Annotated in this window: 63 protein-coding genes (1 of these 63 only partly in view); 30 read left to right on the top strand and 33 right to left on the bottom strand. The window is 71.9% G+C overall.

From position 1 onward, the window contains the following. Positions 1-91: 91 nt before the first annotated feature. From AB0G01_RS30650 to AB0G01_RS30700, 11 genes are all read right to left on the bottom strand, one after another. Entirely contained in the window at positions 92-889 is a 798-nt protein-coding gene (locus AB0G01_RS30650; RefSeq protein WP_360952703.1) for an ESX secretion-associated protein EspG, read from the bottom strand. After that, on the bottom strand, positions 886-2,523 hold the full coding sequence (locus tag AB0G01_RS30655) for a hypothetical protein (RefSeq protein ID WP_360952706.1): 1,638 nt from the start codon (positions 2,521-2,523) through the stop codon (positions 886-888). Before AB0G01_RS30655 ends, AB0G01_RS30650 begins: the two co-directional genes overlap by 4 nt. 15 nt (positions 2,524-2,538) lie before the next feature. Further along, entirely contained in the window at positions 2,539-3,081 is a 543-nt protein-coding gene (locus AB0G01_RS30660; protein WP_360952709.1) for a hypothetical protein, read from the bottom strand. Positions 3,082-3,109: 28 nt separating this feature from the next. Then, positions 3,110-3,478 carry a hypothetical protein gene (locus AB0G01_RS30665; RefSeq protein WP_360952711.1) on the bottom strand — a complete coding sequence of 123 codons (369 nt, stop codon included), beginning with the start codon at positions 3,476-3,478 and terminating at the stop codon, positions 3,110-3,112. A 286-nt stretch (positions 3,479-3,764) separates the two neighbouring features. Further along, positions 3,765-4,328 (bottom strand): DUF3558 family protein, encoded by a 564-nt coding sequence (locus AB0G01_RS30670; protein WP_360952714.1) that lies wholly within the window; start codon positions 4,326-4,328, stop codon positions 3,765-3,767. A gap of 240 nt (positions 4,329-4,568) precedes the next feature. Then, complete coding sequence (pstB, locus tag AB0G01_RS30675; protein ID WP_360952717.1) at positions 4,569-5,345, bottom strand: phosphate ABC transporter ATP-binding protein PstB; 777 nt, start codon at positions 5,343-5,345, stop codon at positions 4,569-4,571. A 10-nt stretch (positions 5,346-5,355) separates the two neighbouring features. Next, positions 5,356-6,270 (bottom strand): phosphate ABC transporter permease PstA, encoded by a 915-nt coding sequence (gene pstA, locus AB0G01_RS30680; RefSeq protein ID WP_360952720.1) that lies wholly within the window; start codon positions 6,268-6,270, stop codon positions 5,356-5,358. Then, on the bottom strand, positions 6,267-7,325 hold the full coding sequence (gene pstC / locus AB0G01_RS30685; protein WP_360952723.1) for a phosphate ABC transporter permease subunit PstC: 1,059 nt from the start codon (positions 7,323-7,325) through the stop codon (positions 6,267-6,269). Before pstC ends, pstA begins: the two co-directional genes overlap by 4 nt. Before the next feature lie 34 nt (positions 7,326-7,359). Beyond that, the gene (gene pstS / locus AB0G01_RS30690) at positions 7,360-8,478 is read right to left on the bottom strand and encodes a phosphate ABC transporter substrate-binding protein PstS (RefSeq protein WP_360952726.1); all 1,119 of its coding nucleotides are present in this window, start codon (positions 8,476-8,478) and stop codon (positions 7,360-7,362) included. Between the two features lie 195 nt (positions 8,479-8,673). Further along, positions 8,674-9,528: a mycothiol synthase gene (gene mshD, locus AB0G01_RS30695; protein ID WP_360953028.1), complete on the bottom strand. Its 855-nt coding sequence runs from the start codon at positions 9,526-9,528 to the stop codon at positions 8,674-8,676. Positions 9,529-9,585: 57 nt separating this feature from the next. Further along, positions 9,586-10,308 (bottom strand): response regulator transcription factor, encoded by a 723-nt coding sequence (locus tag AB0G01_RS30700; protein ID WP_360952729.1) that lies wholly within the window; start codon positions 10,306-10,308, stop codon positions 9,586-9,588. 165 nt (positions 10,309-10,473) lie between these two features. Between AB0G01_RS30700 and AB0G01_RS30705 the strand changes: the two genes are divergently transcribed. From AB0G01_RS30705 to AB0G01_RS30755, 11 genes are all read left to right on the top strand, one after another. Continuing rightward, on the top strand, positions 10,474-11,217 hold the full coding sequence (locus AB0G01_RS30705) for an alpha/beta fold hydrolase (protein ID WP_360952732.1): 744 nt from the start codon (positions 10,474-10,476) through the stop codon (positions 11,215-11,217). Further along, complete coding sequence (locus AB0G01_RS30710; RefSeq protein ID WP_360952735.1) at positions 11,214-12,020, top strand: DUF2993 domain-containing protein; 807 nt, start codon at positions 11,214-11,216, stop codon at positions 12,018-12,020. The genes AB0G01_RS30705 and AB0G01_RS30710 overlap by 4 nt, the downstream gene beginning before the upstream one ends. Before the next feature lie 7 nt (positions 12,021-12,027). Then, positions 12,028-12,456 carry a thioredoxin family protein gene (locus AB0G01_RS30715; RefSeq protein ID WP_360952738.1) on the top strand — a complete coding sequence of 143 codons (429 nt, stop codon included), beginning with the start codon at positions 12,028-12,030 and terminating at the stop codon, positions 12,454-12,456. Positions 12,457-12,522: 66 nt separating this feature from the next. Then, on the top strand, positions 12,523-12,600 hold the full coding sequence (locus AB0G01_RS30720) for a putative leader peptide (protein ID WP_360953031.1): 78 nt from the start codon (positions 12,523-12,525) through the stop codon (positions 12,598-12,600). Positions 12,601-12,705: 105 nt separating this feature from the next. Beyond that, positions 12,706-13,143 (top strand): DUF4395 domain-containing protein, encoded by a 438-nt coding sequence (locus AB0G01_RS30725; protein ID WP_360952741.1) that lies wholly within the window; start codon positions 12,706-12,708, stop codon positions 13,141-13,143. Positions 13,144-13,174: 31 nt separating this feature from the next. Further along, complete coding sequence (locus AB0G01_RS30730; protein WP_360952744.1) at positions 13,175-14,020, top strand: sulfurtransferase; 846 nt, start codon at positions 13,175-13,177, stop codon at positions 14,018-14,020. Continuing rightward, positions 14,020-14,319, top strand: a complete 300-nt coding sequence (locus AB0G01_RS30735; RefSeq protein WP_360952747.1) for a DUF1416 domain-containing protein — start codon at positions 14,020-14,022, stop codon at positions 14,317-14,319. Before AB0G01_RS30730 ends, AB0G01_RS30735 begins: the two co-directional genes overlap by 1 nt. Before the next feature lie 254 nt (positions 14,320-14,573). Beyond that, complete coding sequence (locus AB0G01_RS30740) at positions 14,574-15,191, top strand: FABP family protein (protein ID WP_360953034.1); 618 nt, start codon at positions 14,574-14,576, stop codon at positions 15,189-15,191. Between the two features lie 100 nt (positions 15,192-15,291). Further along, a complete protein-coding gene (gene pxpB, locus AB0G01_RS30745) occupies positions 15,292-15,897 on the top strand; it encodes a 5-oxoprolinase subunit PxpB (protein WP_360952750.1) in 606 nt (201 codons plus the stop codon). A gap of 74 nt (positions 15,898-15,971) precedes the next feature. Then, entirely contained in the window at positions 15,972-16,811 is an 840-nt protein-coding gene (locus tag AB0G01_RS30750) for a biotin-dependent carboxyltransferase family protein (protein WP_360953037.1), read from the top strand. A gap of 108 nt (positions 16,812-16,919) precedes the next feature. Next, positions 16,920-19,472, top strand: a complete 2,553-nt coding sequence (locus tag AB0G01_RS30755) for a glycosyl hydrolase family 18 protein (RefSeq protein ID WP_360952753.1) — start codon at positions 16,920-16,922, stop codon at positions 19,470-19,472. A gap of 267 nt (positions 19,473-19,739) precedes the next feature. Here AB0G01_RS30755 and AB0G01_RS30760 read toward each other — a convergent pair whose 3' ends face one another. Continuing rightward, positions 19,740-20,582 (bottom strand): aminodeoxychorismate lyase, encoded by an 843-nt coding sequence (locus tag AB0G01_RS30760; RefSeq protein WP_360952756.1) that lies wholly within the window; start codon positions 20,580-20,582, stop codon positions 19,740-19,742. A gap of 88 nt (positions 20,583-20,670) precedes the next feature. Between AB0G01_RS30760 and AB0G01_RS30765 the strand changes: the two genes are divergently transcribed. The 5 genes from AB0G01_RS30765 to AB0G01_RS30785 all read left to right on the top strand — a co-directional run bounded on the left by AB0G01_RS30765 (position 20,671) and on the right by AB0G01_RS30785 (position 25,226). Then, a complete protein-coding gene (locus AB0G01_RS30765; protein WP_360953040.1) occupies positions 20,671-21,051 on the top strand; it encodes a transcriptional repressor in 381 nt (126 codons plus the stop codon). Beyond that, positions 21,048-22,139 (top strand): glycine cleavage T C-terminal barrel domain-containing protein, encoded by a 1,092-nt coding sequence (locus AB0G01_RS30770; protein ID WP_360952759.1) that lies wholly within the window; start codon positions 21,048-21,050, stop codon positions 22,137-22,139. Before AB0G01_RS30765 ends, AB0G01_RS30770 begins: the two co-directional genes overlap by 4 nt. 37 nt (positions 22,140-22,176) lie before the next feature. Further along, positions 22,177-23,022, top strand: coding sequence for a 3-keto-5-aminohexanoate cleavage protein (locus AB0G01_RS30775; protein ID WP_360952762.1), 846 nt, complete (start codon positions 22,177-22,179; stop codon positions 23,020-23,022). Between the two features lie 60 nt (positions 23,023-23,082). Then, positions 23,083-23,664, top strand: coding sequence for an aerial mycelium formation protein (locus tag AB0G01_RS30780; RefSeq protein WP_360952765.1), 582 nt, complete (start codon positions 23,083-23,085; stop codon positions 23,662-23,664). A gap of 401 nt (positions 23,665-24,065) precedes the next feature. Continuing rightward, positions 24,066-25,226 carry an MFS transporter gene (locus tag AB0G01_RS30785; RefSeq protein ID WP_360952768.1) on the top strand — a complete coding sequence of 387 codons (1,161 nt, stop codon included), beginning with the start codon at positions 24,066-24,068 and terminating at the stop codon, positions 25,224-25,226. A 194-nt stretch (positions 25,227-25,420) separates the two neighbouring features. Here AB0G01_RS30785 and AB0G01_RS30790 read toward each other — a convergent pair whose 3' ends face one another. Continuing rightward, complete coding sequence (locus AB0G01_RS30790) at positions 25,421-26,302, bottom strand: hypothetical protein (protein ID WP_360952771.1); 882 nt, start codon at positions 26,300-26,302, stop codon at positions 25,421-25,423. A 162-nt stretch (positions 26,303-26,464) separates the two neighbouring features. Between AB0G01_RS30790 and AB0G01_RS30795 the strand changes: the two genes are divergently transcribed. Further along, the gene (locus AB0G01_RS30795) at positions 26,465-26,656 is read left to right on the top strand and encodes a DUF3073 domain-containing protein (protein ID WP_360952774.1); all 192 of its coding nucleotides are present in this window, start codon (positions 26,465-26,467) and stop codon (positions 26,654-26,656) included. Positions 26,657-26,724: 68 nt separating this feature from the next. On the opposite strand, the gene AB0G01_RS30800 is transcribed toward AB0G01_RS30795, so the two are convergent. After that, positions 26,725-27,789: an NADH:flavin oxidoreductase/NADH oxidase gene (locus tag AB0G01_RS30800; protein WP_360952777.1), complete on the bottom strand. Its 1,065-nt coding sequence runs from the start codon at positions 27,787-27,789 to the stop codon at positions 26,725-26,727. 347 nt (positions 27,790-28,136) lie between these two features. On the opposite strand from AB0G01_RS30800, the gene AB0G01_RS30805 reads away from it, so the two are divergent. The 3 genes from AB0G01_RS30805 to AB0G01_RS30815 all read left to right on the top strand — a co-directional run bounded on the left by AB0G01_RS30805 (position 28,137) and on the right by AB0G01_RS30815 (position 30,075). Next, the gene (locus tag AB0G01_RS30805; RefSeq protein ID WP_360952780.1) at positions 28,137-28,823 is read left to right on the top strand and encodes a Crp/Fnr family transcriptional regulator; all 687 of its coding nucleotides are present in this window, start codon (positions 28,137-28,139) and stop codon (positions 28,821-28,823) included. Between the two features lie 113 nt (positions 28,824-28,936). Then, complete coding sequence (locus tag AB0G01_RS30810; RefSeq protein WP_360952783.1) at positions 28,937-29,674, top strand: hypothetical protein; 738 nt, start codon at positions 28,937-28,939, stop codon at positions 29,672-29,674. Positions 29,675-29,685: 11 nt separating this feature from the next. Further along, complete coding sequence (locus AB0G01_RS30815) at positions 29,686-30,075, top strand: hypothetical protein (RefSeq protein WP_360952786.1); 390 nt, start codon at positions 29,686-29,688, stop codon at positions 30,073-30,075. A gap of 48 nt (positions 30,076-30,123) precedes the next feature. On the opposite strand, the gene AB0G01_RS30820 is transcribed toward AB0G01_RS30815, so the two are convergent. Further along, a complete protein-coding gene (locus AB0G01_RS30820; protein WP_360952789.1) occupies positions 30,124-30,852 on the bottom strand; it encodes an SDR family oxidoreductase in 729 nt (242 codons plus the stop codon). 88 nt (positions 30,853-30,940) lie between these two features. Between AB0G01_RS30820 and AB0G01_RS30825 the strand changes: the two genes are divergently transcribed. After that, a complete protein-coding gene (locus AB0G01_RS30825) occupies positions 30,941-31,534 on the top strand; it encodes a TetR/AcrR family transcriptional regulator (RefSeq protein ID WP_360952792.1) in 594 nt (197 codons plus the stop codon). Between the two features lie 66 nt (positions 31,535-31,600). On the opposite strand, the gene arfB is transcribed toward AB0G01_RS30825, so the two are convergent. From arfB to AB0G01_RS30855, 6 genes are all read right to left on the bottom strand, one after another. Then, a complete protein-coding gene (arfB, locus tag AB0G01_RS30830) occupies positions 31,601-32,029 on the bottom strand; it encodes an alternative ribosome rescue aminoacyl-tRNA hydrolase ArfB (RefSeq protein ID WP_360952795.1) in 429 nt (142 codons plus the stop codon). A gap of 10 nt (positions 32,030-32,039) precedes the next feature. Next, a complete protein-coding gene (locus AB0G01_RS30835) occupies positions 32,040-32,813 on the bottom strand; it encodes a hypothetical protein (RefSeq protein ID WP_360952798.1) in 774 nt (257 codons plus the stop codon). Beyond that, a complete protein-coding gene (locus AB0G01_RS30840; RefSeq protein WP_360952801.1) occupies positions 32,810-33,304 on the bottom strand; it encodes a SigE family RNA polymerase sigma factor in 495 nt (164 codons plus the stop codon). The genes AB0G01_RS30835 and AB0G01_RS30840 overlap by 4 nt, the downstream gene beginning before the upstream one ends. A 194-nt stretch (positions 33,305-33,498) precedes the next feature. Then, complete coding sequence (locus AB0G01_RS30845; RefSeq protein WP_360952804.1) at positions 33,499-33,750, bottom strand: DUF397 domain-containing protein; 252 nt, start codon at positions 33,748-33,750, stop codon at positions 33,499-33,501. A 24-nt stretch (positions 33,751-33,774) separates the two neighbouring features. Continuing rightward, positions 33,775-33,960: a DUF397 domain-containing protein gene (locus tag AB0G01_RS30850; RefSeq protein ID WP_360952807.1), complete on the bottom strand. Its 186-nt coding sequence runs from the start codon at positions 33,958-33,960 to the stop codon at positions 33,775-33,777. Continuing rightward, the gene (locus AB0G01_RS30855; protein ID WP_360952810.1) at positions 33,957-34,379 is read right to left on the bottom strand and encodes a Scr1 family TA system antitoxin-like transcriptional regulator; all 423 of its coding nucleotides are present in this window, start codon (positions 34,377-34,379) and stop codon (positions 33,957-33,959) included. The genes AB0G01_RS30850 and AB0G01_RS30855 overlap by 4 nt, the downstream gene beginning before the upstream one ends. 74 nt (positions 34,380-34,453) lie before the next feature. Here AB0G01_RS30855 and AB0G01_RS30860 point away from each other — a divergent pair, with 74 nt between their 5' ends. Further along, positions 34,454-34,630 carry a hypothetical protein gene (locus tag AB0G01_RS30860; protein WP_360952813.1) on the top strand — a complete coding sequence of 59 codons (177 nt, stop codon included), beginning with the start codon at positions 34,454-34,456 and terminating at the stop codon, positions 34,628-34,630. A gap of 124 nt (positions 34,631-34,754) precedes the next feature. On the opposite strand, the gene purM is transcribed toward AB0G01_RS30860, so the two are convergent. The 3 genes from purM to AB0G01_RS30875 form a co-directional block, all read right to left on the bottom strand. Beyond that, a complete protein-coding gene (purM, locus tag AB0G01_RS30865; RefSeq protein WP_360952816.1) occupies positions 34,755-35,813 on the bottom strand; it encodes a phosphoribosylformylglycinamidine cyclo-ligase in 1,059 nt (352 codons plus the stop codon). Positions 35,814-35,847: 34 nt separating this feature from the next. Then, entirely contained in the window at positions 35,848-37,371 is a 1,524-nt protein-coding gene (gene purF / locus AB0G01_RS30870; RefSeq protein WP_360952819.1) for an amidophosphoribosyltransferase, read from the bottom strand. 106 nt (positions 37,372-37,477) lie between these two features. Continuing rightward, positions 37,478-38,209: a maleylpyruvate isomerase N-terminal domain-containing protein gene (locus AB0G01_RS30875; protein WP_360952822.1), complete on the bottom strand. Its 732-nt coding sequence runs from the start codon at positions 38,207-38,209 to the stop codon at positions 37,478-37,480. Between the two features lie 131 nt (positions 38,210-38,340). Here AB0G01_RS30875 and AB0G01_RS30880 point away from each other — a divergent pair, with 131 nt between their 5' ends. Both AB0G01_RS30880 and AB0G01_RS30885 read left to right on the top strand, forming a co-directional pair. Further along, positions 38,341-38,646: a hypothetical protein gene (locus tag AB0G01_RS30880; protein WP_360952825.1), complete on the top strand. Its 306-nt coding sequence runs from the start codon at positions 38,341-38,343 to the stop codon at positions 38,644-38,646. Continuing rightward, positions 38,643-40,628, top strand: a complete 1,986-nt coding sequence (locus tag AB0G01_RS30885) for an alpha/beta hydrolase (RefSeq protein WP_360952828.1) — start codon at positions 38,643-38,645, stop codon at positions 40,626-40,628. The genes AB0G01_RS30880 and AB0G01_RS30885 overlap by 4 nt, the downstream gene beginning before the upstream one ends. Before the next feature lie 13 nt (positions 40,629-40,641). On the opposite strand, the gene AB0G01_RS30890 is transcribed toward AB0G01_RS30885, so the two are convergent. Further along, on the bottom strand, positions 40,642-40,980 hold the full coding sequence (locus AB0G01_RS30890; protein ID WP_360952831.1) for a hypothetical protein: 339 nt from the start codon (positions 40,978-40,980) through the stop codon (positions 40,642-40,644). A 111-nt stretch (positions 40,981-41,091) separates the two neighbouring features. Continuing rightward, positions 41,092-41,484, bottom strand: a complete 393-nt coding sequence (locus AB0G01_RS30895; RefSeq protein ID WP_360952834.1) for a sterol carrier family protein — start codon at positions 41,482-41,484, stop codon at positions 41,092-41,094. A gap of 300 nt (positions 41,485-41,784) precedes the next feature. Between AB0G01_RS30895 and AB0G01_RS30900 the strand changes: the two genes are divergently transcribed. Continuing rightward, entirely contained in the window at positions 41,785-42,249 is a 465-nt protein-coding gene (locus AB0G01_RS30900) for a hypothetical protein (RefSeq protein WP_360952837.1), read from the top strand. Between the two features lie 130 nt (positions 42,250-42,379). Here AB0G01_RS30900 and AB0G01_RS30905 read toward each other — a convergent pair whose 3' ends face one another. From AB0G01_RS30905 to AB0G01_RS30920, 4 genes are all read right to left on the bottom strand, one after another. After that, complete coding sequence (locus AB0G01_RS30905; RefSeq protein ID WP_360952840.1) at positions 42,380-43,186, bottom strand: ESX secretion-associated protein EspG; 807 nt, start codon at positions 43,184-43,186, stop codon at positions 42,380-42,382. A gap of 126 nt (positions 43,187-43,312) precedes the next feature. Continuing rightward, a complete protein-coding gene (locus AB0G01_RS30910; RefSeq protein ID WP_360952843.1) occupies positions 43,313-44,674 on the bottom strand; it encodes a PPE domain-containing protein in 1,362 nt (453 codons plus the stop codon). Positions 44,675-44,710: 36 nt separating this feature from the next. Beyond that, positions 44,711-45,094 (bottom strand): transcriptional regulator, encoded by a 384-nt coding sequence (locus tag AB0G01_RS30915; RefSeq protein WP_360952846.1) that lies wholly within the window; start codon positions 45,092-45,094, stop codon positions 44,711-44,713. Between the two features lie 117 nt (positions 45,095-45,211). After that, entirely contained in the window at positions 45,212-45,799 is a 588-nt protein-coding gene (locus tag AB0G01_RS30920; RefSeq protein WP_360952849.1) for a DUF3558 domain-containing protein, read from the bottom strand. A gap of 140 nt (positions 45,800-45,939) precedes the next feature. On the opposite strand from AB0G01_RS30920, the gene AB0G01_RS30925 reads away from it, so the two are divergent. Both AB0G01_RS30925 and AB0G01_RS30930 read left to right on the top strand, forming a co-directional pair. Next, positions 45,940-48,555, top strand: a complete 2,616-nt coding sequence (locus AB0G01_RS30925; protein WP_360952852.1) for a glycoside hydrolase family 2 TIM barrel-domain containing protein — start codon at positions 45,940-45,942, stop codon at positions 48,553-48,555. A 65-nt stretch (positions 48,556-48,620) separates the two neighbouring features. Continuing rightward, the gene (locus tag AB0G01_RS30930; RefSeq protein ID WP_360952855.1) at positions 48,621-49,871 is read left to right on the top strand and encodes an alcohol dehydrogenase catalytic domain-containing protein; all 1,251 of its coding nucleotides are present in this window, start codon (positions 48,621-48,623) and stop codon (positions 49,869-49,871) included. A 24-nt stretch (positions 49,872-49,895) separates the two neighbouring features. Here the strand turns inward: AB0G01_RS30930 and AB0G01_RS30935 are convergent, their stop codons facing one another. Next, positions 49,896-52,055: an EAL domain-containing protein gene (locus AB0G01_RS30935; protein ID WP_360952858.1), complete on the bottom strand. Its 2,160-nt coding sequence runs from the start codon at positions 52,053-52,055 to the stop codon at positions 49,896-49,898. 90 nt (positions 52,056-52,145) lie between these two features. Beyond that, positions 52,146-52,967 carry an SAM-dependent methyltransferase gene (locus tag AB0G01_RS30940; RefSeq protein ID WP_360952861.1) on the bottom strand — a complete coding sequence of 274 codons (822 nt, stop codon included), beginning with the start codon at positions 52,965-52,967 and terminating at the stop codon, positions 52,146-52,148. Between the two features lie 134 nt (positions 52,968-53,101). On the opposite strand from AB0G01_RS30940, the gene AB0G01_RS30945 reads away from it, so the two are divergent. Both AB0G01_RS30945 and AB0G01_RS30950 read left to right on the top strand, forming a co-directional pair. After that, the gene (locus tag AB0G01_RS30945; RefSeq protein WP_360952864.1) at positions 53,102-54,241 is read left to right on the top strand and encodes a pentapeptide repeat-containing protein; all 1,140 of its coding nucleotides are present in this window, start codon (positions 53,102-53,104) and stop codon (positions 54,239-54,241) included. 5 nt (positions 54,242-54,246) lie between these two features. Continuing rightward, positions 54,247-55,203: a pentapeptide repeat-containing protein gene (locus AB0G01_RS30950; RefSeq protein WP_360952867.1), complete on the top strand. Its 957-nt coding sequence runs from the start codon at positions 54,247-54,249 to the stop codon at positions 55,201-55,203. Here AB0G01_RS30950 and AB0G01_RS30955 read toward each other — a convergent pair. After that, the gene (locus AB0G01_RS30955) at positions 55,200-55,406 is read right to left on the bottom strand and encodes a DUF397 domain-containing protein (protein ID WP_360952870.1); all 207 of its coding nucleotides are present in this window, start codon (positions 55,404-55,406) and stop codon (positions 55,200-55,202) included. The two genes, AB0G01_RS30950 and AB0G01_RS30955, sit on opposite strands and share 4 nt — an antisense overlap. 308 nt (positions 55,407-55,714) lie before the next feature. Here AB0G01_RS30955 and AB0G01_RS30960 point away from each other — a divergent pair, with 308 nt between their 5' ends. Beyond that, positions 55,715-55,956, top strand: partial view of an aldo/keto reductase gene (locus AB0G01_RS30960; protein ID WP_360952873.1) — the beginning only. It continues 604 nt past the right edge of the window; 242 of the gene's 846 nt are visible here — the first part of the coding sequence; the start codon lies at positions 55,715-55,717; the stop codon falls past the right edge of the window.

Below are 55,956 nucleotides of genomic sequence, written 5' to 3' on the forward strand. Positions count from 1 at the left end.
GTTTTGCTTGGTCGCTAAACCACTTACCGGAGACCTCGCCACGTTCCGGCCACCGACACGCCGCCGGCCGCCTCACCTTTTGAAACACGGGCTAGGTGAGCAGGCCGTTCAGCTCCTGGGCGAGCTGGGCGGCGATGCGCGCGTTGTCGGCGGGGGCGTGCGTGAGCCACTTCTGGCCGTCCTGCCCCTGCCGGGTCTGCGACATGTAGCGGCCCTGGTCGTTGTCGAACCACGCCACCTGCGGTGCGCGCTGCTCACGGCCGTGCCGACCGCGCACCGTGACGCCGAACTGCCCGGCGCGCAGCCGGGGCCGTTCGAAGGTCGCCTCCAGGGCGCGGATCTGCGAGGTCACCGCGGACCTCGGGGCCATGGCGCTGGTGAACGTCGCGCTGCCGAAATCGTCGTCGCGGCGCGGCGGGGGCGGCGGGGCGGACGACGGCATCGGGACCGTGACCGACTGCCCCGGACCGGGCCGGGACTGCGGAACCAGGTCCACCACCGCGCGCAGCAGTGTTGGCGACCGCATGGTGTCGATCTTCATCTGCCGGTCGTCCAGCACCGCGAGGGCCGCCAGCTCCCCCTTCGCCCCGGCGCGGGCGAGGAGCTGGCGCTCCACGTTCCGCGGGTCCAGCGACGCGATCGCGTTCAGCGAGTAGTCGAAGCGCACCAACAGGTTCAGCGCCTCCTCGACCTCGGGCGAGATCCGGCCGCGCCGGGCCAGGCCCCGTGATTCCAGGTCGTTGTAGACGGCGTTGCGGATGCCGCGCCGCTCGTCGAACGTCTGGCCGAGGTAGGGGAATTCGAACGGGTAGGGCCGGCTGCCGAGCTTCAGGTCTTCCCAGAGCACGTCGGCGGCAGCGTGGGACAGGGCGAACGAGAACACCGTCACCCGCCGATGACCGGGGGCGCGACCATCGTGCCGTCGCCGAACACGTCCTCGGTCTCCACCAGGTACGACGCGGACTTGTGCTCCTTGTCCTCCTCGCCCTGACCGCCCTGCCCGGCTCCGGCACCCATGCCGCCCATGCCCGCGGCACCGCCGCGACCACCGGCACCGGCACCGGCACCGCCGCCGAGACCGCCCGCACCACCGCCGGCCGGCCCGAAGCCGCCCGCGCCGGTCCGCCCGGCCTCACCGAGCACACCGGCACCGCCGCCGGGACCGGGGCCGAAGCCACCGCCACGACCGGCCGCGGCCATGCCGCCGGGACCGCCACCCAGGCCACCCGCGCCGCCACCACCACGACCGCCTCCGCCGGCACCACCGCCGGCACCGGGACCACCTGCACCGCCGCCGGCACCACCGCCACCGGGGAGGCCGCCACGACCACCGGGACCACCGGGACCGGGGAGGCCGGGCCGCAGGCCGGGACCGGGGATGCCCGGCGGTCGGTTGCCGGGCGGTCGGTTGCCGACGCCACCGCCACCGCCACCACCGCCGCCGCCAGTACCGCCGCCGGGGGGCCAGATACCGCCTCCGGGCGGCAGACCGCCGCCGCCACCACCGCCGGGACCCGGGCCCGGGATGCCGCCGTTGCCGCCGCCACCACCGCCCCCGCCGCCACCGGGCGTCCAGCCGGACTGGTTGGTGTTGCCGCCACCGGGGCCACCCGTGCCGCCACCGGGGCCGGGGATGCCGTTCACGCCCGTACTGCCGGTGCCACCGCCGGGACCGTCCGGAATGGACGGACGCCCGCCGATGCCGCCGGGCTCGTTCGGGTTGGGCTTGCCCGGGTCACCGCCGCCCGAACCCTCCATGGGCGGCGGCGGAGAGAAGGCGGGCATCGTCGAGCCGGACTCCTGGAACGAGGTCGACATGTTCGTCATGACCTCGGCCGCGCGCTCGTGCGCCTGCTGCTTCTCCTCGAACTTCTGCTCGATCTTGTCGATCGTGTCGGCCCACTTGAACGGGTTGGGCTCGGAGAAGAACATCTTGTAGGCGTCGGCCGTGCTGAACTTGACCGGCTCCGGCATGTTCGTCTTGGCCGTGTCGGCGGCCTGGCTCTGCTCGAAGAGCTTGTTGCCGGTCAGCTGAGCGCCCTGCGCGGCGTCGCCCGACCACGTGGCCATGCCCGTGAAGTAGCCCTGCGCGGACGACGCCGCGTTGCCCTGCCACGCGTCCTTGCTGGCCTCGGTCGCCTTGTTCAGGTTGTTCTGGAGGTCCACCAGCGTGTTGCCGATCTTGGTCCACGCCTCGCCCTGCTCGTTGGCCGAGCCGGGTGCCATGTTGTCGGTGACCATCGACTTGAGCTGCTCGTGGGGGTAGGCCAGGTACTGCGAACCGGCCGTGGACATCGGCGGTCGGTAGTTCTCGACCACCTGCTCCAGTTCTTTTTCCTGGTTGGCCTGGTTCTGGGCCGACTTGCTCTTGTAGTCGACGTAGGCGAACAGGTTGGGGACCAGGTTGGCGAAGCCCGGATCGGCGGCGACCTTCTTCTGGTACTCGTCGCGCAGCTCCGCCTCGGTCTGCCCGGCGTAGACGACCTTGGTCGCGTTGGGATCCTGCGAGTTCGGCGGTGCCACGGCTCTTCTCCTGACTTACTCGGGCAGCTTCGGTTCGACCGCGGTGGCCAGTTGCTTCGCGGCGTCGCAGGCTTCGGCGGACGACGCCGTGGACGCCCCGAAGAAGTCGACCCTCGACTTCGGGGTGATCTCGACCGCGTAGGTGCAGTCCGTGGTGGTCAGCACCGCCTCGACGCGCTTGGCCTGGCGAGCGCCGATCTGGACGTCCGATGCCTTGGAGTTCGGCCCGAGGGTCACGTCACCGAGGCCCAACGTGGGGAAGACGTTGATCGACACCTTCGTGGTCGTCTGGCCCCAGCGGGCCTCGCAGTCCAGTTTTCCCGTCTTCTCGATGCGGGACAGGTCGAACTGGCCCGCGACCGCGGTCAACTCGGCGCACGAGTCGAAATCCGCGAGTTCGTCGCCACCCGGGGTGGCGGACGACGTGGTGGTGGACTCCTGGGGCGAATCGGTCGTCGTGGCCGGGCCACCGGTCGCCGACGGATCTCCCGGCGTCGTGGTCGTGCAGCCCGCCAGCACCAAGCCGACCACCACGACCGGCAGTACCGAACGGATCACCGAATTCCTGGTCAACTGCATCCCCGTCTCAGTAATCCTTGAGGCTGTTCGCGGCGGCGTCATCGACTTCGCGGTAGTTCTCGACCGCCTTGCGAAGGGCCGCCTTCGCGTCCAGCAGCGCCACCCTCAACTGCTCGATCGCGGGCACGATCCCGGTGGTGCCGCCACCACCGTTCGCGCTCTCCGCGTTGTACCGGCTCATCGCCTGCGCGTCCGGGCTGGTGCCGAGTCGGGTTTCCTGCTGGAGCCGGTAGAGGTCGCGGTTGAGGCTGTTGATCTCCATCTCGGCTTCCTCGATGGCCTTGATGTAGGCCTCCGCGCCCGACTGCTTGATGGCGAACGAGCCGGACTCCGCCGCCTGCTTGAGCCCCTGCATGTCGGCCGTCATGGCGCGCATGGACTGCGCGCTCCACGCTCCCTTTGTCGGCACCACTACCCCCTGCGATCACGCGATTCCTACCGCGCACGGTACCGCGCACGTCAGGACATGTCTCGACTATGACGAGCCCGGGAACCGGCGGGTTCCGGCAGTCACACGTCGAGAGCGGCGGACCACTCGACGTGTGACGAGGGCCACAAGAACGACAGGCCTCGTGAACGGTTCAGCCGAAGCGGCCCGGCTGACCGACACCCGGCAGGGTGAAGTGGAAGCCGGCGAGTTCGGCGGTGCCACGGCTCCCGACTTACTCGGGCAGCTTCGGTTCGACCGCGGTGGCCAGCTTGGTCGCCGCTTCGCAGGCCTCGTCGGCGGACGTGGTGGACGCCGCGACGAAATCGACCCGCGACTTGGCCTCGATCCCGACGGCCACGGCGCAGTCCGTGTCGGTCAGCGGAGCTTTGAAGGTCGTGGCCCGGTGCGAGCCGATGGTGGTCTCGGCGATCTTCGAGCCGGGCTTGGCGGCGACGTCCGCGACACCCAGTTCCGGGAACACCTTGACCCGCACGGTGGTGGTGGTCTCGCCCCACCGGGCCTTGCACTCCTGCTCGCCGTCCTCGGCGATGCGGGTCAGCGCGAACTGGCTCGCGACCGCGTTCAGCTCCTCGCACGCGTCGAAGTCGGCCAGCTCGCCCCCACCGCTCGCGCGCTGGGAGGTGGTGGTCGAGGTGGACTCCGCAACGGTCTCGGTCGTGGTGCCGCCGCTCGCCGAAGGATCTCCCGACGTCGTCGAGGTGCAACCTGCCAGCACCAAGCCGACCGCGGCGATCGACAGCACCGAGCGGATTACCGGACTCCTGGTCAACTGCATCCCCATCTCAGTGGCGCTTGAGGCTGTTGCCGGCACCACTACCCCCTGCGATCAAGCGATTTCCACCGCGCACGGTATCGCGCACGTCAGGACATGTCTCGACTATGACGAGCTCGGGACCGGCAGGTTCCGACCGTCACACGTCGAGAACGGCGGACACTCGACGGGGGTGACGAGGACCACAAACGGCGAGGGGCCTCCCCGCGGTGGCGGGGAGGCCCCTCGGCCCGGTGGACGGGTTCAGCCGAAGCGGCCCGAGATGTAGTCCTCGGTCGCCTTCTGGCTGGGGTTGGAGAAGATCTTCTCCGTGTCGTCCACCTCGATCAGCCGGCCCGGCTGACCGACACCCAGCAGGTTGAAGAACGCGGTCTGGTCGCTGACCCGCGCCGCCTGCTGCATGTTGTGGGTCACGATGACGATCGTGTACTCCTTCTTCAGCTCGGTGATCAGGTCCTCGATCGCCAGCGTGGAGATCGGGTCCAGGGCCGAGCACGGCTCGTCCATCAGCAGCACGTCGGGCTGCACGGCGATCGCCCGCGCGATGCAGAGCCGCTGCTGCTGCCCGCCGGACAGGCCGCCGCCGGGGCGGTCGAGGCGGTCCTTGACCTCGTTCCACAGGTTGGCCCCGCGCAACGAGCGCTCGGCCACCTCGTCGAGCTTCTTCCTGTTCCGCTCGCCGGCCAGCTTCAGACCCGCGACCACGTTGTCCCGGATGGACATCGTCGGGAACGGGTTGGGGCGCTGGAACACCATGCCGATGGTGCGCCGCACCTGCACGGGGTCGATGGTCGAGGCGTAGATGTCCTCGCCGTCGAGGAGGACCTTGCCCTCCACCCGCGCGCCGGTGGCCACCTCGTGCATGCGGTTCAGCGACCGCAGCACGGTGGACTTGCCGCAACCGGACGGGCCGATGAACGCGGTGACGTTCTTCGGCGGCACGGCAAGCGAAACTCCGTCCACGGCGTGGAACTTGCCGTAGAAGAGGTTGAGGTCCTTCACGTCGATGCGCTTGGCCATAACCGCCCGCTCACTTGGTCTTCGGGGCCAGCCACCGCGAGATCGCGGTCGCCAGCAGGTTGAACACGGTGATGATCAGCACCAGGGTGATCGCCGCACCCCAGATCCGCTCGAAGCCCGCCTGCGTGGGGTTGTTCCGCTCGCCCGCCATCATCAGCGGCAGCGACGCCATTGGGCCGTCGAACAGGTTGTAGTTGATGAACGGCGCGTACGCGGCCAGCACCAGCACGGGCGCGGTCTCACCCATGACGCGGGCCAGGGCGAGCATCACGCCGGTCAGGATGCCGGACAGCGCCGTCGGGATGACGATCTTGACGATGGTCTTCCACTTGGGGATGCCCAGCGCGTAGGACGCCTCGCGGAGCTCGTCCGGCACGATCTTGAGCATCTCCTCGGTGGTCCGCACGATCACCGGCACCATGAGGAGCACCAGCGCCAGGGACACCGCGAAACCGCTGCGGCCGAAGCCGAACGTGGTGATCCACAGCGTGTAGACGAACAGCGCGGCCACGATGGACGGCACACCGGTCAGGATGTCGACCATGAACGTGGTGGCCTTGGAGAGCTTCGACCGGCCGCCGTACTCGACCAGGTAGATCGCCACGAACAGGCCGACCGGCACCGAGATCAGGCCGCAGACCAGCGCCTGCACCAGCGTGCCGTAGATCGCGTGGTACGCGCCGCCGCCCTGCTGACGGGACAGCAGGCCGGACAGCGACTTCTGCCACCAGTCGAGGTCCAGGACGACCGGCAGGCCGCGCTGGACGACGGTCCACAGCACCCACACCAGGGGCACGATGGCGACCGCGAACGCCAGGTACACCAGCACCGTGGCGAAGCCGTTCTTGAACTTGCGCAGGCCGCTGACGCTCTGGAAGGTCGGCGGGGTCGCGAGGCGGTTCAGGTCCGCCGTCTCGGCCGTCATTCGTACTCCTTGTGACCGGCGACGATGGCTCGGGCGATGGCGTTGACGACGAAGGTCAGCGCGAACAGCACCAGGCCGGCGGCGATGTACGCGCCCGCGGACAGCGCGTCGTTGAACTCCGGTGCGGCCAGCGCGATCTTGGACGCGAAGGTCGCGCCGCCGTCGAACAGGCTCCAGCCGAACGCCTCGTTGGTGGCGCTCAGGATGATCATCAGGGCGATGGTCTCGCCGAGCGCCCGGCCGAGGCCGAGCATGGAGGCGCTGACGTAGCCGGCCTTGCCGAACGGCAGCACGGTGGTCCGGACGACCTCCCACTTGGTGGCACCCAGGGCGATGGCACCCTCGACGTGGGCGGGCGGGGTGCGGTCGAAGACCTCGCGGCTGACCGCCGTGATGATCGGCAGGATCATCACCGCGAGCACGATGCCGGCGGTGAAGACGGTGCCGCCGAGCTCGATGCTGACGTTGCCCTGGGCGAACAGCGGGATGAAGCCGAGCGCGCTGGTCAGCCACTCGCCGATCGGGGTGAGGACCGGCGCGAGCACCAGCAGGCCCCACAGGCCGTAGATGATCGACGGCACGGCGGACAGCAGGTCGATGACGTACGCGAACGGCCGGGAGAGCTTGCGCGGCGCGTACTGGGTGAGGAACAGCGCGATGCCCAGCGCGATCGGCATCGCGATGATCAGCGCGAACGCGGACGACACCACGGTGACCAGGAGCAGGTCCAGGATGCCGAACCGCAGGTTCGCGGTGTCGCCGGTCGCCCACTCGCGGCTGGTCAGGAAGTTGGCCTGGTCCAGGGCGAGCGAGGGGATGGCCTGGACCAGCAGGAACAGGCCGATGGCCCCGATGAGGACCACGATGAAGATGCCCGAACCGGTGGCGAGGCCGCGGAAGATCCGGTCGCCCGGCCGGACGTGGGGAGCGTTCTGTTCGGCTTCCGTGGTCGGGGGAATCGGAGCCTCCGAGCGGGATCGAGCGGCGGGAACGCCCCTGCGGGCACCGGGGTCACCGGTGCCCGCGGGGCGCTTGGCCACGATGCGGTCGTTCATCGCGATGGCGTGGGCGGAGTGGGTGTCGGCCGGATCAGGCGATCGCCTTGATGGCGGTCAGCACCTTGTCCTGGAAGGCCTTGGGCAGCGGAGCGTAGCCCGCGTCCACGAGACCCGCCTGGCCGTCGGTGGCCGCCACGGTCAGGAACGCCCGGATGGCCTTCGCGGTGTCGGCGTCGTAGCCCTTCGAGCAGACGATCTCGTAGGTGGCCAGCAGCAGCGGGTACGAGCCCGCGGTGGTGGTGCCGTAGATCGAGTCGAGGTCGAGGACCAGGTCGTTGCCCTCGCCCTTGAGCTTCGCGCCGTCGATGGCCTTGCCCACGGTCTCGTTGGTCAGCTCGACCGCGCCCTGGCCGGCGTCGATCTTCGCGATGGACAGCTTGTTGTCCTGCGCGAAGGACAGCTCGACGTAGGTCACCGCGCCGTCGACGGAGCCGGCGGCCTGCGCGACACCGGCGGACTTCTCCTTGCCCTCGCCGACACCGCCCTTGAACTGCTTGCCGTCGCCCTGGGTCCACGAGCCCTTGGACGCGATCTTCAGGTACTTCTGGAAGTTGTCCGTCGTGCCGGCCTCGTCGGACCGGTAGACGACCTTGATGTCCTTGTCCGGCAGGGCGGCGCTGGAGTTGAGCGCCTTGATGGCCGGGTCGTTCCACTTCTTGACGGTGCCGTTGAAGATCTTGGCGGTCACGTCGCCGTCGAGGACCAGGTCCTCCACGCCTGCGAGCTTGTAGCCGATGGCGACCGGGCCGAAGACCAGCGGGAGGTGCCACGCCGGGCCGGTCGCGCAGCGCTTGGCGGCGGCTTCGACCTCGCCCTTGTCCTTGGACAGCGCCGAGTCGGAGCCGGCGAAGTCCACCTGGCCGGCGTTGAAGTTCTTCACGCCCGAGCCGGAGCCGGACGCGTTGTACGCCAGGTCCGCGCCGTCGCACTTCTGCTTGTAGGCCTGGATGAACGTGTCGATCGCGTTCTTCTGCGCGGAGGAACCCTCTGCGTTCAGCTTCGCCTTGCCACCGCACTCGACGCTCGGGCCGGACGCCGCCGCGTTCGACGAGCCACCGGTGCCGGCGTTGTTGTCGCTGCCACATGCGGTGAGCAGAAGCGCACCGGCCGCGATCAGGCCGATGACGGCACCGTGCCGCTTGGTCTTCACCTGGGGTCCCACCTAACTGAAAGCGGAATTGACGCGACGGACCTCGCCGCTCGACACGGACGGTAGGCAGCGATGGTGGACAAGCACCCAGGAGAAGGTGAACGCGAGGTGAACTCCACACGGGAGGTGACTAGTCACACCGCCGATCGGGTGGTGGCGTGACCTGCGCGTTTGCTTGGCGTGATGGGTTTGTCACTACTTGGCGTATTGGGCGTCGGAATCCCACCGGGTGAATCCCAACCGTTCGTACACGGCCAGTGCCGCAGCGTTGTCGGATTCGACGTACAGCATCACCTCGCCGATCCCCGATCGCCGCAGGTGCGCCAGGCCGGCGAGGGTCAGCGCCCGGCCCAACCCGCCGCCCTGCGCGTCCGGGTCGACGCCCACCACGTACACCTCGCCGAGGTCGGGCGTGTGGGCCTTGGTCCAGTGGAAGCCGAGCAGCCGGCCGTCGCCGTCCACGGCGAGCAGGAAGCCGTTCGCGTCGAACCAGCGCTCGTGCTCCTTCTCCCGGACGTCCTCGATGCTCATCGCGCCCTGCTCGGGGTGCCAGGAGAACGCGCGGTGGTTCACGTAGACCACGGCCGCCTCGTCCCGGCCCGGCTCGAACGGGCGCAGCACCACCCCGTCGGGCAGGGTCGCCTCGGGCAGCGCGTCGTCCAGGGGGCGGCGCAGCCGGAGCAGTTCGCGGACCTTCCGGTAGCCCAGCTTCGCGGCCAGGGCCGGCGCGCCGGGGTTGCCGCCGTGCGCCCAGATCCGCAGCGGTTCGGCGCGCTCGGCGGCGGCCCGGACCAGTGCGGTGCCCACGCCCCGCCGGCGGTGGCCGGGGTGCACGGCCAGTTCGGCCACCTTGTTGTCGGCGGCGTCGCCGAACAGGTCCAGGTGCAGGTAGCCCACCAGGGTCTCGCCGGAGCGCGCCAGGAGGTGGTCGCTGCCCCGTGCGCCGGGCCGCAGCCGCAGCACCACCTGCTCGCCCACGGCGGCCACGCCGTCCTCGCGGGCGGCGGCGTCGAGCAGGTCGATCACTTCTTCGGCTTGCCCGGTGGACAGCTCTTCGAACCACGTCGATTCCACACCGGAGGAAACTACCGGGTGGTCATCACCGGTTCAGCGGCGCTGGAGCAGCGGCTCGCCGTCGGACACCCCGGCGCGGCGGGCACCGCCCGGTCGGACGAACTTGTAGCCCACGTTGCGCACGGTGCCGATCAGCGCCTCGTGCTCGGGGCCGAGCTTGGCGCGCAGCCGCCGCACGTGGACGTCCACCGTCCGGGTGCCGCCGAAGAAGTCGTAGCCCCACACCTCCTGGAGGAGCTGCGCGCGGGTGAACACCCGGCCGGCGTGCTGCGCCAGGTACTTGAGGAGCTCGAACTCCTTGTAGGTCAGGTCGAGCGGGCGACCACGCAGGCGGGCGGTGTAGGTGGCCTCGTCGATGACCAGCTCGCCGTGCTGGATGGAGCCCCCGCCGTCGGGCCGGGTCGCGCCGCGCCGGGACCGCACCAGCCTCAGCCGGGCGTCCACCTCGGCCGGGCCGGACGTCGGGAGCAGGATCTCGTCCACGCGCCAGTCCGAGTTCACCGCGACCAGGCCGCCCTCGGTGACCACGGCCACCACGGGCACGTCGACCCCGCCGGCGTCGAGCAGCCGGCACAGGCCGCGCGCCCCGACCAGGTCGGTGCGGGCGTCCACCAGCACGACGTCGTGCGGACCGGCCTCCAGCAGCGCGGAGACCTCGGGGCGCAGCGGGCGCACGCCGTGGGGGAGCAGCGAGAGCGCGGGGAGCACCGCCTCGGGGTCGGAGTCGGTGGTCAGCAGCAGCACGTCGATACTCATCGCGGTGCCCTCCTGTTCGGCCGGTGTCTGGTCACCGACCAGGCAGCGCGACGATCGATTACCGGGCACCGTTGCCTGCGGATGACGGAGACGATACCGGTGCCCACGACGAAAGACCCAGGTCAACCGACCAGGGTCACAGTTGTTCCCCCCAGCGTCACCCCGGTGGCCTCCGCGTCGCACGGCGCGATCACCCTGCACGGGCTGCACCTGACCTCGTCACCTTCCGTCACGGACCTGGCCTTCGTGATCGGCCACGGCTTCACCAATCACGTCCGCAAGCCGTTCGTGTCCCGGGTGCTGACGCGGTTCGCCCGGCACGGCGGGGTGGTCGCGCTGGACTTCCGGGGTCACGGCCGCTCGCAGGGCCTGTCCTCGCTCGGCGACGACGAGGTGCACGACCTGGCGGCCGGTGTTTCGCTGGCCCGCGACCTCGGGTACCGACGCGTGGTGACCGTCGGCTTCTCCATGGGCGCTTCCGTGGCGCTGCGCCACGCCGCCCTGCACGACGAGCGCCCGGACGCCGTCGCGGCGGTGAGCAGCCCCTCCCGCTGGTGGGTGCGCGACACCGTCGCCATGCGCCGGGTGCACTGGCTGCTGGAGCAGCCGCACGGCCGGCTCGCCGCCCGCGCGCTGGGCGTCCGGCTGGGTCCGCCGTGGCGTACCGTGCCGCCCAGCCCGCTGGAGGTGGTGCACCGGATCGCGCCCACCCCGCTGCTGATCGTGCACGGCGAGCAGGACCACTACTTCGGACCGGGGCACGCGCGGGCGCTGCACCGCGCGGCGGGCGGGTCCGGCGTCCTGTGGCTGGAGCCTCGGATCCGCCACGCGGAGTCCGCGATGACCCCGGCTCTGGTAGACCGGATCGCGACCTGGCTCGACCACTCGACCGACGAGGGAAGTCGATGACCGCCTCACCGACCACACGCCGCCCGACCAGGGGCCGCAAGCTGATCATCGCCGGACTGGTGCTGGCCGGCCTGCTGGTCGCGGCCGACTACGGGCTCGCGGCGGCGGGTGAGTACCAGGTGGCGCAGCGGATGCGGGACAAGTTCCGGCTGGCCGACGACCCGACCGTGCGGATCAACGGGTTCCCGTTCCTCTTCCAGGCGCTGAGCGGCGACTACCGGGACATCGAGATCACCGCGACCGGGGTGCCGGTGCGCGACTCGCTGCGCGACCTGGAGATCCGGGCGAACCTCTACCACACCCGGATCGGCCTGTCGGACCTGCTGTCCGGCAACACCCGCGACGCGCGGATCGACCAGGTCCGGGGCAGCGTCAAGATCAAGGCGCAGGACCTGAACCGGCTGGTGAACACGGTCACCCCGTTCACCGACATGGCGATCGAGCCGGACACCCGACCGGAGGCGACGCCGACGCCCGCGCCCGCGAAGCCGGACCCGACCAAGGCCGCGGTGAAGCTCAGCGGCAACACCGTCGTGGCCGGGCGCAAGATCCGGATCACCGCCTACGGCTCGGTCACCCTGGTCGCGGACGGCCAGGTGGCGGTGTCGGTGGACGACGTGGAGGTGGACGACACGTCGTTGGCGGGCCTGAACCAGGTGCTGGGCGTGGTGCGGCAGGCGTTGAGCGTGACGATCGACCCCGGCGTGCTGCCCTTCACCGTGACGCCGACCGCGATCACCGTGGAGAGCGGGGCCCTGACCATCGAGGGCACGATCAACGACATCCCGCTCGACCAGGGCTGAGGTCGCGGTGGCCGGGGTGTGGGCGCTGCTCGGCGCGATCGCCGTGGTGGCGGTGGTGGCGGTGGTGCTGCGCCACCGGGAAGGACGGGTCCGGACCGCTCGGGAGGCCGACGTGGAACTGCCGCAACCGGTGCGCGACCTGCTCGACCCGGGCACGCCGGTGACCCTGGTGCAGATCTCCACCACGTTCTGCGCGCCGTGCCGGCACACCCGCGTGCTGCTGGCCGACCTGGCCGGGCGCACGGAGGGCCTGCGGCACGTGGAGCTGGACGTCACGAACCGGCCCGAGGTGGCCGCCCGGCTGGGGGTGCTGCGCACCCCGACGACCCTCGCGCTGGACCCCGGCGGGGCCGAGTTGTTGCGGGTCGGCGGCGTTCCGAAACGCGATGCGCTCCTCGCGGCGTTACGCGCTTACCTACCTCGCCCGAACGAGTGAACCTGGGAACTCCCACGTTGTGGACGCCACTCCCGACAGGAGAAACCAGCGGCTACCCTCGTCGGCATGAACACGCTGCTGACCAAGCGACTCGCGGTCGACCTCTGCCGCGTCCGCAGCAGCCTGTGTCGCGCGGTGAGCTGACCGGGCGGGATCACCCGGCAGTCTGACGTCTTGACCGGCGCGCGCACTGCCTCTAACACCGCCTGTGGACGGACTGCCCAGTCATGTCACCGTCAGGAGGTCGTCGTGCCCAAGGATGTGCCCGTGGACCCTCGTGGCCCGCGTTTCAGCGCTTGGATCACCACTGCCGTCCTCGCCGTCGTGCTGCTGACCGGGTCCTGGCGGCTGCTCGCCGCGCAGACCGTCTTATTCGGGATGTGCGCGTTCATCTCGCTCAAGCTCAACCCGTGGGGGCACGTCTACCGGTTCGCCGTCCAACCGCGGCTCACGCCGACGACGGAACGCGAGGAACCCGCCCCGCTGCGGTTCGCGCAAGGCGTCGGCTTCGTGTTCGCCCTGGTGGGGACCATCGGGTACGCCTCCGGTATCACCGCGCTCGGAGTGGTCGCCACGTCCGCCGCACTGGTCGCCGCGCTGCTCAACGCCGCGCTCGGCCTGTGCCTGGGCTGCGAGCTGTTCCTGCTCCTGCGCCGCTTCGCCCCCGCTCTCGCACGCCCCCGATAAGACCGAGAACCAAGAAACAGGAGCAGCTTCGATGAGCCGTGAAGACGTCCTGGTCTCCGCCGCCTGGTCCGAGGAGAACCTCAACACGCCCGGTGTGGTGTTCGTGGAGGTCGACGAGGACACCACCGCCTACGAGGGCGGCCACATCCCCGGCGCGGTGCGGATCGACTGGAGGACCGAGCTCCAGGACCAGGTCCGTCGCGACTTCGTGGACCGCGCGGGCTTCGAGAAGCTCCTGTCCGCCAAGGGCATCTCCAACGACGACACCGTGGTCCTCTACGGCGGCAACAACAACTGGTTCGCCGCCTACGCCTACTGGTACTTCAAGCTCTACGGCCACGACGCCGTGAAGCTGCTCGACGGCGGTCGCAAGAAGTGGGAGCTCGACGGCCGCCCGCTGGACAAGGACGTCGTCTCGCGCGAGGCCACGTCCTACCAGGCGCAGGAGCAGGACCACTCGATCCGCGCCTTCCGCGACGAGGTCGTCGAGGCCATCGGCAACAAGAACCTGGTCGACGTGCGCTCGCCCGACGAGTTCTCGGGCAAGCTGCTCGCCCCGGCGCACCTGCCGCAGGAGCAGGCGCAGCGCGGCGGCCACATCCCGTCGGCGATCAACGTCCCGTGGAGCAAGGCGGCCAACGAGGACGGCACCTTCAAGTCCGACGCCGAGCTGGCCGAGATCTACGGCGAGGCCGGGTTCGACGGCTCCCGCAAGACGATCGCGTACTGCCGCATCGGCGAGCGCTCGTCGCACACCTGGTTCGCGCTGCACGAGCTGCTCGGGCACCAGGACGTGAAGAACTACGACGGTTCCTGGACCGAGTACGGCTCGCTGATCGGCGTGCCGGTGGAGCTCGGCAGCGGCAAGGAGGTCTGATGAGCGACACCTGTGGTGCGCCGGTTCAGGGCGTGGACGTGGCGGTCGGCGCGGACGCGGTCGTGCTGACCGGCAAGGTCAGCACCGCCGACGGCCCGGTGGGCGGTGCGTTCGTGCGGCTGCTCGACTCGAACGGCGAGTTCACCGCCGAGGTCGTGTCCTCCCCCGAGGGCGACTTCCGGTTCTACGCGGCACCGGGCACGTGGACGATCCGCGCGCTGCACCGGTCGGGCAACGGCCAGGCGTCGGTGTCCGCCGACGGTCCGGGCGTGCACCCGGTCGCGGTGGCCGTGGCGTGAAGTCCCGGGAGCGCACGGGCTGAGCCCGGCGCCACCCGGCGGGACCCCCGGTGCGCACTGGCACCGGGGGTCCCGCTTTTGTGTCGCGTTGCCCACCGCGAGCGGGGCGGGACGGGGGCCGGGCGATAAACTCGCGGGGTGGAACACTTCTTCACAGCCCTGATGATCGTGGTGGCGCTGGCCGTGCTCTGGTTCGCCGGGTACGTGGTCTACCGGCTGTACTCCGACCAGCGCTGATGACGGACAACTCGCCCGTGCCGGGCAGCGGTGACGCGGCGGTGCGGGCCGCCGCCACGCGCGCCGAGACGACCGGGGCCCGCAACCTGCCGCAGTTCGGGGACCTGCCGGTCCCGGCGGACACCGCGAACCTGCGCGAGGGCCCGTCGCTGCACGACGCGTGCCTGGCGCTGCTGCCGCTGGTCGGCGTGTGGCGCGGTGAGGGCGAGGTCGTGTACCCGACGATCGACGGCCCGTACCGGTTCGGCCAGCAGGTCACGTTCGCGCACGACGGCCGCCCGTTCCTGTTCTACGAGGCCCGGTCGTGGCTGCTGGACGCCGAGGGCGCGGTGATCCGTCCGGCGGCCCGCGAGTCCGGGTTCTGGCGTCCGAAGCCGGACGACACGATCGAGGTGGTGCTGGCGCACAACACCGGGATCATGGAGCTCTACTACGGCAAGCCGCGCAGCCAGACGTCCTGGGAACTGGGCACCGACGCGGTGGTCCGCACGGCGACCGCGAAGGACGTCACGGGCGCGCAGCGGCTCTACGGCATCGTCAACGGCGGCGACCTCGCCTACGTGGAGGAGCGCGCGATGGTGGGCCAGCCGCTCCAGCCGCACACGTCCGCGCACCTCAAGCGCGTGGTCGGCTGACCCGGGCAGAGACCCCGGGGTCGACGTGATCACCTGGACAGCGGGAAGTTCTCAGGTAGGATTGTTCAACAATCCAACCTGAGGACCTATCCTGGGCACCATGCGGCTGCGGCGAAGCGGGACCGACGCGGTGCTGGTCGAGGTCGACTCGACCGGCGCGGTGGAGGCGGTGCGCGCCGCCGTCCAGGCCGCCGCGCTGCCCGAGGTGGTGGAGCTGGTCCCGGCGGCCCGCACCGTGCTGGTGACCGCCCGGCCAGGTGGTCTGCCGGCGGTCCGGCGGCTGCTGGAGTCCCTCCGGCCGACCGACCCGGTCGACCTGCCGACGCGCGAGGTCGTGCTCCCGGTGGTCTACGACGGGCCGGACCTGGACCTGGTCGCGGCCACGGCGGGCCTCACCCCGGACGAGGTGGTCCGCCTGCACACCGGTGCCGCCTACGCGGTCGCGTTCTGCGGGTTCGCCCCCGGGTTCGCCTACCTGACCGGCCTGCCCGAGCCGCTGCGCCAACCGCGCCTGGACTCACCGCGCACGAAGGTGCCCACGGGCTCGGTCGGCGTGGCGGGCGAGTTCACCGCCGCCTACCCGAGGTCCACGCCCGGCGGCTGGCGGCTCATCGGCCGCACCGGAGCCCCCCTGTTCGACCCGCGCCGGGACCCGCCGGCGCTGCTGTCCCCCGGTGACCGGGTCCGCTTCCGGGCGGTCCGGTGACCGCGCTCGACCGGCCGGCCGACCCGCTCGTCCGTCCCCGCACCACATCGCCGGGCGACCGGTCGGTCACCGTCCTGCGGACCGGTCCGCAGGCGCTGGTCCAGGACCTCGGCCGACCCGGCCACGCGCACCTCGGCGTGCCGCCCTCCGGCGCGCTGGACCGGCCCTCGCTGCGGCTGGCGAACCGGCTGGTCGGCAACCCCGAGGACGCCGCCGGCCTGGAACTGCTGCTCGGCGGCTTGGTGCTGCGCGCCAACACCTCGTGCACCGTCGCGGTCACCGGTCCGAGCACGACGGTGCGGGTCGGCGGCCGGGACCGGGACTCCCCGGTGCACCTGCGCCCCGGCGACGAGCTCACCATCGGCACCCCGTCGCGCGGCCTGCGCTGCTACCTGGCGGTCTCCGGCGGCATCGCGGTGCCCGCCGAGCTCGGCAGCCGCGCCGCGGACGTGCTCTCCGGGCTCGGCCCGGCCCCGCTGCGCCCCGGCGACGAGCTGCCGCTCGGTCCCCCGACGGGCGTGCCGACCGGAGCGGACGTACTGCCCCCTCTGGACATTCCGGACGAACTGGTGGTGCCGGTCCTGCTCGGTCCCCGCGACGACTGGTTCGACGACCCCGCCGGACAGCTCCGCACCGGCCGGTGGTCCGCGTCCGAGCGGAGCAACCGGGTGGGGCTGCGGCTCCAGGGCACCGCGCTGGCGCGGACCGCTGCCCACCGGGGCCGCGAGCTGCCCAGCGAGGGGCTGGTGACGGGGGCCGTTCAGGTGCCCGCGGACGGCCAACCTGTGGTGTTCCTGTTCGACCACCCGACGACCGGCGGCTACCCGGTGGTCGGCGTGGTGCCGCCGGACGCGCTGCCGCTGCTCGGCCAGGCGCGGCCGGGCACGGCGGTCCGGTTCCGGCCGCACGGCTGAACGGACGCAATTGGTCTAGACCCATTGTCAACAGTGGGGTGACGACCTACGTTCAGACCTGGCCGCCGTGGTTCTCGACTGTCCCTGTCAATCGAGAGGCACACCGAAATGCGCCGACTAGCCATCGCGCTGGTGGCATTAGCCGCCACCGCCACCTTCGCCACTCCGGCAACCGCCGCAGCGGGCCTGACCGCCACGTTCAGCCGAACGGGCACCACGGGCAAGTTCGTGGTCGCCAACCCGACGACGGCCGCCGTTTCCGGCTGGTCGATCAAATTCGACCTGCCCGCGGGCGTGACGGTCAGCGGCGTGCAGAACGCGACCACCACCCAGAACGGCACCAAGGTCACGCTCACCCCCGCCTACTACATCAGCACCATCCAGGCGGGCCGCAACACCGACCCGTTCAGCCCCACGTTCACGCTGAGCTCGGCGGTCGACCCGACCTCGTGCACGCTCAACGGCGCGAACTGCGACGGCACCGGCCCCGAACCGCCGCCGCCCGCACCGGTCACCGCCGACTTCAGCCTGTCCGGGAGCACCGGCAAGTTCGTCGTCGCGAACAACACGGCCACGACGCTGTCCGAGTGGTCGATCACGTTCACGCTGCCCGCGGGCGTCACCGCGAGCAACGGGAACAACGCCACGGTCACCCAGGCCGGCAACTCGGTCACGGTCGTCCCGGTGCACTACAACAAGTCGGTCGGTCCCAAGAAGACCACCGAGCCGTACAGCCCGACGTTCACCCTGAGCCGCGCGGTGGAACCCGTCACCTGCCGGATCAACAACGTGAACTGCGACGGCTCGCCGGACGTCCCGCCGACCGTGCCGGGTGACCTGCGCTCGCCGGTGAAGACGACGAAGTCCGTGTCGCTCCAGTGGAACGCGTCCAGCGCGGGTTCGCTGCCGGTCGCGGGCTACGACGTCTACAACGGAGCGGCGCTGGCCACCACGGTCACCGGCACCAGCGCCACGGTCAACGGCCTCACCCCGAACACCGCGTACTCGTTCACGGTGAAGGCCAAGGACACCAAGGGAACCCAGTCCGGGGCCAGCAACGCCCTCGGCGTCACCACGAACAACCCGGCCGACGACACCCAGCCGCCGACCACGCCGGGCGACCTGCGCGGCACCGGCAAGGACGCGGGCAGCGTCACGCTCGCGTGGAACGCCTCCACGGACAACAACAAGGTCGCGAACTACGACGTCTACCAGGGCGACGCGGTCCGCGCCACGGTCACCGAGACCACGGCGAAGATCGACGGCCTGTCCCCGTCCACCGAGTACACGTTCCGGGTGAAGGCGCGGGACATCTACGACAACGAGTCCGGCCTGAGCAGCGCCGTCAAGGTGACCACTTCGGACATCGTCGGCGGGTACGCGAAGGTGGGCTACTTCGTCCAGTGGGGCATCTACGGTCGCCAGTTCTTCGTGAAGAACATGGACACCAACGGTTCCGCGGCGAAGCTGACGCACATCAACTACGCGTTCGGCAACATCGACCCGGTCAACCTGACCTGCCTGCACGGCGTCACCAAGGGCACCTCGCCCAACCCGCAGGACCCCAACCAGGGTGACGGCGCGGGTGACGCGGAAGCCGACTACAGCAGGCCGTTCAGCTCGGCGCAGTCCGTCGACGGTGTCGCGGACACCGGCTGGGAACCGCTGCGCGGCAACTACAACCAGCTCAAGAAGCTCAAGGCGAAGCACCCGCACCTCAAGGTGCTGATCTCGCTGGGCGGCTGGACGTACTCGAAGTACTTCTCGGACGTCGCGGCCACGGACGCGGCGCGCAAGAAGTTCGTCGCGTCGTGCGTCGACATGTACCTGAAGGGCAACCTGCCGACCTACAACGCGGCGGGCGGTCCGGGCACGGCGGCCGGCATCTTCGACGGCATCGACCTCGACTGGGAGTGGCCCGGCGCGGAAGGCCACGCCGGCAACCACATCAGCCCGGACGACAAGCGGAACAACACCCTCCTGATCGAGGAGTTCCGCAAGCAGATGGACGAGCTGACCAAGACGTCCGGCAGGCGCTACCAGCTCACCGCGTTCACCCCGGCCGACCGGGGCAAGATCGACGCAGGCTGGGAGCTGGGCCGGGTGGCGCAGTCCATGGACATCTTCAACGTCCAGGGCTACGACTTCCACGGCTCGGGCAGCGACAACTCGTGGGAGCCCAACCGCACCGGCCACCAGGGCAACCTGTACGCCGACGCGGACGACCCGTACCCGTTCCACTTCAGCGTCGAGGACACGGTCAACGCCTACCTCGAAGCCGGGGTGCACCCGCGCAAGATCACGGTGGGGCTGGCGTTCTACGGCCGAGGCTGGCAGGGCGTCCAGGACGGCGGGAAGAAGGGCGAGTGGCAGTCGGCGACCGGTGCCGCTCCGGGCCAGTTCGCCGAGGAGGCCGGCACGCGGGGGTACTCCAACCTGCTGGCCAGCGTCCCGAACTGCACCGTCGTGCACGACGAACCGGCGGTGGCGACATCCTGCTTCACCGGCAACGGCGGGCAGTGGTGGACGTTCGACGACACGTGGTCGATCCAGAAGAAGACCGCGTGGATGAAACAGCGCGGTCTGCTGGGCGCGATGATCTGGGAGATGTCCGGTGACACCGGCGTGCTGATGAGCGCCGTGGACAACGGACTGAAGTAACCCACTCTCCCCCCCGGAACGCGGTCCCCCGTCCCACGGGGACCGCGTTCCACCCATTTCCGCTCCGTCCAGCCCGCCGCACACCCACAACGATCGTCCGAACCGGGATCACGCATCCCCACGTCACCCTCGCCGCGCTGTCGCGTCGGCCGTCCGAGATCGCTTTCCGGCACCGGAGCCTGCGGAGGTACCGGAAACCGAGCTCGGACGGCCGACTTCCAGGCGACAGCGCCGCCGCGACGAAGTCGCGGCAATTCAACACAGCAATTAGTACAGAGCCTCGTACAACGCCACCAGTTCGGCGTGCAGGGCGGTGGAGTCGGGCAGTGCCTTGCCGTCCAGCGTGTGCACGCGGGTGATCTTGCGGACGCTGGAGACCAGGAACAGGCCGTCTGCCGCGTACAGCTCGTCCACCACGAGCGGCTCGACCTTCACCGTCCAGCCCTCACGCGTGGCGGCCCGGAACAGCGCGGCCTGCGTCGTGCCCGGCAGGATGCCCAGGGTCGAGGGCGGTGTGACCAGTTCCCGGCCCCGGACCAGGACCAGGGTCGAGGTGGGGCCCTCCAGCACCGAGCCGGACGAGGTGGTGAACACGACCTCGGCCGCACCCCGCCGCTCGGCCTCGCGCAGGGCCGCCATGTTGACCGCGTAGGACAGCGACTTCGCGCCCAGCAGCAGCCACGGCGCGCGTTCCGCCAGCCCCGGCTCGACGCCCCGCTCCAGGGTGACCGCCGCGAGGCCGGCGGCGCGCTGGCCCGCCACCTTCGCCGAGATGTCGGTGCCCAGCGCGAAGCCGGTCGGCGTGCCGTCCCCGCCCTCGACACCGCGCGTGTAGACCAGCTTGAGGGCCATCTCCCGGCCGCCGGCCCAGTTGTCCACCACCAGGCCCACCATCCGCTCGAAGGCGGCGCGGTCCGGTTCCGGCAGGTCCAGCATCGCCGCGGAACGGGCCAGCCGGTCCAGGTGGTGGCCCAGTTCACGGGGTTCGCCGGCCACCACGAGGACGGTTTCGAAGACGCCGTCGCCGCGCACCAAGCCCAGGTCGTCCACGCGGATCAACGGGGTGCCGGGGTCGGCGAGGGTTCCGTCAAGTAGAGCAAGCACGCGCATACCGTGAGACTACTCACGGCCTACCATCGGTTACGTGGACACCGCGAGCGGTCCGAGGGCCCTGCGCGAAACGCTGCACGATCGTGGGATGCGGATGACGCCGCAGCGCCAGTCGGTGCTGGACGCGGTGCGCGAGTTGAGGCACGCGACGCCCGAGCAGATCTGCCGCCGGGTGCAGGTCACGGCCCCCACCGTGAACATCACGACGATCTACCGCACGCTCGGCCTGCTGGCCCGGCTGGGCCTGGTCCGGCACACCCACCTGGGGCACGGCGCGCCGCACTACTCGGTGGCCGAGCACGAGCACGTGCACCTGGTGTGCCACCGGTGCGGCCAAGTCGCGGAGGTGCCGTGTGATCTGCTGTCCCCGTTGGGCGGAACACTCCGGGGTGAATTCGGGTTCGAACTCGATGCCGGCCACCTCGCGCTGTCCGGCACCTGCCGCGACTGCCTGAAGGAGAACTCGTGAGCTCACCCCTGCTGACCGTGCCGGGTGCCGTCGGGCCGCTCGACGACTCCCCGGACCAGGGCGTGCCCTGGCACTTCGGCGACCCGTTCGCCGAGCAGCGGTCGGCGGCCCGGTCGGTCGCGGTGTTCGACCGGTCGAACCGGTCCGTGCTCGCGGTGACCGGCGACGACCGGCTCACCTGGCTGCACTCGCTGACCAGCCAGCACTTCGAGGCGCTCGGCGAGGACCGGGGCAGCGAGATGCTGGTCCTCGACGTGCAGGGGCGGATCGAGCACCACGCGGTCGTGGCGAACGTCGGCGGTGTCGTCTACCTGGACACGGAGACCGCGACGGCGGGCGCGCTGCTGTCCTACCTGGCGAAGATGGTGTTCTGGTCGAAGGTCGAGCCGCGGGACGCGACCGCCGAGCTGGCCGTGCTGACCGTGGTCGGGCCGGAGATCCCGGCGCTGTTCACCACATCGGGTGTTCCGCTGCCGGAGCGGCTGGGTGTCGCGGAGCTGCCCGGCGGCGGGTTCGCGCGGCGGATGCCGTGGCCCGGGAAGGACGCCGTCGACCTGGTCGTGCCGCGCGGGTCGCTGACCGACTGGTGGGCGAAGCTGACCGACGCGGGTGCGCGCCCGGCGGGGAGCTGGGCGTTCGAGGCGCTGCGGGTGGAGTCCCTGCGGCCCCGGCTCGGCGTGGACACCGACGAGAAGACCATCCCGCACGAGGTGAACTGGATCGGCTCGGCGGTGCACCTGGACAAGGGCTGCTACCGGGGCCAGGAGACGGTCTCGAAGGTGCACAACGTGGGCCGGCCGCCGCGACGGCTGTTGTTGCTGCACCTGGACGGGACCCGCGAGGTCCAGCCGGAGACCGGCGACCCGGTGGTGGTCGGGGAGCGGACGGTCGGCCGGGTCGGCTCGGTCGCGCTGCACCACGAGCTCGGCCCGATCGCGTTGGCGCTGGTCAAGCGCTCGGTGCCGGTGGAGACCGAACTCCTGGTCGGTGCGGAGGACCGGGTCGTGCAGGCGTCCGTGGACCCCGATTCGGTGCCGCCGGACACTCCCGGCCTGGGGCGGGAAGCCGCCCGGAACCTCGGGCGGTGATCTCCGGACCTGCCGGGTTCTGTGCCAGGATCACGGCATGTCCCGTCCCGGCTCCCACGGCACGCTGCTCACCGTCGCCCCGACCGGGGCCGAGCACGACAAGGCCGACGTCCCGCGACTGCCGGTGACGGTGGAGGAGCTGGTGGCCACCGCACGGGTGTGCGAGCAGGTCGGGGCCTCGGTGGTGCACGTGCACACCCGTGGTGACGACACCCGTCCGACGCTCGACCTCGGGCGCGTCCGGGACACCGTGCACGCGTTGCGCGAGCAGACTTCGCTGATCGTCCGGTTGTCCACCGGCGCGGTGACCGACCCGGAGGCGGACCGGCTGCGCGTGCTGGACGCCCTGCCGGACTCGGCGACCTGCCCCCTGGGCGCGGCGGACGACGGCGGTGACAGCCTTCCGGACCGCTGGGAGTTCGCCGTCGCGCTGCACCGGGCGATGCGGGAGCGCGGAATCCTGCCGGAGTACGAGGTCCGCGACCTCGGCGGGCTCGCGTCGCTGAGCCGGCTGCTCGACGAGCACGGCCCGCCGGCGGGCGGGCAGGTCCACGTCGGCCTGGTGCTGGGCGCGCCGGGAGGCATGCCCGGCGACGTGGTGACGCTGGTCGCCGCGCTGCGCCTGCTGCCGGCCGGGGCGTCGTTCTCGGCGACCGGGATCGGGCGGACGTCGCTGCCGGTGATGCTCGCGTCGTTGAGCGCGGGCGGGCACCTGCGGGTCGGCATGCAGGACACCACCACGTACGCGGAGGGGCAGCCGGTGCGGGACAACGCACAACTGGTGGCGCGCGCGGCGGGGTTGGCGAAGATCGCCCAGCGACCGCCGCTGTCACCCGTCGAGGCGCGTGAACTACTCGGCGTGCGTGGTCCGGTACAGGTTTGAAACCACTTTGGAAGCAGGTTCGTGTTGGCGGGTGGGCAGGATCTACCTCAGGATGAGTACGTGATCGAGGTGCGTCCTGGCGGACGCCGCCGCATCGACCGGGTGCTCGCCCCCGACTACGCCGAGGGGGTCGAGCGGCTCCCGCTCGCCGAGGTGCGCGCGCTGCGCGACGAAGCGGCCCAGGAGGAGACCGACCTGTCGTACCTGCGGCGGCTGCTGCACGCGCGGATCGACATCGTGCGGGCCGAGCAGGCGCGGCGCTCCGACGGCGGATCGGCGGTGGTCGACCAGCTCGCCACGATCCTCGCCTCGAACGCGGTGGGCCCGGCGACGGGACTGGGGCGGTACCAGACGCAGGAGCCCTCGCGGGCGGAAGCGCACCGGCGGCACGTCGAGGCGCTGGTGTCGGACGTGGACCTGTCGGACGTGAGCGCGCTGACGGACGACAAGCTCGACCTGGCGCTGCGGACGTTCGCGAACGAGGAGGCCTCGGTCTCCGGTCGGCGGCGTGAGGTGCAGGTCGTGGTGGACCGGTTGAACGCGGAGATCGCGGGCCGGTACCAGAGCGGGAGCGCGTCGGTGGACGAACTGCTGGCGGCGGAACGCGGCTGGCCGACGAACCCGGCCCGCGAGAAGGAATGACCGGCTGATCGCCGGGGTTCGACCTCCGCTCCCGACCCCGGCTTTCGGCTTCCCGTTCCCACGCGTCCACCGGCCGCCCTTTCTCCGCCCCGGTGCTCCTCACTCACTCCTCTCCCTCACCCTCTCTCCGCGTACTCGCGCTTCGCGCCTTTTCTCGCGCTCGCCGCATCGCCCTTCCGCATCGCCGCCCAGGGGCTTGATCACTCGTCCTCGGTCTGGCGTTCTCTTCGGGCCTCGCAACACCACTCGATCGTGATCTTGCCTCCCCTCGAACCCCTGTTCGACAATGGACCTCACGAAAGGGCAGTGAGCGACGAACCGAAGGGGAGGTGATCAGCCTGGACTTACCAACAGTTGGGATGACCCTCCCAAATCCTGAACGGTCGCCCTAGCGTGCAGGCATGGGGTACCGCTGGGTGGTTCTCGCCGTGGGCGCGTTGGCACAGGGGACGAACGCGGCGGTGTTCCTCGGGCTCCCGGCGATCACCCCGCAACTGCGCGAGCACTTCGACCTGACACTGCCCCAGGTCGGGCTGCTGCTCGGCGCGGTGAACCTGGGCACGATGCTCACCCTGGTGCCGTGGGGTGTCGCCGCGGACCGCCGTGGCGAACGCCTCGTGATGACCATCGGTGGTGCGGGTGCCGCGGTGTCCCTGGCGATGGCGGCCGTGGACGGCCCGGTCGTGGCGGGCCTGGCCCTGATCGGAGCGGGCCTGTTCGGGGCCAGCATCAACGCGGCGAGCGGTCGCGTCGTGATGACCTGGTTCCCGGCGGACCGCCGAGGTCTGGCCATGGGCATCCGCCAGACGGCGACGCCACTGGGGGCGGCACTGACGGCCGCAGTGCTGCCCGTGGTGGCGATCAACGCCGGGGTGCCCGCCGTGTTCCTGGCGCTGGCGGCGGTGACGGCGTTCGTCGCGATCACGGTCGCCGTCCTGGTCCGGGAACCTCCGTGGGCGTCGCGGGCGACTGACACCAGGGGCGGGGTGCTCCTGAAGAACCCCGCGCTGCTCCGCCTCAGCACGGCCGGCGCGTTGCTGGTGGTGCCCCAGTTCACCGCAGCGGCTCTGATGGTCGAACTGCTGCACGGGCACCGAGGGGTGGCGGTGGGGACGGCTGCGGCGCTGCTGGCGGTGTCCCAGGTGCTCGGGGGCCTGGGCCGGCTCGGTACCGGGGCGTGGTCGGACCGGACCCGGGACCGGATCGCGCCGCTGAAGACCATGAGCGTCGCCATCGCCGTGGGCTTCACCCTGACCGCCGCGCTGACCGACCAGGCTCCCACGCCGGTGCTGGCGGCCGTCCTGATCGCGACGGCGGCCCTGGCGCTGGCGTGGAACGGCCTGGCCCTGACCGCTGCCGCCGAGCTGGCCCCGCCGGGGCGCAGCGGTACCGCCCTCGGGATGCAGAACACGGCCAGCTACCTGAGCGCCACCCTCACCCCGCCGGTGGCGAGCTGGCTGGCGGCCACCACCGGCTGGCCGTCGGCGCTCCTGCTGGCCGCCATCGCCGCCGCCGGGGCGAGGCTCCTCCTGCCCCCCGCCCGCACCCCCACCCGATCCTGACCGGCCCGGCCGAACCGACCGGGCCCGACCGGGCCGACCTGTCGTCCGGGCCGACCTGCCGACGCCCGACGCCCGTTGCCCGCTACCCGCTACCCGCGAGCGCCTCTGCGACCTTCTCCGACGACGTGCGCCGGCGGGTTGCCGTGTTTGTCCGATTCGGACGGACCGGTGATCTCCCGGGGAGCGGTCGCGGCCTAACCGTGACGTTCGTGGCGGGCCAGCTCGCCCCAGAACTCGCGCAGCCGCCCGTACCGGAGGGCGACCTCTTCGGCGTCGCCCTCTTCCAGCGCGTCTACGATCGCGTTCACGTCCTGCGCCGACGAGTCCTCCAGCAGGTCCTTGTCCTCGATCAACTGGACGAGGCCGCCGTAGTCCAGCTCCACCGCCGAGTCCGGCGAGAAGTGGTCGAGCCAGCGCGCTGTGTCGGACAACACCTTCGCGGGTCCGTTGTCGCCCAGGGACTGCGACACGACCTTGCGGGCGCGGGCCACCCGGTGCCGCGCGTCGCTCATCGCGACCCGCCACGAGAGCTGGCGCTCGGGGTCGTCGCGGGGGGCCAGCACGATGCGGCGGGCCTCGGGGTCCACCAGCGCGAACCAGGGCAGCGGCACGGTCCACGTCGTGGAGATCACGTGCACCGCCCCGCCGGTCAGCTCGGCCATCACGGCCGACGCCCGCGCCCGGATCTCCTCCGGCTCCACCGCCAGGGCCTCGTCCTGCAACGGCGCGCCGGACGTCGCCAGGAACCCGACCAGCGCCGCCGCCGACCTGGCCCGGAGGTCCAGCGGGCAGACCAGGGGACCGGGTCCGACCTCGCCGGGCACCTCGGCGGGGCTGATGGTCATCACGTCGAAGGGGGCGTCGGGCGCGACACTCCCGTCCGACCGCTCACCGGGAAGCAGGCGGCGCGGTCGGGACAGTTGTGATCGCAACCACAGCTCCCGTTCTCGGGAAGCCGCGTCCGCCCGGCTCAGCACCCCGCTGTCCAGAGCTTTTCGCACCTGGAGGGCCAGTGGGGGGTCGAGAGCCGACAGCGGTTCGTACACCCTGAGGTAGGCGACGAACGGTCGAGGCACGCGCGCATCCTCCCACGGGGAAGATTGGCGGCACGTGTCACGCCTACCGCGTCGCGAGGAACCCCTTCGACACGGTACGGTAGTTACCAGGAACAAGTTGTCGAGACGAGTGGGGCCGCCGTTCCCCCGGCCGCCCCCGTCCCTGTGCGAGGGGGTCGAGCCATGGGGCGCGGCCGAGCGAAGGCCAAGCAGACGAAGGTGGCGAGGGAGCTCAAATACAGCTCTCACAACACCGACTTTGACGCCTTGCAACGCGAGCTGTCCGGCGATTCCGACGTCGGCGTACGCCGTAGCGATGAACCTCGCTACGACGACGCCTCTTCGGACGACGAGTACGACGACTACCGTCGCTGACGCATTACACCCGCTGACGAGGTCGGGCTGCCGGTTCCGCACCGGCAGCCCGACCTCTGATGCGGGTCTTAGAACGCCCTGGCGTACTGCTTCGGCGGACTGACCTGTGCCCCGAGTTCCCTGGCCGCGTGCAGCGGCCAGTTCGGGTCGCGCAGGAGCTCCCGCGCGAGCAGGACCAGGTCGGCCGATCCGTCGGCGACGATCTGCTCAGCCTGCCGGGCCTCGGTGATCAAGCCGACGGCCCCGGTGGGCACGTCGGCCTTCCTCCGCACGGTCTCGGCGAACCGCACCTGGTAGCCGGGCCCGAGGGGGATGTCCGCGTGGGGCACGTTGCCGCCGGTGGAGACGTCGATCAGGTCCGCACCCAGGGCGGCGAGGTCGCGCGCCAGCACGACGCTGTCCTCCTCCGTCCACCCGCCCTCCACCCAGTCGGTGGCGGACAGCCGGACGAGCACCGGCACGTCCTCGCCCACCGCCGCGCGCACCGCCGAGGTCACCTCGCGGGTCAGCCGGGTCCGGTTCTCCAGGGAACCGCCGTACCCGTCGGTTCGTTTGTTGCTCAACGGCGACAGGAACTGGTGCAAGAGGTAACCATGGGCGGCGTGGACCTCGACGACCTCGAAGCCGGCCGCGACCGCCCGGCGTGCGGCGGCGGCGAAGTCCGCCACCACCTGGTCGATGCCGGCCCGGTCGAGGGCTGCCGGCACCCGGTAGTCGGCCACGAACGCCTCGGCGCTCGGCGCGACCGGGGTCCAGCCGCCGTCCTCGTCCGGGACCCCGCCGCGTCCGGTGTCGAACGGCGGGTGGGTCGAGCCCTTGCGCCCCGCGTGGGCGAGCTGCACGCCGGGTACCGACCCGTGGTCGCGGATGAACCGGGTGATCGGCCGCCACGCCTCGACGTGGCCGTCGTCCCACAGCCCGGTGTCGGCCGGCGAGATGCGGCCGACCGCCTGGACGGCCGTCGCCTCGGCGAGGACGAGGCCGGCACCACCCAGCGCACGCGCGCCGAGGTGGACGAGGTGCCAATCGTCGGGGAAACCGTCACGGGCGGAGTACTGGCACATGGGACTGACCGCGATCCGGTTCGGGAGAGTGACCGAGCGGAGGGTCAACGGGTTGAACAGCGCACTCACATGCGTCTCCTCGGGTGGTTCCGGCACGACAACGGGTCCTTCGGGGTACCTCGACAGGTCCAAGGTCCCGGATCAGACGGGTTGTTCCCACCGTGACGACCGTCGCACCGCACGCGAGCAGCACAATTCCATTCGATTCGGTATTGCGCGTGCATTAGCACGTGATCTTGGATAGGAGGTCGGACGCGAAACGCTCGACAAGACAGGGTCAGTTACGCCCATTCGGGTGTACTGTCCGCAGCACGTTCGGGGAGACCATCACTTGCCGCCTGACGCAGGTCGGCTCGAATTGAGTTCCCGCCGGTCACGACAGTAACAGGATCCACATGCTGCCCATGCCGACCACGATGACACAGGATCCAGGGTGGCCCAGCAACAGCCTGCTGGGTCGCCTCCGCGACAACACCCGACAAGAACTGCTGAACATCGGCACGGTCGTGCGGTACGCGGCCGACCGCGAGGTCATCGAGCAGGACGCGAAAGACACTCACGTCCTTCTGCTGCTCGACGGCGTGGTGAAGGTGCAGACCACCGACGAGACGGGCGACACCGCCCTGCTCGCGATCCGGGTCGCGGGCGACCTGGTGGGAGAGATGGCGGCGCTGGACCAGAAACCGCGCTCGGCCACGGTCGTGACGTGCGGCGACGTGGTGGCGAAGCTGATCACCAGCGGAGAGCTGATGAGCTTCCTGCACCGGCGCAACGACGTGTTCGTGGAATTGATCGGGATGATCAACGACCGGCTGCGCTGGGCCAACCAGCGCCGCCGCGATTTCCTGTCCCACCCCGCCGCCGAACGGGTGGCCCGAGTGCTCGCAGAATTGGTGCAGACCTACGGCCGGGAAGAGGCCGCGGGCTGGACGCTGGGAATTCCGCTGACCAAGGTGGAACTGGCCTCCATCGCCGGGATGAAGCCCCGAACGGCGGAGAAGGCCTTCAGCGACTTGCGGAAAGCGGGGGTGGTGGTCAGCCACTTGCGACGGGACGTGCTGGTGCCGGACCTGGAGAGCCTGCGGAAATTCGCGGGCATCTGAGGCAAGTCCGCAGTTTTGCGGTATTCGCCCCGGTGCGGTACTCCACAGTGGCCCTGCACTGCACGGTGATTGCGCGCGGCCACACCCGCGCACCACGTCGAAAGGGCGAGTCGATGAGTCCTGCCACCTTCCGGCGCAGCCTGCTGGTCTGCTGCGACCTGAGGCGCTACGGCGCGGCGGACGACCAGCTCCAGCGGGAACTGCAAGAGCTGCTGGTCCGCTGCCTGGACCGGGCGGGCGCGACGGCCGGCCTGGACCGGTCCACGTGGCACCGCCAGGCGAAGGGCGACGAGGAGTGGGCGGTGCTGCCCCCGGACACCCCGGAGCACGTCGTCGTCGACAGCTACGTGCGCGGGCTGAACGCGGAGCTGTCGTCGGCGAACCGCTACCGGGTGCCGGAGGCACGCGCCCGGATGCGGCTCGCCATCCACCACGGCGTGGTCGAGGAAGGCGCGAACGGATTCCCCGGCCAGGACTCCGTGCTGGTCTCGCGCCTGCTCAACAGCGCACCGGCGCACCTCGCGCTGGAGGAGTTCCCGGACGCGGACCTCGTCGTGGTGCTCTCCGAGATCGTGTACTCCTCGTTGGTGCGGGCCGGGCACACCACGCTGAGCCCGGCGGACTTCCGCCGGGTGGAGGTGGAGGAGAAGACCTTCCACGGCCACGGTTGGATGTGGATTCCGAACGGGGACGTCCACCGGCTGGACCTGGCCGGCCCGCCGGCCGCCGAGCGGGCACCGGCGGTGCACCAGCACGCCGTGGCGAGCGGCGGTTCGACGGTGGTCCAGGCCGGCCGGGACGCGAGCGTGCCGGCCTCCCGCAAGGGCGGGGCGGCCGACCCGACCCGATGAGAGGACGTGAGGTGCGCGAGGAACCACTCCGCGTGCTCGCCGGCGCGGTAGCCGGCGCGCTGGCCAAGGCGGTCGACACGGACCTGTGGGTCGACCTGCGGGCCGGGGTGGCGGCGGTCCTCGCGCCGACGCTGGCCGAGTTCGTCAGCGCCCGCCTGGACGAGGCCCGCGTCCGGGTGGTCGGCGCGCCGGCCGTGCGGCTGGAGCTGGCGCGCGCCGAGTTCACCACGGAGTGGCGCGGGTCGATCCACACCATGCTCTGGCAGCACCCGGAGGCCGCCGACCCGCTGCGCGCCGTGCTGAACGCGGTGAGCCCCGCCCTGCCCCGGGTGGCGGGAGAGAGCGGCGTCGTGCAGCACACCGGGGTCCTGCCGGGCGGTTGGCCGGCCGCCCACGGGTAGCGGGTCGCGGCACACCACGGCCGCGTCGAGCAGCGGCAGATGCGCCGCCTAAGCCGCTGTCCCCGCGTCGACCAGGAACGACGCCCCGGTCACGTTGCGCCCGCCGGGTCCGGCGAGGTGCGCGACCAGCGCCGCCACGTCCTCCGGGTCGCAGTAGCGGTCCAGCGCGGTGAAGGCGCGCTCGCCGGCCGCGTCCGGCCCGTCCGCCGGGTTCATCTCGGTGTCGGTGGAGCCGGGGTGGACGAGGTTCACCGTGATGCCGCGCGGGCCGAGGTCGCGGGCCAGGCCCTTGGTGAGGCCGACCAGCGCGGCCTTGCTCATCGAGTACGCGGCCCAGCCGGGCGTGGGCACCCGTTCGGCCAGGCTGCTGCCGACGGTGATGATCCGGCCGCCGGCCGGCAGGTGCGGCGACGCGGCCTTGGCCAGCACGAAGGCCGCGCGGGCGTGCACCGCGAGCAGCCGGTCCACGTCGTCGTCGGACGTCTCCTCGAACGGCCCCCAGACCGCGATGCCCGCGTTGTTGACCAGGATGTCGAGGCCGCCGAACACCTCTGCGGTCCGGGCGACGGCGGCGCGCAGGGCGGCGTTGTCGGTGGCCTCCGCGCGGATCGCCACGGCGTTGCCCAGCGTGTCCACCACGGCCCGCGCCCGGTCCTCCGCGTGCGCGTAGGTGATGGCGACGTTCGCGCCGTCCCGCGCCAGCCGGGTGGCGATGGCCGCCCCGATCCCCCGGCTGCCCCCGGTCACCAGCGCGGTCCTGCCGTCGAGCTGACCCATCCTGATCTCCCCACAAATCGGAACCAGTTCCGTTTCGGAGCCTAAGCGGAACTGGTTCCGCTTGTCTACGGCGGTCTAGGGTGTCCGGGTGAGCGAGCGGGCCGATGCCGCCCGGAACCGGGCGAAGATCCTGGCCGTGGCGGCGGACATCGTGGCCGCGCGCGGGATCGCGGGTCTCGGCATGGCCGAGGTCGCGGCGGCGTCCGGCGTCGGCGTGGGCACCCTGTACCGCCGCTTCGGCGACCGCTCGGGGCTCGCGCACGCGCTGATCGACGACTCGGAGCGCGATTTCCAGCACACGTTCCTCACCGGCCCGCCGCCGCTGGGTCCGGGCGCGCCGGCCGTCGACTGCATCCGCGCGTTCCTGCACGCCCTCACCGATCGCACGCTGGCGCAGCTCGACCTGCTGCTGATGGCCGAGACCGCCGGGCCACTGGCCCGGTTCGGCGGCGCGTACGAGGTGTACCACCGGCACTTGGCCGTGCTGGTGGGCCGGGCACGGCCGGGCCTGGACGCCGCTTTCACCGCGGACGCGCTGCTGGGCCCGCTGGCCGCGAACCTGGTCGCGCACCGCCGCCTGGCCGGCGCGACGCTCAAGGCCGGGCTGGACGGCCTGGTCGACGGGCTCTTCCCGGACCCCGGCGCGGAGAACCGCCCCTCACCCGGTGGGACGATCCGCTGACCACCGCCGTGCGAGCGGCCGACCCCGCTCGGGCGGGGACGGCGGTTCCCCCGGGGTGCCGGCCGATCAGTCCCAGCCGCCGCCGCCGCGACCCTGCTTGGTCCGCGCGCGCCGCTTCTTCTCCGCGATCCGCCGCTCCTGCGACCCCTTCGTCGGCTTCGTCGCCCGCCGGACGGGCGGCGGCGCGGCGGCGGCGTCGCGCAGCAGCCGGGCCATCCGCTCCCGGGCCGCCGCGCGGTTCTGCAACTGCGCGCGGTGCTCGCTCGCGGCGACCGTCAGGACGCCGTCCACCAACCGGTTCTCCAGCCGCCCGACCATCCGCCGGCGCAGCCACTCGGGCACGGCGGACGAGGCGGCCAGGTCGAACGAGAGCTCGACCCGGCTGTCGGCGGTGTTCACGCCCTGCCCACCGGGACCCGACGACCGGGAGAACCGCTCGCTCAACTCGGCCGCCGGCACCACCAGCGTCCGCGTCACGATCAAATCCTCGGCCACACCGGACAGGTTAGAACGAGACCCCCGGCAAAGTCGCGATCTTTGCCAGCTCCTCGTACCCCAGCCGAGCGCCCGGACCGGTGCCGTCGGCCCGGTGGTCGGAGTCGACCGCGCTCGCCGAGAACAGCGTGCCGTCGGACGCCTGGGCGGACACCGTCAGCACCCGGGTCCGCTCGTGCCGGTAGTCCAGCACCACGAGCGCGCCGCCGTTCGCGGTCATCCGCACCACGCACTGCGTGTCGGCGGGCACCGGCTCCGGGCACCCGAACCCCCGGACCTCCAGGGTCACCAGCACCTGCCTCCCGGGCCGGTCGGTCGGCGCGGCCACCGCCCGGTACCCGTTCGGGACGACCACGAACTCCCACGGGCCACCGGGGTTCCCGGGCACACCCGCGACCGGGACGTTCGGCAGCACGTCCGACTTCGCCAGCATCGCCGTCAACTCGGCGGCGCGCCCCGCGCTGGGCGGCCTGGGCGGGGTCGACGGCGACGGCGACGCGGACCAGGTCCACGAACCGGCGGTCGGCGGGTTGGACGGCGACAGCACGACGGCCGGGCCGGTCACCACCGCGCGCGGGGGCGGCCCGCCCGCCTGCCCGCCCCCGCTGGAGCCGAGCACGGCCGGGACGCACACCGCCGTCACGGTGGCGAGCGCGGCCACGGTGGTCAGCGAGCGGCGGACCGCGACCCGGCGGCGGCCGGTCCTCCTGATCGCGGCGAGGTCGAGGCTCAACGGTGGCTCGTCGTCGAACGCGGCTTCGAGCGTCTGCCTGATGTCGGTCACGTCTGCTCCTCGAATACGTGGCGGCCGAGCAGCCGCCGGAGCGCGGCGAGGCCCTTCGCCGCCTGGCTCTTCACAGTTCCCTCGGTCCGACCGAGGAGGCGGGCGGTCTCGGCGACCCCGAGGTCCTCCCAGTACCGGAGCACCACGACGGCCCGCTGTCCCGGCGGCAGCGCGGCCAACGCGGCCCGCACGTCGAAATCGGCGGGCGCGTCGCCGGGCACCGAGGTCTCCGGCAAGGACTCCACGACCGTCTCCCGCCGCCGGAAGCCCCGCCGCGAGTCGTCCACGGCGGCCCGGACCAGGATCTTCCGCGCGTAGGCGTCCACCGAGCCGTCCCGCCGCACGCGCGGCCACGCCACGTACAGCTTGGTCAGCGCGGTCTGCACCAGGTCCTCGGCGCGGTGCCAGTCCCCGCACAACAGGTACGCGGTCCGCCGCAGCACCAGCGCGCGGGCGTCCACGAACTCGCCGAACTCGCGATCGCGCTCCACTCGCCCTCCCTCAGTCGCCGCTTGATACGCGCCGAGGGCCGCAGGAGGTTGCCCGTGCGGAGAATTTCAGCCGAGACCGCAGGTCGTGACCGCTTTCGCGGTCGTCGCGAACCCGGACCCACGGCCGATGTGTTCCCCTGGCACCGCGAGAGGGCCGGCACGGTGCCGGGGAAAGCGCACTCCGCTGCGAACGGTCAGGCGTTCACCTTGAGCACGTCGAGGAACGCGGTGAAGGACCTGCCAGGCACCAACAGATGCCCCGCGTGCGGGGCCTTTGAGTCCCGCACACCGACAACCGGTGCAGCGGACCGGGCCACCTCCACACAGTCACCGCTGCCCGCAGACCTGGTCGACTTCCGCCAAACTCCAGGCTCACTCACGTTGCCGGCTCCTTCCGGATGGAATCGAGTCGATGTGTTCTCCCGGCACCGCGAGAGGACCGGCACGGTACCGGGGAGAACGCAGAACGGTCAGGCGTTCACCTTGAGCACGTCGAGGAACGCGGCGAAGGACCTGCCGGGCACCAACAGATGCCCCGCGTGCGGTGCCTTCGAATCCCGCACACCGACGACAGGTGCAGCCGACCGGGCCACTTCGACGCATTGGCCGCTGCCCGCAGACCTGGTCGACTTCCGCCAAACTCCAGGCTCACTCACGTTGCCAGCTCCTTCCGAATGGAATCGATCAGCGACAACGACCTGAGCTCCGACAGCGCCGACTCCAGGAGTCGGTCCGCCACGCCCGAGTACTCGTCGATGTCCTCCGTATCGTCCCGGTACCGACCGCCGCCGCGATCCTCCAGATAGACGATTCCGGGGTCGCGGTCGATCGGGAACTCCAGCAACGTGAAGGAACCGTGCAGCGACGCGTGCGCGCCCACCGCGTAGGGCAACACCCGCACGATCATGTTGGGGTGCTGGGTGAGTACCCGCGTAGTTGCGGCATTATCGAAGCCCGGCGGCAGGTTCGGCAGGTTGCGACCGGTCTCGAAGTGCCCCACCCGGCTCTTCGTGGTGTCGATCCGCTTCGCGGCATCGCCTTGGTGCAGACCGGCGGCCTCGCGCAGCCGCTTCAACTCGAACGCGAAATAACACCGGATGGCGGTCGGCGTCGTGGACAGCACTCCCCAGCGACGACGAGCCGAGGGTCGTGACGACCGTGGGCCTGACGTTGGCTGAGGACGTGCCGGTCGTGCTGCGGGGCTCCACCGGCGGCCGACTACACCTCGCGCTCGGCGACGAGGTGGAGATCGTGCTGGAACGGTCGGAAGCCGGGGCGCGGACCCCCACCAGGCGCAGAGCGCCGCGCGGCGCGCGTTCGAACTGATCGACGTCGCCGACCGCGCGGCCGGGGATGAACGGCGGCGGGGCGCTCGCGGGACCGCCGCACGTGCGCGGAGACGCCGGACGCGGCCGGGGCGAACCCCGGCCGCGTCCACATCACGTGAAGCTCAGAACCTCGGGTGGTCGCCCACCAGCGAGGTCGTCTCGTGCGCGCGGCCGACGTCGCCGAGTACCCAGGCGGGCACGTGGCGGGCGGTCAGCACGGCCAGCGAGCGGTCCACGTCCTCGGGCGAGACCACGGCCACCATGCCGATGCCCATGTTGAAGGTCTTCTCCATCTCGTCGCGCTCGACCCGGCCGCGCTGGGCGATCAGGGCGAACACCGGGGCCGGCGACCACGTGCCGCGGTCCAGCCGGGCGTGCAGGCCCCGGGGCAGCACGCGGGCCAGGTTCGCCGCCAGGCCGCCACCGGTGACGTGCGCGAACGTGCGCACCTCGGCTTCGGCGGCGAGCGCCAGGCAGTCCTTGGCGTAGATCCGGGTCGGCTCCAGCAGCTCCTCGCCGAGGGTGCGGCCGAACTCCTCCACGTGACCCGACAGCGGCATCCGGTTGATGTCCAGCAGCACGTGGCGGGCCAGAGAGTACCCGTTCGAGTGCAGGCCGGACGCGCCCATGGCGATCACCACGTCGCCGTCGCGCACCCGGTCCGGCCCGAGCATCGCGGCGGCTTCCACGACGCCCACGCCGGTGCCGGAGATGTCGTAGTCGTCGTCGCCCATCAGGCCGGGGTGCTCGGCGGTCTCACCGCCCAGCAGGGCGCAGCCGGCCAGCACGCAGCCCTCGGAGATGCCCTTGACCAGCGCGGCGACCTTGTCCGGGACGACCCGGCCGATGGCGATGTAGTCCTGCATGAAGAGCGGCTCCGCGCCGCACACCACCAGGTCGTCCACCACCATCGCGACCAGGTCGATGCCGATCGTGTCGTGCTTGTCGAGGGCCTGGGCGACCGCGATCTTGGTGCCCACGCCATCGGTCGAGGCCGCGAGCACCGGCTCCTTCCAGCGGTCCAGGCGCAGCCGGAACAGGCCCGCGAAGCCGCCGATGCCGCCGAGCACCTCCGGGCGCTGCGCCTTGGCCGCCCAGGGCTTGAGCTTCTCCACCGCCTCGTCACCCGCGCTGATGCTTACTCCGGCGGCGGCGTAGGTGGCCTTCGCGGTATCGGTCACGTCACTGGCTTCCATTGTTCTGCGGGCATCCGTTTCAGGGCCGTTGTAGAGCGTCCTCGGCACCGTACCCGTTGGCCAGGACGGGAGTGGCCGAGCCCGCGACACCCCGGATGCCCTCCAGCAGGTGCTTGCCGATGAGCGCGTCCTCGGGCAGCGGGATGGGGTACTCGCCGTCGAAGCACGCCGAGCACAGCCGGGTCTTCGGCTGCTCGGTGGCGGCGATGAGCTGCTCCAGCGACACGTACCCCAGCGAGTCCGACCCGATCGACCGGCGGATGCCGTCGTTGTCCAGGCCGTTCGCGATGAGCTCGGCGCGCGAGGCGAAGTCGATGCCGTAGAAGCACGGCCACTTGACCGGCGGGGACGCGATCCGGACGTGCACCTGGAGCGCGCCGGCCTCGCGCAGCATCCGGACCAGGGCGCGCTGGGTGTTGCCGCGCACGATGGAGTCGTCCACCACGACCAGCCGCTTGCCGCGGATCACGTCCCGCAGCGGGTTGAGCTTGAGCCGGATGCCGAGCTGCCGGATGGTCTGCGACGGCTGGATGAACGTCCGGCCCACGTAGGCGTTCTTCACCAGGCCGGACCCGTAGGGGATGCCGCTGGCCTGCGCGTACCCGATCGCGGCGGGCGTGCCGGACTCGGGCACCGGGATCACCAGGTCGGCTTCCACCGGGTGCTCGTGCGCCAGTCGGCGGCCGATCTCGACCCGCGTGGCGTGCACGCCGCGACCGGCGATCGTGGTGTCCGGGCGGGCCAGGTAGACGTACTCGAAGATGCAGCCCTTGGGCTCGGGGTTGGCGAACCGGCTGGACCGCAGGCCGTTCTCGTCGATCGCGATCAGCTCGCCCGGCTCGACCTCGCGGACGAACGACGCGCCGACGATGTCCAGCGCGGCCGTCTCGCTGGCCACCACCCAGCCGCGCTCCAGCCGGCCCAGCACCAGCGGGCGGACGCCCTGCGGGTCGCGGGCCGCGTACAGCGTGGACTCGTCGGAGAAGGTGAGGCAGAACGCGCCGCGCAGCGTGGGCAGCAGCTCCAGCGCGGCCTGCTCGATGCCGATGTCGGCGGCGGTCACCGCGAGCAGCCCGCACACCAGGTCGGAGTCGGTGGTCGCGCCGTGCCGGGTGTCCACGCCCAGTTCACGGGCGCGCGCCTGGAGCTCGGCGGTGTTCACCAGGTTGCCGTTGTGGCCCAGCGACAGGCCGGAGCCGGTGGCCGTGGTGCGGAACGTCGGCTGCGCGTTCTCCCAGGTCGTGGACCCGGTGGTGGAGTAGCGGCAGTGCCCGACCGCGACGTGGCCGCGCAGGCTGAGCAGGACCTGCTCGTCGAACACCTGGCTGACCAGGCCGAGGTCCTTGAAGACCACCACCTGGCTGCCGTCGCCGACGGAGATGCCGGCGGCCTCCTGGCCTCGGTGCTGCAACGCGTACAGGCCGTAGTAGGCGAGCTTGGCGACCTCTTCCCCGGGTGCCCACACCCCGAAGACCCCGCATTCCTCCCGGGGTTCCCGCTCATCGGTGTCGGATCGGCCGGTTGCTGACAGGTCGGTGACCACCGAGTGCTCCCTAGCGACGAAGTCGGGCTGCGCCACCGAGTGTAAGGCGAATGGAGGGTGAACCACCCCCATCAGGCCCCGGCGGGAGTGACATAACGCACCCCGACTAGTCCAACCTGAGCACGCTGAGCACGTTCTGGTCACCCGCTGTCTTCAACGGCAACCGCCCCCACAGGCCGTAGTGGACGATCTGCGCTTCGCCGGTGATCCGGAGATCGGTCTCCTCGCCCGGCCACGCGGCCCGCAGCCCCGGCGCGAGGCCCGGCTCCAGGGTCACCACCCACGCCTCGGGCACGTCGGTGAGCTGGACCAGCGCGGTGCCCCGCACGGTCGGCGGCACGTCGGCGGCGTACTTCGCGGCGACCAGCGTGCCCAGGGACTCCTCGATGCCGTCCACGGCGAAGTCCGCGTCACCGTCGACGAGTACGCGCAGGGCGGCCTGGGCGTCCCAGCGCCGCAGGTCGAGTTCGTGCGCGAGGCGGCGGTGCCACACCCACGCGAGGTCGGGCGAGGCCGGCGAGAACGTCCACGCGGGCCGGTTGCCCGGCACGGCGGGCAGCACCTCGGCGGCGAGCGCGAGCTGGGCGTCCAGGTATTCCAGCGGTGCCACGCCGACGGGGGGCGGCGGCAGGGTCAGCCGAACCGTGCTGCCGCTGCGCAGGTACTCCAGCGACGTCTGGAGGAACCGGCCGACGTGCCGGGCCAGTTCGGTGAACGTCCAGCCGGGGCAGCTCGGCACCTTCGCCGCCGGGTCGGCCTCGCCGACCGCCGCGCGGAACATCGCCGCCTGCTCGGTGAACTTCTCGGTCCACCGCGGGGTGGTCCAACCTCCGGCCACGCTGCTGCCTCCTCGGGTCTGCCCGGTCATGGTGCCGTAGTTCGGGGTGGGGATGGGGGGAACCGGGCCTGATCCCGGTGCGTCGCACCGTGCAGGGTCAGCGGCACGAAGGGTGGGGAACCGTGTTCGGTGTGCGACCAGAAACGTTGCGCGCGGCGTCGAAGGAGTTCCACGACGGCGCGGACGCGGCCGGTGACGGCGCGGAACTGATCTCCATGCTCAGGCTTGACGCGGACGCCCTCGGTCAGGTTCCCGCCGCCGCCGAGTTCGTCGACGCGGTGGCCAGGTGGGCCGGCGAGCAGTCCGACGACCTGCGCCGGGGTGCCGCCTGGTACCGCGACGCCGGCGACGGCCTGACCGAGAACGCCGAGGCGTACCAGCGCGCCGACGACGATTCGACCGCGTCGTTCCGCGGCCTGGAAGGTGGTCTCGCGTGAGCTACGTCGACCCCGAGGAGCTCTACGGCCGGCTGGCGTCCGGCGACGCGGGGCGGGTCGCCGCCGCGGCCGACCCGATCAGCGGCGCGCTGAGCGCGGTGGGCCGGGCGGGCGACGCGGTGACCTCGGCCGGCAGCACGGCGACGTCGACCTGGCGCGGCGGTTCGGCGGAGAGGTTCTCCGCGCGGGCCGACCTGTCCAGCCGGTCGGCGGTCGTCGCGGGCGAGCGGCTGGGCGTGGGCGTGGACGTCGTGCGGGCGGCCTCGCGGGCGTACGCCCAGATGCGCGGCAGCGCCGACCGGCTGATCGACTTCTGGCGCGGCCGGTCCCCGGCGCTGGACGAGGCGCAGACCCGCGACCTGGCGAACCGGGTGAACGAGCAGCTCACCAACGTCAAGAGCGGGTACGAGAACGTGCTGCGCTCCTACGCGTCGGCGCTGACCAGGGTCCGGCCCGGGTTCGAGGAGACCGCGGGCAAGGACGCCGGCTGGACGACCGCGGTCCAGCACCTGCGCACGTCGGCGACCGTGCCGGGACCGGGCGCGGACCCGAGGCAGGTCGCGGCGTGGTGGAAGTCGCTGACCAAGGACCAGCAGGACGAGCTGCTGCGCAGCCGGTTCCAGGAGCTGGGGCAGTTGCGCGGGCTCCCGTCCGGCGTGCTGGACCAGGCGAACCGGCTGCGCATCGCGGACGACCGGCAGCGCTACGGCGCGCAGCGCGACCGGTTCGAGGCGGACATGGCCGCCCGCGCGCGGGAACTGGGGTTGGACCCGGACAAGTCGGGCGACCTCACGAAGCTGCTGAACGACCCGGAGTACGCGGCGCTGGCCGAGGGGCGGCAGGAAGCCGCGACCAGGGCCGACAACGCGGCGAAGGTCGAGAAGAGCATCGCCGAGGCCGAGGCGCTGGCGCAGAAGAACGGCTGGCTCAACGACCGGGGCGAGCCGGACGTCCGGATCATGGCGTGGGACCCGTACGGTGCGCGCGGCGACGGCGCGACCGCCATCGCCTACGGCAACCCGGACACCGCCGCGAACCTCGCGGTCTGCGTGCCCGGCACCGGGTCGACCCTGGACGGCTTCTCCGTCGGCCAGGCGGGCAACCTGCGCGAGGCGATGGGTGCCGAGGGCAGCGCGACCATCCAGTGGCTCGGCTACGACGCGCCCGGCTGGTCCCCCGGCGAGGTCGACAGCCCCGCGCAGGCGCGGGAGGGCGGCACGAACCTGGTGGCCGACGTCGACGGCTACCGCGCGGCGGGCGCGCCCGGCCAGCACCTGACGGTGATCGGCCACTCCTACGGCTCCACGACGGTCGGCTACGCGGGCATGAACGGCCTGGCCGCCGACGACATCGCGTTCATCGGCTCGCCCGGCGTGGGCGCGTCGAACGCCGACCAGCTCTCCGTCGGCCCCGGTCACGTGTACGCGGGCGCGACCGAGCACGACCCGGTGGTGCAGGGCACGAGTTCCGACTGGTTCACCCGGGACGGCTCGTCGATCGGCCCGTACGACGACCGGTTCGGGGCCAGGGTGTTCGGCACCTCCGATTCGGCGATGATCCACGAGGCCCACACCGCATACTACGACAAGGGCTCCGAGTCGATCGGGAACCTGGCCCGGATCGCCAACGGCGACGGCGGCTCGGTGACCGACCAGAGGTGGTACGACTCCCCGCTCGGGCCGTCGCTGCCCGGGTCGCACGTCCCGGTCGTCGGACCGGTGGTCGACAGCCTCGGGAGCACCGCGGCGGGTGCCGCGGACCTGGTCGGCGACCTCGGGGGCGGCCTGTGGGACGCCGGTCGCGAGGCGGTCCAGGGCAACTGGTCGGCCGCCGGGACCGAGCTGCTCGACACCGGCAAGGAGGTCGTCAGCGACGCGGTCGACGTGGTGGTCGACGGCGTCGGCGACGCGGTCGAGCTCGGCCGGGACGCGGTCGAGGGCGTGGGCGGCCTGTGGGACCGGACGGTCGGGTCCTGGTTCTGAGCCCGGACCGGGCTCAGGGTCGGCGGCAGGGACCGACGGTCTGCTTCGCCTCGACGCCGTCGAGGCCGTTGTCGTCGGACCGGCGCACCGCGCAGACCACCGCGTCGCCGACCTCAACGCCGTCCGGGAACTGGTCGAGGTCCGCGCCCTCGGTGGTGATCTCCGGGATGCCGTCGGGCTGCTCCTGGTCGAGCTCCAGCACCACGAAGGGCTGCTTGACCTCGCCCATGCTCTCCCGGGCCGGCGCGATCCGGGTGATCGTGAACCGCACGTCTCCGGTCCAGTCGCTGCCGCAGCCCGCGAGCAGGAACCCGACCGCGAGGACCGCGACACTCGTCTTCAGCGCCTTCACCGGGCCGAGCTTAGCCGGCTCGCGGCGGGCGGGACGGGCGTTCGGGACACGTCGTGCCCGACCGGCCTTGGTCCCCGCAGCCCGCGAGGACCAGGGCCGCCGCCACGAGCTTCACGGTGCGGGCTCCTCGAAGCGCAGGACCGGCAGGTGGGCGGAGAGGTCGGCCCGGCTGCCGGAGGCGGTGACCCGGCCCTCGGCCAGGGCGGTCACCCAGGCGAGGCGGCCGGTGGCCAGTTCCAGCCACGTGCGGGGGTCGGCTTCCACGACGTTCGGCGGGGTGCCCCGGGTGTGCCGGGGACCGGCGACGCACTGGACGGCCGCGAACGGGGGCACCCGCACCTCGACGCTGCGGCCCGGCGCGGCCCCCTCCAGGGTGCGCAGGCTCAGCCGGACCGCCGCCGCCAGGGTCGGTCGCGGCGGCTGGTCGGCGGTGCCCGCCAGCCAGGGCAGCACCTCGGCGACAGCGGCCCGGAGCTCGTGGGGGTCTACCGGTTTCGGCGGCATCCGGTCAGGTTAACCGCCCGGTGATCACCGCCGGCGCGGCCCGTGGGATGTCCACTGTGGACGATGGGTGCGGTGGAACCACGGCTGTGACCGCTGTGCCAGGTGGGACTGCCGGGACTGCTGTGCCGGGTGGGACCTCCCGTCCCGGCGGGAGGCGCGCGACTTGGGGGTGGTCGGTCGGGTGACGGGGTGACTGGCCGTCGAACGCCCGGCGGTACCTCGTGCCCCGAGGGGTTGGACGGGGTGCACGGTGTGGTGAAGGGGCTTGTCGTGGACGCGCCAGGAGTCAGGATCGAAGGCATGAACTCGATGAAAAGGTTCAGCGCTCTCGTCGCGATCACCGCATCCCTCGTGCTCGGCTCCGCTTCCGCCGCGAGCGCTGATCCCGTCGACGTGACCGCGCTGAAGTGTGACGGCGACACCTACACGTGCACCGCGAACCTCCGCTTCGGCGACGGGGATTGGGTCGCCCAGTGGGACACCGACGTCTACCACGACCGGTTGGCTCTGAAGAACCCCGTCGCCGTCACCCGCCTGCGCTGCGACGGCGACACCTACAAGTGCACCGCGAACCTCCGCTTCGGCGACGGCCGCTGGGTGGCGCAGTGGGACGCCGAGGTCTTCCACGACCGGATGATGGTGCAGGACCCCGTTGACGTGACCGCGTTGAGGTGCGACGGCGACACCTACAGGTGCACCGCCGACCTCCGTTTCGGTGATGGGCGCTGGGTCGCGGAATGGGCCGCGCGCGTCTTCCACAACTGAGCCGGAGGTGCGTTGAGCGCCTTGTCGCGGGAACGGCGGAACCCCTGGTGGAACCGCGTCGTCGGAGCGTCGTTCCACCAGAGGTTTCGTTGCCGTGACACCCGGGCCCCCGCCGTGGCGGGGGCCCGCGTCAGATCCGCGCCGAGCGGACCGCCTCGGCCAGCAGTTCCTCCACCTGGTGGGTGAGCCGGCGGGCGTCCGTCGGGGTGAAGGTGCTCCACGGGACGTTGCCAGCCGACGCCCGGCGCTGCTGGAGGTACCGGCCGTCCTCGGTGTCGAAGAACGCCACCACGCGGTCCGGGCGGCAGCGCTTCCCGTACTTGTCCCGGGCCGCCGCGCCGAAGTTCCCCGTGTGCACCAGGCCGGTGAACATCTTCACCAGGGTCGTCGCGTCCTCCTGCCGCACGCCCCGGTCGCGCAGCGACGCTTCCAGGCTCTTCGGGGAGCCGTCCGAGTTCCGCACCGCCGCTTCCAGGTCCGCGCTGGGCATGGTGACCGAGTGCCCGTTGCCCGCCGGGTGGGCCGGCAGGGTGCCCAGGACCGCCGACGGCAGGCCGCTGCCCGCCGCCCGCCGGAACGTGAGCCGGTTCTCCTCCAGGGTGGCGAGGGCACCGTGGTCGCCGTTCGCCACGCCCAGCACCCGGACGCTCCGGCCCACCCAGACCCGGCCGTCCACCTCGCGCTCCGGCCGGAAGAAGAGCTTGAGCAGGTAGTCGAGCTCCGGGTGCAGCCCGGTGGGGCCGCCCAGCCCCCGCGCGCCGATGTTGTGCCACACCCGGCGTTCGAGCTCGGCCCGGTCCCGGTGCGTCCGACCGGGCGACGGGACCTTGATCACCAACGGCGCGGGGCCCAGGTCCAGGCGCTCCCACAGGACGTCGAACTCCTCGCCGGAAAGGGTGATCGGTTCCCTCTCGGCCTGCCCCCCGAAATGGGTCACTGCGCGCTCCAGGTCCTGCCCGCGTCACGGGCCCCGCCCCGACGACGGGGCCTCATCGCCGGTCCAGGCCAGGTTCCCCGCGGGGAACCTGGCCTGGACACCGAGAAGTCGGACTCGCCGTCGAACCTACTGCGGGCCCTCGCCGATCACCGGCGGGGCCACCAGGCGGTCGTCACCGAACACGTCGTCGGTCTCGACCAGGTAGTCGGCCACCTTGTGCTCGACGTCGTCCTCGCCCTCACCGGGACGGGCACCGTGGCCGCCGGCACCGCCGGGCGCGCCGCCGGGGCGTCCGCCCTGGGCACCGGGACCGCCGGGGCCGCCGGCACCGGGACCGAAGCCGCCGACGCCCGACATGCCGCCGCGACCCGGGGCGTTGCTGCTCGGCGTGCCGCCGGGGACGCCCTGACCACCGGGTACGCCCTGACCGCCCGGGACGCCCTGGCCACCGGGGCCGGGCACGAAGCCCCGGCCCGCACCGGGACCACCGGGGCCGCCAGGACCACCGGGCAGCCGGGTGTTCGGGGGCAGGTTCGGACGCGGACCACCGGGACCGCCCGGTCCCCTCGGGGGCACCGGACCGGTTGGCGGGGGCTGCCAGCCGCCGCCACCGGGCGGGTAGGTGCCCTGCGGGGGCGGGGTGGGACCGACCGGCGGCACGACCGGCGGCGGGGGCGGGGCCGTGGGCGGTGCCCACGACGTGTGCGTGTTGCCACCCGGCGGGACGAAGGTCGGCGGGGGCGACACGGGCGGCTGGGTCACCGGAGGCGGGAACACCGGAGGCTGGGACACGGACGGGGGCGCGGTGGGCTGGGCCCAGCTCGTCCTCGTCGTGCCGCTCTCGCCCGGCGGGGTCCACGCCTGCTGCGGGCTGGTGTAGTTGGCGCTGCTCTGGTTGTAGCTGCCCGCACCGCCCGGCGGCGGGGTGTCGATGACCACCTGCGGCGGCGGCACGAACTCGCCGAGCGTGCCGCTGTTCCACTCGCTGTTGGACTGGTAGGTGTTCATCACCTCGACGGCCTTGGCCTCGGCGTTGTCCTGCGCCGCTTCCTGGGCCTCGTGGTCGTTCTGCTGCTTGATGACGTGCATCATGCCGACCGGGCCGGTCAGCGCGCCCAGGATCTTCTCGCCCGTGGACGGTGCCTCGGTGGTCACCGGGACCGGCTCGGGCATCGACTTGCGGGCGTCGGCGATGTAGTCGCCCTGCAACTGGGCGGAGGTCTTCATCGTGTCCGAGCCCTGCTTGGCGTCGCCCGCCCACCAGCCCAGCGGCGACAGCGCGGTCTGGGTCTCCTCGGCGGTGGAGCCCTCCCACTTCGCGCCGAGCCTGCCCAACGCGGTGTGGATCGACTCGTCGACCTCGGCCAACGCGTCGGAAAGGCCCTTCCAGCCGTCCTCGACAGGACGGGAGGCGGCGACGCCGGGCCCCTCGTTGATCATGCGGTGCAGATCGGGGTGGGCATACCCGCGCCAGCGGTGGTCACCCATCGTGCTCGCCCCCCTCGGGTGCGTGGTCGGTCAAGGTCAGTCGTTGTCGATGCGGCCCCAGGCCGCGACGTTGTCGCCCTCGACCCGGCGGTAGTCCGCCTCGATCGCGGTCAACTGGTCCACGCAGCCCCGGAGCTGGTCGCGGTAGGCGAGAATGGCGTTGAGCGCCGCCGCGTCGCCCGTCTCGAAGGTGTCCCGGTTGAACGCCTGCGCGGTCTCCCTGCTGACCGGGTCGCCGGCCCAGGACCGCGCGCGGACCGCGGACATCGCGTTGTCGATCTCCGGTTCCAGCCGGTTCAACGCGTCCTGGAAGACCTGCCGGGCCTCCGGGATCGCCGTGGGGTCGACGCTGAGCTTCTGCGGCTTCCCGCTGTAGTCCGGCGGCGTGGAGCCCCCACCACCACCATCCGCGATGAACACGACACACCCTCCTCGGTCCTGCACCGCTGCCCGTGCGTGTGCGATCGGGACGACTCTAGCTCTGATGCACGAACCGGGTACCCGGTTCCCGGGGCAAAGGGAGCAGTTCCCCGCGTCTCACTTGGCCAGGAGGTTCGCCACGACGGCCCCCGCGACCTGCGGGACCAGCCGGCAGAGCTCCTCGACCGGGGTGTCGCCGAAGCTGCTCACGCTCGCGTCGACCATCTGGCCGTCGGAGACGTCGACCGCGACGGTGCACTTCGGCAGCTTGCCGGGCTCCTTGACGAGCACCGCGGGGAAGCCCGCGACCTCCATCTTCTCCGCCTTGTCGGCGTCGGCGCTGCCGGTGTAGAACTCGATGCCCTCGGTGCCGACCGCGGTGATCCCGACCAGGTACTTCCCGTCGGCCCGGTTGTGGTGGCAGGTCGCCCAGTCGAACCCGGGCACCTTGCCCGGCCTCGGCGGCTGGTCGGTGCCGAACTGGGTCCGCTGGGCCTCGGTGAGCAGGGTGCACGGGTCGACGTCGCGCACGGTGATGGTCTTGGGCCGCTTCGCCGGCTCCCGGGTGCTCGACCCCGGCGTGTCCGCCGTCGTGGTCGTGGTCCGGGGCGCACCGCTGTCGGTCCCGCTCGGCGAGCCGGTCGTGGTCTGCGAGCACGCGGTCAGGACGAGCACGGCGGCGAAGATCGGCACGGCACGGCGCATGCGGTCAACGTATCGGATCGGTGGGCACGGAGCGTCGCGAACGACGGGCCCGCGTCACTCGTTGGCGGCATTGCCGGCCGCGCCCGCTGAAGGAAACGTTCTCCACCGAGAGCCGCCGCCCTTTCCACCTGGGAGGAGCAATGCGCTCACGGGCACTACCGCTCGTGGCGGTCCTGGCGCTCGCCTTCGCGGTGCCGGCCGCCGTCGCCGAACCAGTCCCCGGTGGTGGTGGTGCGCGGTTCGACGTCGCCGCCTCGCCGGGTGACGTCTCCACCGTCCCCGACTGGCGGATGCGCTCCGGCGCGCACGCCACGCAGGGCGGCGCGGTCATCTCGACCACCGCGTACTCCGACGCCGGCTGGCTGACCGTGCCGGCCCGGTCCACGGTGCTGGCCGGCCTGGTCGCCGGCGGCGGGTACCCCGACCTGGATCAGGGCGAGAACCTGAAGCAGGTCGACCGGGCCGGGTTCACCGTGCCCTGGTGGTACCGGAAGGTGTTCACCGCCGCGCCGCGCGCGGGCTCGCACACGTTCCTCCGGCTCGACGGCGGCGTAATCTCGCGCGGCGAGGTGTGGCTGAACGGCACCCTGGTCGCCGGGTCCGACCGGGTCGTCGGCGCGTACCCGGCGCACGAGTTCGACGTGACGCCGCTGCTGCGCGACGGTGACAACGCCCTGGCGATCCGGGCGTCGTCGGCGGACCCCCGGGAGGACCTGTCCATCCACTTCATCGACTGGGCGCAGCTCCCGCCGGACTTCAACCAGGGCCTGCACCGGCACGTGCGGTTCGCCGCGACCGGCCCGGTGTCGCTGCGGTCCCCGCGCGCCACCGCCGACCTGCCGCTGCCGAGCCTGGCGTCCGCCGTGGTGACCGTGGAGGTGGACGCGCGCAACAACACCGGCGCGCCGGTCACCGCCGACGTGTCCGGCACGATCGGACTGGCCCCGTTCAGCCGGCGGATCTCGCTGGCGGCCGGGGAGAGCCGGACCGTCACCTTCACCCAGGACGTCGACCGACCTCGGGTGTGGTGGCCCTTCCAGATGGGCGGGCAGCCGCTCTACACGGCGTCGCTGGCCGTGGAGGTCGACGGCGTGACATCGGACACCGCGTCGACCGCGTTCGGCGTGCGCGAGGTGACCTCGGAACTGGTGCAGGGCGGGCGGCGGTTCAGCGTGAACGGCGAGCCGTTCCTGGTGCGCGGCGGCGGGTGGGCGTCGGACCTGTTCCTGCGCACGGACGTCCGCAGGATCGAGGACCAGCTCAAGCTGGTGCGGAGCATGGGCGTGAACACGATCCGGTTGGAGGGCAAGCCGGAGAACGACGAGTTCTACGACCTGGCCGACCGGTACGGGATCATGCTGCTCACCGGCTGGGAGTGCTGTTCCAAGTGGGAGTCCTACTCGTCGTTCGACGCCGAGGACGACCGGGTCGCGGGCGAGTCCGCCGAGAGCGAGGCCCGGCGCATCCGCAACCACCCGTCGCTGCTGGGCTTCCTGATCGGCAGCGACGCCGCGCCGCCGGCGGCGTTGGAGAAGATCTACCTGGACGCGCTGGAGCGGGCCGACTGGAACCTGCCGGTGATCTCGTCGGCGAAGGCGATCGGCTCGCCGGAGCTCGGCGCGCCCGGGATGAAGATGGACGGGCCGTACTGGTGGGAGCCGCCGGACTACTGGTACACCAAGAAGCTCGGCGGGGCGTTCGGGTTCGCCTCGGAGATCGGGCCGGGGCCGACCGTGCCGGAGATGGACGAGCTCCGGAAGTTCCTGCGGCCGGCGGACATCGCGAAGCTGACCGACTACAACGCCACCCAGTACCACCTGTCGCCGTCGACGACGTTCGACACGTTCTCCTCCTGGGGCACGGCGTTGGACGGCCGGTACGGCAGACCGTCGTCGCCGGAGCAGTTCGTGCGCAAGGCGCAACTGGCGAACTACGAGACGAACCGCGCGCAGTTCGAGGCGTTCGGGCGGAACTCCTCCGACGCTTCCAAGCCCGCGACGGGTGTCGTCTACTGGATGCTCAACGACGCGTGGCCGAAGATGTACTGGCACCTCTACGACTACTACCTGGCCACGGCCGGGTCGTACTTCGGGGCGAAGACCGCGCTGCGGCCGTTGCACGTCCAGTACTCGTACGACGACCGGTCGCTGGCGGTGGTGAACACCGGGCTGTCCGACGTGCCGGGGCTCAAGGTCCAGGCGACGGTGTTCACCCTGGACGGCGTGGTGAAGGCGGACGAGACGCGGTCGGTCACCGCGCGCGCCAACGGTTCCGTGCGCGCCGGGACGCTGCCCCAGCCCGGCGGGCTCTCCACGACGTACTTCGTGCGGCTGTTGTTGAAGGACGCCAACGGTTCCGTGGTGGACCGCAACGTGTACTGGTTGTCCACCAAGGCCGACAAGCTGAACTACAACGCGTCGACCTGGTACCACACGCCGCAGACCGGGTACGCCGACCTGACGGGGCTCGACCGGCTCCGGACCGGGCGGGTGGCGGTGACGACGTCGTCGGCCGAGGGGACGACGGACGTGACGCTGCGGAACACCGGGACCTCGGTGGCGTTCTTCGTCCGGGCGACGATCCGGAAGGGGGTCGGCGGGCCGGAGGTGCTGCCGACGGACTGGAGCGACAACTACGTGACGCTGTGGCCCGGCGAGTCGCTGACCCTGAAGGCGGCGTACCGGGCGGCCGACCTCGGTGGCGCGACACCGTCGGTGGAGGTGTTCGGGCACAACGTCTCCCGCGTCGTGCGCTGAGACCTCCGTTCGGGTGCCGGGGCTTTCCGGTCGTGCGCCGGCCGTTCAGTACGTAGCCTCGCCTCGTGGGCGACACGGGGCGGGGCAGGGCGGCGCTGGTGGTTCCGGGCAAGCCGGACCAGGCCCGCGTGGTGAACCTGAGGATTGTTCAACAATCTGACAACCTTCGGCGCGGTCGCGCGTTCGACGGCGCGCGGCCCGACCACGACGACCACCCCGGCCTCAGCGGCGACCTCGGCGGCGAGTCCCGGGGCGGTCCGGTCGACGGCCCCGGTGGCGGCCGGGTCGGTGACCGGTCCGACGAGGCGTGGGAGGGCGGGCCGTTCGTCGGCGTGCTGGACCACGCCGACGTCGAGGTGGTCGAGCGACCCGACGAGGTGCAGGTCGAAGGGCTGCTCGTGGGCGTCTGCGGGACGGACGTGGAGATCTTCCGCGACGGGTTCGGCGAGCCGCCCGCCGGTCGGGACGGTCTCGTGCCGTTCCACGAGTCGTTGGGACGGGTCGTCGCCGCGCCCGCCGAGTCCGGGTTCGTGCCGGGCGACCTGGTGGTGGGCGTGGTGCGGCGGCCCGATCCCGAGCCGTGCCCGGCCTGCGCGGTCGGCGCGTGGGACTTCTGCCGCAACGGGCGGTACCGCGAGCGCGGCATCAAGGAGCTCGACGGCTACGGGATGCAGCGGTGGGGCGTGCCGCCGGAGTTCGCGGTCAAGCTCGACCCGTCGCTGGGCGACCTCGGGGTGCTCACCGAACCCGCGTCCGTGGTGGCGAAGGCGTGGACCCAGGCGGAGGCGCTGTGCCGGCGCGCGCACGTCGTGCCGGCGTCCGCCGTGGTCACCGGTGCCGGACCCATCGGGCTGCTCGCCGCGCTGCTCGGCGTCCAGCGCGGGTTCGAGGTGCACGTCGTGGACCGCGTCGCGGACGGCCCGAAACCGGACCTGGTCCGGGCGCTCGGCGCGCACTACCACGCCGACATCGCCGACGTGTCCGCCGACGTCGCCATCGAGTGCACCGGCGTCGCGCCCCTGGCCTGGGAGGCGATCCGCCGCACGTCGGTGACCGTCCTGGCGGGCCTGACCGGCGACCACGACCCGGTGCCGCTGGACCCGGCCGTGTTCGACGAGGTCGTGCTCGGCAACAAGGCCGTGGTCGGCACCGTCAACGCCGACCTGGCCGACTACCGCGCCGCCGCCGACGCCCTCGCCCGCGCCGACCGCTCGTGGCTGGCGGGCCTGATCACCCGCCGGGTGCCGCTGGAGCGGTTCACCGAGGCCTTCGACAAGCACGCGGACGACGTCAAGGTGGTGGTCGACCTGGCCTGACGGCCAGGTCGACCACCACCCGGGCTACCGGCGGAGCATCTCGTCGATGCTCTCGGGCTTCATCGGCTTCGCGAAGAACCAGCCCTGGCCGGTGTCGCAGCCGATCCGGTGCAGGCGCTTGGCCTGGGACGGGGTCTCCACGCCCTCCGCCGTCACGCCCAACTGCAACGCGTGCGCCAACTGCACCAGCGTGGACACGATCTGCGCGTCGACCGGGTCCTCCTCGTCCGCCGCCCGCAGGCCCTCCATGAACGACCCGGCGATCTTGAGCTCGTGCACCGGCAGGTGCTTGAGGTACGCCAGGTTCGAGTACCCGGTGCCGAAGTCGTCGATCGCGATCCGCACGCCCATGTCCGACAGCGCCCGCAGCGCCTCCAACGGCTCGTCGGCGGTGCCCATGATCGCGCTCTCGGTCAACTCCAACTGGAGGTGGTGCGGCGGCAGGGCGCACTCGTCCAGGATGCGCTTCACGTCCCGCACCAGCTCCGGGTCGCGGGACTGCCGGACCGCCAGGTTCACCGACACGAACGGGGCCGAGTCGCCGAACTCCTCCAACCACCGCCGCCCCTGCTCACAGGCCCGCCGCAGCACCCAGCGCCCCAGCGGGACGATTAAACCGGTCTCCTCGGCCAGCTCGATGAACCGGTCCGGCGCGAGCCGCCCGAACTCCGGGTGCTGCCAGCGCACCAGCGCCTCGACACCCACGACCGTGCTGTCCTCCAGCCGCACCAGCGGCTGGTAGTCCACGTAGAACTCGTCCCGCTCCAGCGCCGCCGGCATGGTCGCCGACAACGTGAACCGGGCCACCTCCTTGGCGTTGCGCTCGGGGTCGTACAGCGCCCAGCGCGACTTGCCGTCCGCCTTCGCCCAGTACAGCGTGATGTCCGCGTCGCGCATCAGGTCCGCCGCCGTCGTTCCGGACAGCGCCCGCTCCACGATGCCGATCGACGCCGACACCGTCAGCTCGTGCCCGCCGATCCGGATCGGCGACTCCAGCTCCCGCAGCACCCGGTCCGCGACGTCCACGATGTCCCGGGTGTCCCGCGACCCCTCCACCAGGATCACGAACTCGTCGCCGCCCATCCGCGCGACCAGCTTGCCCTCGCCCGACACCGAGTGGTCCAGCCGCCGGCCGACCTCCACCAGCAACTGGTCGCCGATGTCGTGCCCCAGGCTGTCGTTGATCACCTTGAACCCGTCCAGGTCCAGGTAGCACAACCCCGCCCGCCGCCGCGCCCGGTTGTTGAACACCCGACCCAGCCGCTCCAGGAACAGCGCCCGGTTCGGCAGGCCGGTCAACGGGTCGTGCAACGCCTGGTAGCGCAGGCGGTTCTGCAACAGGTGCCGGTCGGTCACGTCCTCGATCATCGCCACCTGGTACTGCGGATCACCGTGGTCGTCGCGCACCAGCGACAGCGTCAGGTGCGTCCACACCTGCTCGCCGTCCGCCCGGCGGAACCGCTTCTCGGCCCGGTAGTGGTCGCACTCGCCCGCGGTGAGCTGGTCGTACAGCCGCCAGACGCTCGTACCGTCCTCGGGGTGCATCAGGTCGCGGATGTTGTACTGGCGCATCTCCTCGACGCTGAACCCCAGCATGTCCTGCAACGCCTGGTTCACGTCCAGGATGCGGCCCTCGATGTCGGCGATGCCGATGCCGATGGCCGCCTCGGTGAACATCGCGCGGAACCGCGCCTCGGACGCCCGCAGCGCCGCTTCGGCCTGGTCACGGGCGTCCAGCACGGCCGCCCGGATCGCCTCCTGCTCGGCCAGCGTCCGCTCCCGCAGCGCCCGCGCGTAGCCGGCGGCCAGCGCGCCCTGCAACGCGGCCAGCCTCGACCGCACCACCTCGTCCGGGGCGATGCCCAGCTCGGTGAGCAGGTCGTCGCCGAGCAGCTGGACGGTCCGGCCCAGCGTGTCCGTGCCGGTGAAGTGGGCCTCGACCAGCCGCGCGCCGATCTCGTAGCCGGGCGCGGTGCGGAACGGGCTCGCGTGCAGCGCGTGCACCAGGACCTCGGTCAGCGCCTGGAGGTGCTCGGCGACCTCGGCCCGGGTCATCGGGACGTAGCTGCTGCCGATCACGGCGGTGGCCCAGGTCCGCGCGAACGACTCGGCCCCGGCCAGTACGGCGGGGTCGAGGTTCGATCGGCCCGGTGCTGCCACCCGATGGTCAACCTGTTCCGTCATGTCCGCCGGCCTACCGCCACAACGCAGAGGATACGGCCGGTTGCCCGGCGCGGTCGACCGCCGAGGTGCCGGCCACCGCGCACGGCACCGTCACGGCTTCCGCCCGACCGCGCCGAAGCCCAGGAAGCCCGACGCGTTCTCGTCCAGGTCGTCCGGCGACTCGGGGTGCCACAGGGGCAGCCGCGCGACACCCGGTTCGACCAGCTCGAACACGTCGATCAGCCGCTCGACCTCCTGCTTGCCGCGATAGGTGATCTCGCTGACGCCGCTGTTGTACTCCCTGGTGGCGTCGTCCCACGCCGGGTCCCACTCGCCCCGCTCGTACCCGGCGTGCGACACCGCCAGGTAGCTGCCGGCCGGGATGGCGTCGTGGTACGCGCCGACGAGGCCGCGTGGGTCCTGCGGGTCGGGCACGAAGTGCAGCAGCGCCACCATCAGCACGCCGATCGGCCGGTCGAAGTCCAGCAGGCCCCGCACCTCGGGCGAGGCGAGCACGGCGGACGCGTCCCGCACGTCGGCCCGGAGCACGCCGACCCGCTCGTTGCCGGTCAGGATGGCCCGGCTGTGCGCGACCGCCACCGGGTCGATGTCGACGTAGACGACCGTCGCGGTCGGATCAGCGGCCTGGGCGATCTCGTGCACGTTGCCCGCGGTCGGGATGCCCGACCCGAGGTCGAGGAACTGCCGGACGCCCCGGGAGAGCAGGTAGCGCACCGCGCGGCGCAGGAACGACCGGTGGTTGAGCACGATGGTCCGCAGCATCGGCACGCCCGCCCGGACCCGGTCGCCCACGGCCCGGTCGACGGCGAAGTTGTGCGCACCGCCCAGCCAGTAGTCGTAGACGCGCGCGATGCTCGGGCGGCTCAGGTCGATGTCCCCCGGTGCCCAGGAGGGCCGCTCCACGCTGTCCACAGCGATCTCCTCCGGTTCCACCGTCGCGGTGCCTCCCACATCATGGGCCAATGCGGTGAGATAGCACACCGTCGCCCCGATCTCCCGCCGAATCGCCCCGCACGGCCGCGTTCACCGGGAAGAATCCCCCACTCGTGGGCTACCTGTGGATCGCGGGCGCGGTGGGCGTCGCCGCCGCCGGGGTGTTGTTCGTGATCCAGCAGCGGCGGACCAGGAGTCTCCTCGCACCTACGCTGGTGGGCTCCATCGGGGCGTTCCTGCTGGTCGCGGGGTGGTTGTTCGTCCTCGACCCGAACCAGCCGAAGCACGAGGCCATCAAGACCGGCGGCCTGGCCGGTGGTGCGGTCGTGGCGCTCTACGCGCTGTGGCTCAACGACCGGCGGCGGCGCACCGACGAGGCCCGGCAGCAGGTCGAAGTGGACCGCCAGGCGATCGAGACGGCGCGGCAGAAGCTGGAGGACTCGCGGGCCGAGCACGACCGCTCGCGGGTCGCCGACGAGAGGTTCGCCCGATCAGTGGAACTTCTCGGGCACGACGCCGAACAGGTCCGGGTCGGGGCCATGCACGCGCTGGCCGGCCTGGCGCGGACGCGCGGGGAGTACACCCAGACCGTGCTCGACGTCCTGTGCGCGTACCTGCGCCGGCCGTTCAAGCCGGAGCGGGACGACGAGGGCGACCCGACGCCGGAGAGCGAGCGCGAGCTGGAGGTCCGGCTCAGCGCGCAACGGCTGATCGCCGACCTGCTGCCGAAGGACGACCAGGCCGACGCGCCGCTCTACGACCTCGACCTGACCAGGGCGTACCTGACCTACTTCGACCTCTCGCACCGCCAGGTCGGCGAGCTGATGATCCGCGCGGCCCGGCTGACCGAGTCGAACTCGTTCCACCACACCGTCGTGCACGGCGGCGCGTGGTTCACCGACGGCCGGAGCTCGGGCCGGCTCCACCTGCACCACGTGGTGTTCCGGGGGAGGGCCTGGTTCAGCCGGTTCCACAACACCGAGAACACCGACTTCTCCGGGACGAGGTTCCTCGGCCCGAACAAGTTCGCGGGCACGCGGTTCGACGGCCGGGTGAGCTTCGCGGGCGCGGAGTTCGCCGAGCCGATCGACTTCACCGGGGCCGAGTTCCACGGCGACCTCGACCTGCGGCCGGCGAAGTCCACCGTGGCCCGCACGCACGGCATGAAGGTGTCCCTGGCGCACGAGACCGCGCTCCCCGACGGCTGGGTGGTCGACCCCCGGGACGCGACGACCGGCCTGGTGAGGAGTTGACCCGCGTGCGCGGACGGTGGTTGCTCGCGGCGAGCGTGGTGGCCGCGATCCTGGTGACGGCGGGGACCACGGCCGTGCTGCTGCGGGTCGAGCCGAAGCAGCCGGCGGCCGAGGCGATCAAGACCGGCGGCCTCGCGGGCGGTGCCGTGGTGGCGCTGTACGCGCTGTGGCTCAACGACCGGCGGCGGCGCACCGAGGAGGCGCGGCACGAGCTGGAGAGCGACAAGGTCGCCGACGAGCGGTTCGCGCGGGCCGTGGAGATGCTGGGCAACGAGGCCGACCAGGTGCGGGTGGGCGCGATGCACGCGCTGGCCGGGCTGGCGCGGGCCGCGCCGAGGTACAAGCAGACCGTGCTGGACGTGCTGTGCGCGTACCTGAGGCGGCCGTTCGCCCACCCGGCGTTCGTCGTGCGCCCGGAGGACCCCGACCAGGCGTTCCACCGGGCGGGCGGGGACGTGGAGCTGCCCACGCCCGAGGAGGACCGGGAGCGCACCGTCCGGCTGACCGCGCAGCGGCTGATCACCGACCTGCTGCCGTGGGGTCAGGACACCGATCCCACGCTCTACCACCTGGACCTGACCGGCGCGAACGTCGAGTACCTGCGGCTGGAGGGCCGGCGGGTCGGCCGGCTGACCGCGCGGCGCACCCGCTTCCACGGGATCACCGCGTTCCGCGAGGTGCGGTTCGCCAAGCCGGCGCTGTTCTCCGGCGGCACGTTCCTCGGCCGCGTCGACTTCCAGCGGGCGCACTTCCTGGGCGGGTTGTCGTTGCAGGACACGGCATTCGCCGGGGAGGTGGACGTCCGGGAGGCCGAGGTGGACCTGTTCGTCCACCTGCCACCCACGCCGCCGACGGTGGTGGGGTCGCTGACCGTGCGGCCGGGCGCGCGGGTGAAGGAGGACCCGGCGGGCTGGCCGTTGACCGGGCTCGCGGAAGCCCGGCTGGTGGGGCGGGACGACTAGCGCACGCCCGCCAGGAACGCGCGGAACGCCCGGGTCGGGAACACCAGCACCGCACCACCGCGCTGCTTGCCGTCCCGCACGGCCGTTCCCGTGGCCAGGCGGGCGAGTTCGACGCACTGCGCACCACCGCCGGCGTTGGAACGGCTGCTCTTGTGCCACCGCAAGCCCTCGAACGCCTCGGCACCCATGATCGCGGCTCCCATCCCTCGCGGACGCGTCGCCACGCCCAACGCCTGGTCCGGAGTGTGTCGTAAGAACGATCGGTGCTGAGACCACCCGATCCGGTGAACTAAGGCAGAGATCCGCCACTCACCCCACCGGCCACAGCACGGTGTGCCGACCACCCGCGCGCTCCGCCCCGGCATCGAACCGGGCCGGCGAAGCGCTCGGGCAACTGCGCCGGTCGCCCGCCTGACCACACCGACCGGCCCACCGCCGTGCCGCCTTCTGATGGACAGCCCGCCGCCCCTGGCGCAGGCTGGTGGGCGCATCCAGACGAGAGGTGGGCACCATGCAGCAGCGCCGGATCGGGGACGTGCGGGTCAGCGCCATCGGCCTGGGCGGCATGCCGATGTCCGTGGAGGGCCGGCCGCCGCGCGAACGGGCCCTCGCCACCGTCCGGGCCGCCGTCGAGGCCGGGGTGACGCTGATCGACACGGCCGACGCGTACTCGGCCGACGAGCACGACTTCGGGCACAACGAGACGTTGATCGCGGACGCCCTGAAAGGCGTCGACGGCGTCCTGATCGCCAC

This window comes from Actinosynnema sp. NPDC023587 (genome assembly GCF_040640215.1).
Classification (GTDB): domain Bacteria; phylum Actinomycetota; class Actinomycetes; order Mycobacteriales; family Pseudonocardiaceae; genus Actinosynnema.

Coding starts and splice junctions, on each gene's coding strand:
- AB0G01_RS30920 (WP_360952849.1), bottom strand. CDS start 45,799: ATGCGCCGTGCCGTGCCGATCTTCGCCGCCGTGCTCGTCCTGACCGCG.
- AB0G01_RS30710 (WP_360952735.1), top strand. CDS start 11,214: ATGACCGCCTCACCGACCACACGCCGCCCGACCAGGGGCCGCAAGCTG.
- AB0G01_RS30760 (WP_360952756.1), bottom strand. CDS start 20,582: ATGCGCGTGCTTGCTCTACTTGACGGAACCCTCGCCGACCCCGGCACC.
- AB0G01_RS30730 (WP_360952744.1), top strand. CDS start 13,175: ATGAGCCGTGAAGACGTCCTGGTCTCCGCCGCCTGGTCCGAGGAGAAC.
- AB0G01_RS30900 (WP_360952837.1), top strand. CDS start 41,785: ATGAACTCGATGAAAAGGTTCAGCGCTCTCGTCGCGATCACCGCATCC.
- pstB (WP_360952717.1), bottom strand. CDS start 5,345: ATGGCCAAGCGCATCGACGTGAAGGACCTCAACCTCTTCTACGGCAAG.
- AB0G01_RS30795 (WP_360952774.1), top strand. CDS start 26,465: ATGGGGCGCGGCCGAGCGAAGGCCAAGCAGACGAAGGTGGCGAGGGAG.
- AB0G01_RS30810 (WP_360952783.1), top strand. CDS start 28,937: ATGAGTCCTGCCACCTTCCGGCGCAGCCTGCTGGTCTGCTGCGACCTG.
- AB0G01_RS30700 (WP_360952729.1), bottom strand. CDS start 10,308: ATGAGTATCGACGTGCTGCTGCTGACCACCGACTCCGACCCCGAGGCG.
- AB0G01_RS30910 (WP_360952843.1), bottom strand. CDS start 44,674: ATGGGTGACCACCGCTGGCGCGGGTATGCCCACCCCGATCTGCACCGC.
- AB0G01_RS30765 (WP_360953040.1), top strand. CDS start 20,671: ATGCGGATGACGCCGCAGCGCCAGTCGGTGCTGGACGCGGTGCGCGAG.
- AB0G01_RS30895 (WP_360952834.1), bottom strand. CDS start 41,484: ATGCCGCCGAAACCGGTAGACCCCCACGAGCTCCGGGCCGCTGTCGCC.
- AB0G01_RS30670 (WP_360952714.1), bottom strand. CDS start 4,328: ATGCAGTTGACCAGGAGTCCGGTAATCCGCTCGGTGCTGTCGATCGCC.
- AB0G01_RS30935 (WP_360952858.1), bottom strand. CDS start 52,055: ATGACGGAACAGGTTGACCATCGGGTGGCAGCACCGGGCCGATCGAAC.
- pstA (WP_360952720.1), bottom strand. CDS start 6,270: ATGACGGCCGAGACGGCGGACCTGAACCGCCTCGCGACCCCGCCGACC.
- AB0G01_RS30755 (WP_360952753.1), top strand. CDS start 16,920: ATGCGCCGACTAGCCATCGCGCTGGTGGCATTAGCCGCCACCGCCACC.
- pxpB (WP_360952750.1), top strand. CDS start 15,292: ATGCGGCTGCGGCGAAGCGGGACCGACGCGGTGCTGGTCGAGGTCGAC.
- AB0G01_RS30720 (WP_360953031.1), top strand. CDS start 12,523: ATGAACACGCTGCTGACCAAGCGACTCGCGGTCGACCTCTGCCGCGTC.
- AB0G01_RS30775 (WP_360952762.1), top strand. CDS start 22,177: ATGTCCCGTCCCGGCTCCCACGGCACGCTGCTCACCGTCGCCCCGACC.
- AB0G01_RS30820 (WP_360952789.1), bottom strand. CDS start 30,852: ATGGGTCAGCTCGACGGCAGGACCGCGCTGGTGACCGGGGGCAGCCGG.
- pstC (WP_360952723.1), bottom strand. CDS start 7,325: ATGAACGACCGCATCGTGGCCAAGCGCCCCGCGGGCACCGGTGACCCC.
- AB0G01_RS30955 (WP_360952870.1), bottom strand. CDS start 55,406: ATGGGAGCCGCGATCATGGGTGCCGAGGCGTTCGAGGGCTTGCGGTGG.
- AB0G01_RS30785 (WP_360952768.1), top strand. CDS start 24,066: ATGGGGTACCGCTGGGTGGTTCTCGCCGTGGGCGCGTTGGCACAGGGG.
- AB0G01_RS30735 (WP_360952747.1), top strand. CDS start 14,020: ATGAGCGACACCTGTGGTGCGCCGGTTCAGGGCGTGGACGTGGCGGTC.
- AB0G01_RS30665 (WP_360952711.1), bottom strand. CDS start 3,478: ATGCGCGCCATGACGGCCGACATGCAGGGGCTCAAGCAGGCGGCGGAG.
- AB0G01_RS30805 (WP_360952780.1), top strand. CDS start 28,137: ATGACACAGGATCCAGGGTGGCCCAGCAACAGCCTGCTGGGTCGCCTC.
- AB0G01_RS30925 (WP_360952852.1), top strand. CDS start 45,940: ATGCGCTCACGGGCACTACCGCTCGTGGCGGTCCTGGCGCTCGCCTTC.